Genomic DNA, 57671 nt, shown 5'->3' with positions numbered 1-57671 from the left:
CGCCGGACCACACCCGGCTGCGCCGCCTGGTGTCGAAGGCGTTCACGCCGCGCCGGGTCGCCGAGTTCGAACCGCGGGTGCAGCAGCTCACCGACCGCCTTATCGACTCCTTCGCGGAGCGCGGCGAGGCCGACCTGATCCACGAGTTCGCCTTCCCGCTGCCGATCTACGCGATCTGCGACCTGCTGGGCGTCCCCGCCGAGGACCAGGACGAGCTGCGGGACTGGGCCGGCATGATGATTCGGCACACCGGAGGCAAGCGCGGGGGTGTGGGCCGCGCGGTCAAGCAGATCCGCGGCTACCTGGCCGACCTCATCCACCGCAAGCGCGCGGACCTCGGCGACGACCTGATCTCCGGCCTGATCCGGGCCGGTGACCACGGCGAGCACCTGACCGAGAACGAGGCCGCGGCGATGGCCTTCATCCTGCTGTTCGCCGGCTTCGAGACCACCATCAACCTGGTCGGGAACGGGCTTTACGCGCTGTTCCGCAACCCGGGCCAACGCGCCCTGCTCCAGGAGTCGTTGGGGCGCGGCGAGTCCGGCCTGCTGGAGACCGGCATCGAGGAACTGCTGCGCTACGACGGGCCGGTGGAGCTGGCGACCTGGCGGTTCGCCACCCGGCCGCTGAGCATCGGCGGGGTGGACATCCCGGTGGGCGATCCGGTGCTGGTGGTGCTCGCCGCCGCCGACCGCGACCCGGCGCGCTTCGCCGCGGAGAACACCCTGGACCTGGCCCGCGCGGACAATCCGCACCTCGGTTTCGGACACGGCATCCACTACTGCATCGGCGCGCCGCTGGCCCGGCTGGAGGGGCAGCGCGCGATCGGCACACTGCTGACACGGCTGCCGGACCTCCAGTTGGCGGCCGATCCCGCCGAACTCCGTTGGCGCGGCGGGCTGATCATGCGCGGGCTGCGCGAACTCCCGGTCTCCTTCACGCCCCGCTGACCCGGTTTCGACCGCAGCCGCCCAGCGTCCGCCCGGAACCCCCAACTGGCCCGGCGGGGGCGCGTGGTGCGCCCCCGTCAGGGGCAAAGCGGACATACATGGACGGTTTGTGTGCAGAAAGTGAAGGTCCGTAATTTCGGCGTGATGTCGGTGATATGAGCTTGTGATTGTTCATCAGCTCTGCTTACTCTCCGATTTGCCCGCAGCCGTGGGCCCCGAACGCGGCACGCCGAGTCCTGTCCGCCGCGACCTCGGGACACCGACCAGGAACTCGGACAGGAGTGGGGGACCCAGGTGTGAACGCCGTAGCAGTCTCGACGGCTTGGGGTGAAGCCGCCCGGGAGCGGACGCAGTCGCGTCCCCCCTCCCCGGCGGCCGGGCCAGCCTCCCGGTCCGAACCCGACAGCTCACCTCGCAGGCGTGCGGAGAGGAAGTCCCATGCTGTTCACCGGTACTGGCCGCCACCGACGTAGCACCAAGGCCGAGAAGGTCGTCGCCGCCGCCGGCGTCGCCTCCGTCGGCCTGGCCCTGCCCCTGCTGTCCGCCACCGGAGCGGCGGCCGCGCCCGTCGACACCTGGGACCGCGTCGCCCAGTGCGAGAGCGGCGGCAACTGGTCGATCAACACCGGCAACGGGTACTACGGCGGGCTTCAGTTCTCCTCCTCCACCTGGCGCGCCTACGGCGGCGGGCAGTATGCGTCCCGCGCCGACCAGGCCAGCCGCTCCCAGCAGATCGCGGTCGCCGAGCGGGTGCTCGCCTCCCAGGGCCCCGGCGCCTGGCCGGTCTGCTCGGCCAAGGCCGGCCTGGCCAAGGGCGGCGGCAGCAGCTCCCAGGACACCGCCTCCCGCTCGCAGCAGCGCCAGACCGCGCCCCAGCAGAAGTCGACCAAGTCGCAGCCGAAGGCGCAGCAGCAGGCCCCGAAGACGCAGACGCCGCAGCAGGGCTACAAGTCCCCGAAGCCGGCCACCTCCTCGCAGGCCGCCGGGACGTACACCGTGCAGCAGGGCGACACGCTGTCCGGGATCGCCGGTGCGCGGAACGTCTCCGGCGGCTGGGAGCAGCTGTTCAAGACGAACCGGGACGTGGTCGGCGCCAACCCCGACCTGATCGTCCCCGGCCAGGTGCTCTCGCTCTGACCGCCGGTTCGGGCCCCCGATCCGCCTGACGATCCGTCCGCTCCGGGCGTGCGCCGAGCAGTTCGCGCCGCCCGGGGCGGTCCGTCGGCGGGCAAACAGGTGAACTACCAGTGAGTAGCCGGGCCACACGGTGAGACGGGGCCCGGCCGGGCGTGGCCGCGGGCAGGTCTGCGGCTAGGCTCTGGGCGTAACGACCACACATCCGCTTCCGCTAGGAGATGCCTCGTGCCGTCCATTGATGTCGTCGTAGCCCGTGAGATCCTCGACTCCCGCGGCAACCCCACGGTCGAGGTCGAGGTCGGTCTCGACGACGGCAGCACCGGTCGTGCGGCTGTCCCGTCGGGCGCCTCCACCGGCGCCTTCGAGGCGCTGGAGCTCCGCGACGGCGACAAGAACCGCTACTTCGGCAAGGGCGTCGAGAAGGCCGTCCTCGCCGTCATCGAGCAGATCGGCCCGGAGCTGGTCGGCTACGACGCCACCGAGCAGCGCCTGATCGACCAGGCCATGCTCGACCTGGACGCCACCCCGGACAAGTCCTCGCTCGGAGCCAACGCCATCCTCGGCGTCTCGCTGGCCGTCGCGCACGCCGCCTCCGAGGCCAGCGACCTGCCGCTGTTCCGCTACCTGGGCGGCCCGAACGCCCACGTGCTGCCCGTCCCGATGATGAACATCCTCAACGGCGGCTCGCACGCGGACTCCAACGTCGACATCCAGGAGTTCATGATCGCCCCGATCGGCGCGGAGTCCTTCTCCGAGGCCGTCCGCTGGGGCGTCGAGGTCTACCACACCCTCAAGGGCGTGCTGAAGGAGCGCGGGCTGTCCACCGGCCTGGGCGACGAGGGCGGCTTCGCCCCGAACCTGGACTCCAACCGCGAGGCCCTCGACCTCATCACCGAGGCCATCAAGAAGGCCGGCTACACCCCGGGCAAGGACGTCGCGCTCGCCCTGGACGTCGCCGCGTCCGAGTTCTACAAGGACGGCGCCTACCAGTTCGAGGGCAAGGCCCTGTCGGCCGCCGACCTGATCGCGTACTACGCCGAGCTGGTCGCCGACTACCCGCTGGTCTCCATCGAGGACCCGCTGGACGAGTCCGACTGGGACGGCTGGAAGGCCATCACCGACAAGCTGGGCGACAAGGTTCAGCTGGTCGGCGACGACCTGTTCGTCACCAACCCGGAGCGCCTGCGCAAGGGCATCGAGACCGGCACCGCCAACGCGCTGCTGGTGAAGGTCAACCAGATCGGCTCGCTCACCGAGACCCTGGACGCCGTCGAGCTGGCCCAGCGCAGCGGCTACCGCTGCATGATGTCGCACCGCTCCGGCGAGACCGAGGACGTCACCATCGCCGACCTCGCCGTCGCCACCAACTGCGGCCAGATCAAGACCGGCGCCCCGGCCCGCTCCGAGCGCGTCGCCAAGTACAACCAGCTGCTGCGCATCGAGGAGATCCTCGACGACGCCGCGGAGTACGCCGGCCGCGGCGCGTTCCCGCGGTTCCGCTCTGCGGACAAGTAAGCACAGCAAGGGCTGATTCGCTACTGAGCCTGTTGTGACCGGTGCCCCGGCCTCCACCGCGTAGGGTGGGGCCGGGGCACCGGCATGCGCAGGAGGGGCGACCAGATGGCCAAGTGGAGGATTCCCGGACTGGCGGCGCGCCCGCGCTTCACCAGCCGGGCCACCGTGCTGGTGCTCGTCCTGTGCTCGCTGGTGGCGATACTCGCCTACCCGACCCGGCAGTACATCGCGCAGCGCGCGGAGATCGCCGATCAGCGGGCCAAGGCCGAACACGCCCGCCAGCAGGTCGACGAACTGCGCCGGGCGAAGGCCCGCTGGCAGGACCCGGAGTACCTGAAGGCCCAGGCCCGGGAACGGCTGCACTACGCGCTGCCGGGCGAGACCCCGTTCGTCTCGGTCGCCCCGCCGCCCGCGCCGGGCGACAAGCAGTCCTCCACGGACGCCGCCGGCAAGCCGAAGGCCGCCCGTCCCTGGTACAGCGCGTTCTGGGACTCGGTGGACGCCGCCGACACCGCGCTCGCCGCCCCGCCCGCCGCTCCCTGAACTCCGCCACCCCACCCGCCCCCCACCTGACGAACAGACTGCTGATGAGCAACCAGAACCCTCTCGTCTCCGACAACGACGTCGCCGCCATCGCCGCCCAGCTCGGCCGGGTGCCGCGCGGGCTGCGCGCCGTCGCCCACCGCTGCCCGTGCGGCAACCCGGACGTGGTGGAGACCGCGCCCCGGCTGCCCGACGGCACGCCGTTCCCGACGCTCTACTACCTGACCTGCCCCAAGGCCGCCTCGCTGATCGGCACCCTGGAGGCGGGCGGCGTGATGAAGGAGCAGACCGCCCGGCTCGCCGAGGACCCGGAGCTCGCCGCCGCGTACCGGGCCGCGCACGAGGACTACATCGCCCGCCGGGACGCCATCGAGGTGCTGGAGGGCTTCCCCAGCGCCGGCGGCATGCCCGACCGGGTCAAGTGCCTGCACGTGCTGGTCGGCCACTCGCTGGCGGCCGGCGAGGGCGTCAACCCGCTCGGCGACGAGGCGATCGGCATGCTGGAGGACTGGTGGGCCAAGGGCCCGTGCGTCAGCCCGGCCGAGGTCGAGGCCGCCGGTGCGCGGGTCGCCCGCAACCGCGCCAAGGCCGAGGACCACGCCGCGACGATCGCTGCCAAGGAGGCGCTGACCGCCGAGCGGGCCGAGCGCGCCGCCCGCCTGGCCGAGGAGGGTGACGAGTCGTGACCACCACCCGGGTCGCCGCGATCGACTGCGGCACCAACTCGATCCGCCTGCTGATCGCCGATCTGGACCCGGAGACCGGCGAGATCGTCGACCTGGACCGCCGGATGCTGATCGTCCGGCTCGGCCAGGGCGTCGACAGGACCGGCCGGCTGCACCCCGAGGCGCTGGACCGCACCTTCGCGGCCTGCCGCGAGTACGCGGAGGTCATCGCCGCGTACGGCGTCGGCCCGGAGCGGATCCGGATGGTCGCCACCTCGGCCTCCCGGGACGCCGAGAACGCCGCCGAGTTCACGGCGGGCGTCAAGGAGATCCTCGGCATCACCCCGAGCGTGGTCAGCGGCGACGAGGAGGCCCGGCTGTCCTTCACCGGCGCCACCCGCGAGCTGCTCGGCGGCCCGCACCGCCCGCCGTACCTGGTGTTCGACCTGGGCGGCGGCTCCACCGAGTTCGTGCTCGGCGAGCAGGACGTCCGGGCCGCGTACTCGATGGACATCGGCTGCGTGCGGATGACGGAGCGCCACTTCGTCGGCGGGCAGCCCGTCGAGGAGCAGATCGCCGCCGCGCGGGCCGACATCCGGGCCGCGCTGGACACCGTCGGGAAGAGCGTCCCGCTGACCGAGGGCGCCACCCTGGTCGGCCTGGCCGGCACCGTCACCACGGTCGCCGGGATCGCGCTGGAGCTGCCCGGCTACGACTCCGAGCAGATCCACCACGCGGTGCTGACCGTCGAGCAGGTCCGCGAGACCGCCCAGTGGCTGCTGCACTCCTCGCACGCCGAGCGGGCCACCGTCCCCGTGATGCACCCCGGCCGGGTCGACGTGATCGCGGCCGGCGCACTCGTCCTGCTGGAGATCATGGAGCGCACCGGGGCCGCCGAGCTGCTGGTCTCCGAGCACGACATCCTCGACGGCATCGCCTGGTCGATCGCCTGACCCGGGCGCCCCGGGAGGCCCGGCGCGGGCCTCCCGGCGTGTCCCGGCAAGAAGCTTCGTGAATTTCTTCACATGGCGATCGGGCCTTTCGGCCCAGCGGGGTGTCCGGTCCGTCCGATATGTGGGACCGAAGGCGCCCGGGGCGGGTGGTTCATGGGATCGCAGGCAACCTGCGGTTCACACCGAAGAAATCGAAAGGGCACTCGGGAACCCGTGCGCCGCAAGGATCGTTGCTGCTCAGCGCGGCACCGAGTGCCTCGGCGGTCACCGAAGGCGGTCGGCGGGGGTCGGGGGAAGGCCCGGGGCCGGAAGTGTGGGCGCGCAGTGTAGCAGCCGGTGTCCAGGAGCTTGTGATGGGCCTCACGAATGGTCCGTCAGGCGGGGGTGGATACTTTCGGATATGAGCACCACGGAGCGTCCTCGCATCCTCATTGTCGGCGGTGGTTACGTCGGCCTGTATGCCGCGATGCGCATCCTCAAGAAGATGCGCTACGGCGAAGCGACCGTCACGGTCGTCGACCCGCGGTCGTACATGACGTACCTGCCCTTCCTCCCGGAGGCGGCCGGCGGCAACGTCGCCCCCCGCAACCTCGTCGCGCCCCTGCGCAGCGCCCTGAAGAAGGCGGAGGTGCTCACCGGTCACGTGACCGAGGTGGACCACGCCCGTAAGGTCGCCACCATCCAGCCTGCGGCCGGCGACGCCTACGAACTGCCCTTCGAGTACCTGGTCGTGGCGACCGGCTCGGTCTCCCGCACCTTCCCGATCCCGGGCCTGGCGGAGCACGGCATCGGCATGAAGACGGTGGAAGAGGCGATCAGCCTCCGCAACCACGTCATGGCGCAGCTGGACAAGGCCGAGTCGACCACCGACGAGGACGTCCGCCGCAAGGCGCTGACCTTCGTCGTCATCGGCGGCGGCTTCGCCGGCATCGAGACGGTGGCCGAGGTCGAGGACATGGCGCGCGACGCCGCCAAGATCTACAAGACCGTCAGCCGCGACGACATGCGCTTCGTCGTGGTGGAGGCGGCCAACCGCATCCTCCCCGAGATGGGTCCCGACCTGGGTCTGTGGACCAAGGGCCGGCTGGAGGAGCGCAACATCGAGGTCTACATCGAGACCTCGATGGACTCCTGCGTCGACCAGCACGTGGTGCTGAAGAACGGCATGGAGTTCGACGCCTCCACCATCGTGTGGACCGCCGGCGTGAAGCCGAACCCGATCGTCAACCGCTTCGGTCTGCCGCTCGGCCCGCGCGGCCACGTCGACACCAGGCCGACCCTGCAGGTCCAGGGCTTCGACTACGTGTGGGCGGCCGGCGACAACGCCCAGGTTCCCGACCTGGCCGCCGGTGAGGGCGCCTGGTGCCCGCCGAACGCGCAGCACGCGGTCCGTCAGGCCGCCGTCCTCGCCGACAACGTGGTGGCCGGCATGCGCGGCTTCCCGCAGGCCGAGTACAAGCACAAGAACCTCGGTGCGGTGGCCGGCCTCGGCCTGCACAAGGGTGTGGCGATCCTGTTCGGCAAGGTCAAGCTCAAGGGCCGCCTCGCCTGGTACTTCCACCGCCTGTACCACGGCGCGATGGTCCCCACCATGAACCGCAAGGTCCGGGTCTTCACCGACTGGACGCTGGCGATGTTCCTCAAGCGCGAGACCGTCGGTCTCTCCGAGATGGAGAAGCCGTTCGACGCCTTCCAGGAGGCGACCGCTCCGCCGAAGCCCGCCGCCGCGGCCGAGCCCAAGAAGGAACTCGCCTCCAGCAAGTAAGCGGCCGACCCGTCTTTTCGGGTCGATGAGTCGGAGGCCCTCCGCCTGGCAACGTCGCCGGACCACGTCCTCCGTGGTGCTCAGCCGGCCTTGCTGCCGGGCGGAGTACAGCAATCGGTTGACCAAGGCCCCCACCCCCGCCGGGTGGGGGCCTTCGGGCTTTTCCGGGACCGCCGCCGTCAGGGCCGGTCGGTGGTGGCGGTGCGGTCGTTGAGGCGTTCGTGGCGCTGGCGGGCGGCCTGGGGGGTGCCGAGGCCGAGGCCGAAGGCGATGTCCTGCCAGGTCATGCCGCGGCCGCGGGCCATGGTGAGCAGGCCGGCCTCCAGTTCGTCGAGTTCGGCGCGGACCAGGGGGAGCAGGGTGAGGGCGGCCGTCAGGTCGGCGCGGTCGACCTCGGGTTCGCCGTCCTCGGCGAGGGCGGCGCCGCTGAGCAGGAAGGCGACCAGGCGGACGGCCTCGTGCGGGGCGACCATGGCCGGGTTGGTCTGGCGGCGGCGCTGCTCGTCGGTGGCGGCGTGGCGCTCGGCGATCCGGAACAGCGAGGCGTAGACGCGCTGCGTCCGGGCGGCCTCCGGGTCCGGCAGGGCGAACGGGTCGGCGGGCTGCGGGGAGGTGTCGGTCATGGGGACAGCATGCGGTGATCAACCGGTGGGCGTCAATGGGGCGTGTTGAACGGTTCGTTCAAAAAATGGATTGATCACGGACGGGTCGCCGCCTAGCATGGCGATCATCATCGACACTCAACCTGGGGGTACCGCAATGGAACTGACCACTCGTCAATCCGCCCTGATCGCCGCCGCCACCACCGCGCTGGCCGCCGCGGCCGTCGTCGGCGGCTCCGCCGTGGAGTGGACGGTCGCCCCGGCCGGCGCGGCCGTCGAGGCGCACGGCTACGTGCAGCAGTCCGCCGGCGACGTCGTGGTGCCGGACCACATGGCGCTGGTCACGCCGGACCACATGGCGCTCGCCGTCACCGACCACATGGGGCTCTGACCCCGCCGTGCGGGCAGCAGTCGACGACCCGGCGGCGCAGCTGGTCGCGCAGACCGCCGAGCGGCTGATCCGGCTCTGGGCCGAGCGCGGGGAGCTCCACCACCCCGGCTGGGGTCGGCCGTTCCGCCAACTCGCCGAGCTGCTGCCCGCATCGGACGTCGAATTCGCCGTCCACAACCCGCAGATGGTGCCGCTGCTCTGGTACCCGGCACTGCGCCGGGAGAGCGCGCACGGCACCGTCGTCGAGGTGTTCGACCACCTCCCGGCGGACGCCGGGCCGCCGCTGCCGCGCCGGCAGGAGCTGTCCCGGATCTACAGCTGGGCGCCCGTCACCCGGACCGCCCTCGACTGGATCGCCGGGCGGCTGGCCGGCCGGGGCCTGCTGGAGGTCGGCGCCGGCAGCGGCTACTGGGCCGCCCGGCTGCGGGAGCACGGCGTGGACGTGCTGGCCACCGACGCCGAGGCCCGCACCGAGCTCAACGGCTGGACCGACCGGTTCCGCTGGACCGACGTCCGCCCCGGCCGGGCCGCCGAGGACGCCGCCGCCCACCCGGACCGCGCGCTCGCCCTGATCTGGCCCCCGCACCGCGACCCGATGGCCCTGGAGGCCCTGCGCGCCTACCGCGGCGACCACCTGATCCACCTCGGCGACCGCCCCGGCGGCCTCTGCGCCGACGACGCCTTCTTCGCCGAACTCGCCGCCCACTGGCAGCCGGCCGCCCGCTGCCCGCTCGCCCTGCGCTGGCTCGGCAACCACGACACCCTGACCCACTGGGTCCGCCGCGAGTGCGACCGGCGTACGCCCCGGCTCGCGACGATCGCCTGACCGGGCCCGGGAGGTCATCCAGGTCGCGCTTCTCCGACGACCCCGGCGCCGACTTTCCACAGTACGGTCCGGGTTGTGACGGTCCATCGACAGCATTTGATGTGACGACCTAGATTTCAGGCTGTCAATCCTTAAGTAAATATCGGGGGCTGCAGATGTCCTTGGATCCCACCACCCGGCTCCTCCTCGCCCTCGCCGCCGTCCTGGCCCTCAGCCTCGGCGCCGCCCGGCTCGCCCAGCGGTTCGGCCAACCGGCGGTGATCGGCGAGATCGCGATCGGGATCGCGCTCGGACCGACCCTGCTCGGACGCGTCCTGCCCGACCTGCACCGACAGCTGTTCACCGGCGCACCGCTGACCGTCCTCGGCGGCCTCGCCCAACTCGCCGTCTCCCTCTACGCCTTCGAGATCGGCGCGCAACTCACGGCGGAGGCCGGGACCCGCCGGAGCGCCGGGCACCGCTCGCCGCTGCCGCTGGCCGCGGTGTCGGTGGCGGTGCCGGCCGCGGTCGGCCTCGCGCTCGCACCCTGGCTGGTCCGCTCGGGCGGGGTCGGGCCGCACGGCTCGCCCGGCTCCTTCGCGGTCTTCCTGGCCGCCGCGCTCGGCGTCACCGCCGTGCCCGTGCTGGCCCGGATCCTGCACGACCGCGGCCTGGACGGGACACCCGAGGGCCGGCTCGGCCTGGCCGCCGCGGCCGTCGGCGACGGCGCCTGCTGGACGCTGCTGGCCCTCGCCCTCTGGCTGGCCGGCACCCTGCCGGCCGGCCACCTGGCCCTCGCCCTGGCCGGCGTCGCGGGCGCCGGACTGCTCGCCCGCCGCCGCGCCCGCGCCGGTCGCGACGCGTCCCGGACCGCGGCCCGCGTCGCGACCGGCGCCCGTCCCGGCGCCGCCCTGTTGCTCGGCGCGGTCTGCCTGGCCGCCGCGCTCTCCTCCGCGCTCGGCCTGCACACGCTGTTCGGCGGCCTGGTGCTCGGCCTGCTCTGGCCTTCCGCCCTCGGCCCGCACGGCGAGCTGCCGGCCACCGCCGCCACCGGTCTCGGCACCCTGTCCACCGTGCTGCTGCCCTGTTTCTTCCTCGGGGCCGGCCAGCAGGTCGACCTCGGCGCCGAACTGACCGACCCCGGCTTCCTCGCCCTGGTCGGGGCGGTGCTCGCGGTCTCGACCGCGGCGAAGATCCTGCCCTGCGCCGCGGTCGGGCGACGCGGCGGGATGCCCTGGCGGGACAGCCTGCGCCTCGGCGTCCTGATGAACACCAAGGGCCTGACCGAACTCGTCCTGCTCACCGTCGGCCAGCAGGCCGGCCTGATCAGCCCCCGGCTGTACGCGGCGCTGCTGGTGGTCGCGGTCGCCGCCACCGTGCTGGCCGGGCCCGCGCTCCTGCTGCTGCGCGACCGGCCGCGGGCCACGGCGGCGGAGCCGGTGCTCGCCCCGACGGGCTGAGCATCGGCTCCGGCACCGGTCAGCGGGCGGCCAGCACCGCACGGTAGACGTCGAGGGTGCGCTCGGCGACCCGGTCCCAGGAGAACTCCCGGACCGCCCGCTCCCGCCCGGCCAGGCCGAACTTCTCGGCCGTCCCCGGGGACTCCAGCAGCGCGTTGACGGCTGCGGCGAGACCGCGGGCCAGGGCGGCCGGGTCGGCCGGCTCCCCGGTGGCGTCGTCCCGCTGCTCGTACGGCACCAGCAGTCCGGTGCGGCCGTCCTCGACCACCTCGGGGATGCCGCCGACCGTGGTGGCCACCACGGCGGTCTCGCAGGCCATCGCCTCCAGGTTGACGATGCCCATCGGCTCGTACAGCGAGGGGCAGACGAACACCGCCGCGTGGCTGAGCAGTTGGCGCACGCTCAGCGGGTCGAGCATCCCGTCGATCCGGACCACGCCGCTGCGCCGCCGGATCAGATCGGCCACCAGGGTGTCCACCTCGGCGGCGATCTCGGGGGTGTCGGGCTGCCCGCAGCACAGCACCAGCTGGGCTTCCGGGCGGAGGTAGAAGGCCGCCCGGAGCAGGTGCGGCAGGCCCTTCTGGCGGGTGACCCGGCCGACGAAGAGCACGATCGGCCGGTCCGGGTCGAGGCCGAACCGCTCCAGCACCGCGGGTGAGCGGTCGGGCCGGTAGGCGTCGGTGTCGATCCCGTTGTGGATCACGTGGACGCGTTCGGGCGTGATCTCGGGGTAGACCGCGAGCACGTCCTCACGCATGGCCCGGGAGACCGCGATGACGGCGTCCGCGGACAGGGCGGCGGTGCGTTCCAGCCAGGAGGAGAGCGCGTAGCCGCCGCCGAGCTGCTCGGCCTTCCACGGCCGCAGCGGTTCCAGGCTGTGCGCGGTCATCACGTGCGGGATGCCGTGCAGCACCCCGGCCACCTGGCCGGCGCCGTTGGCGTACCAGGTGTGGCTGTGGACCAGGTCGGAGTCGGCGCACTCGGCCGCGGCTTCGAGGCCGGCGCCCAGGAAACCCAGCGCGGGGTTGGCACCGCGCAGCGTCTCGGGGACGGCGTGGGCGCGGGCGCCCTTCTCGTCGCGGGGTTCGCCGAAGCAGTGGACGTCCACCTCGGCGAGGCGGCGCAGTGCCCGGGTGAGCTCGGTGGCGTGGACGCCGGCGCCGCCGTACACCTCGGGCGGGTACTCCCTGGTCAGGATCGAGATGCGCATGGCGGATCCCTTCTGGTCCGGGCTGGTGGGCTGCTTCCGGGAGTCCGGGCGCCGCAGGTCAGCAGCAGCCGCCGGCGCCGGGGTCGTCGGAGACGACGACGGTCACGGGGGCCGCCTTGACCGTGGCGCCCTGGTCGGCGCCGAGCGGGCCGAAGGCCAGGGCGAGAGCGGTCACGGCGAGCACGGCGGCGAGGCGGGCGATCAGAGTCTTGGACATGGCTGTGCCTTCCTGGGTGGGCCCTCCGTGGGCCTCATCGAGTTGACATGGAGAGTCAATCCGGCTTGACAGACTCTGTCAATGCATCGGCCGCAGGGAAAGCCCGATGCGTCGTACAACGGCAGGTCGGCCTGAAAAAAGTCGAGAACGAAGCCGCTGGAGACTTCTTGGCGGCCTGGGGACGATCCTGTAAAAAGGGTAGTCAAATGGCACCTCGGAGGTGGACAGCGTGGACCAGACGCAGAGCGGGACGGGTGGAATCGGTCAGCGCCTGCGCGAGCTGCGGCTCAGGCGCGGGCTCAACCAGCAGGACCTCGCCTCGGAGGACATCTCGGTCAGCTATGTGTCCCTGATCGAGACCGGCAAGCGAGCTCCGTCCGAGGCCGTGCTGAAGAGCCTCGCCGAGCGGGTGGGCTGTTCGGTGGAGTACTTGCGCACCGGGCACGACGACGCCACCGTCAAGGAGCTCGAACTCAAGGTGGCCTTCGGCGACATGGCGCTGCGCAACGGCTCCAACGGGGAGGCGCTGCAGTCCTTCAGCGAGGCGCTGGCCTCGTCGCCGCTGCTCAGCGACGCGATGGTGCACCGGGCCCGGCTCGGCCAGGCGCTGGCGTTCGAGAAGCTGGGCCGGCTGGAGGCCGCGATCCAGCTGCTCACCACGCTCTTCGAGGACCCGGCCACGGTGGCCGGCTCGGCGCAGTGGGCGCAGCTCGCGGTGGCGCTGTGTCGCTGCTACCGGGAGTCCGGCGACCACATCATGAGCGTCGAGGTGGGCGAGCGGGCGATGCGCAAGCTCGACTCGCTCGGCCTGGACGTCACCGACGACCACATCCAACTCGGCGCCACCCTGATCGACTGCTACCGCGAGCGCGGCGACCTCGGCCAGGCCAACCTGGTCGCGGCCCGGCTGCTGCTGGTCGCCGAGCAGACCGGCTCGCGGGTCGCCCGCGGCTCGGTCTACTGGAACGCCGCGCTGGTCGCCAAGTCGCGCGGGCGGGTGGACGAGGCGCTCGGCCTCACCGAGCGGGCGCTGATGATGATGGCCGAGACCGACAACGTCCGGCACCTGGCCCTGCTCAAGGGCGTGTACGGGCGGCTCATCCTGGAGTCGGACTCGCCCGACCTGGAGCGGGCCCGCACCCTGCTGGACGAGTCCCAGCTCGGGCTGCTGGAGGCCGGCACCGCCGCGGAGCAGGCCTGGAGCGAGACCAGCCTGGCCCAACTGTCCATCCAGCTGCGGCAGTTCGACGACGCGGCGGCGCACGCCAACCGGGCGCTCGGGCTGCTGCGGGCCGAGCCGCGGTTCGACGCCGCCAAGGCACGGGTGCTGCTCGCCGAGGCCCAGTTCCTCGGCGGGGACCCGGAGAGCGGCGGAGCCACGCTGCGCGCGGTCGAGCGGCAGCTCGGCCAGCTCGCGGCCAACCGCGGCTCGGCGGAGGTCTGGCGGCAGGTCGGCGACCTCTGGCAGCGGTTCGGCCGGGCGGAGGAGGCGATGAGCGCCTACCAGCGGGCGCTGACCAGCGTCGGCCTGCGGGCGCTGCCCAGCGTGAACGAGGCGCCCACGCCGCGGCCCGGGCGGACCAGGCGCTGACCGCCTCCCGGCGGGTGCCGACCGGCGTGGCCGGGGCGACCGGCGTGGCCGGTGGAAGCGGGTGGTAGACGCGGACGGTTCGTGGGCGGTCCGGTCCCGGAGGGGTGTCTCCGGGGCCGGACCGCCGGTTCAGGAGCCGGCGACGATCCGCAGCACCCGCTCGCGGAGATCGTCGAGGCGGCGGCCGTCGGCGGCCTCGGCGTTCAGCCGCAGCACCGGCTCGGTGTTGGAGGCGCGCAGGTTGAACCAGGCGCCGTCGGCGAAGGTGGCGGTCAGGCCGTCCAGCCGGTCCAGGACGGCGCCGTCGCCGAGCGAGCGCTCCACCTCGGCCAGGGCGGCGGCCGGGTCGGCGACCTCCAGATTGGTCTCCGCCGCGGTGGCGTACCGGGTGAAGTCGGCCACCAGCTTGGACAACGGCCGGTTCGCGTCGGACAGTTCGGCCAGGATGTGCAGGGCGGCCAGCATGCCGGTGTCGGCGAACCAGAAGTCGCGGAAGTAGTAGTGCCCGGAGTGCTCGCCGCCGAAGACCGCCAGGTGCTCGGCCATCAGCGCCTTGACGAAGGAGTGCCCGACCCGGGAGCGGACCGGCACGCCGCCGCTCTCCTCGATCACCTCGATCGCGGACCGCGAGGTGATCAGGTTGTGCACCACCCGGCCCCCGGGCTCGCCGGCCAGCAGCCGGGCGGCGACCAGCGCGATCACCGAGGAGGCCGGCACCGCCTCGCCGCGTTCGTCGACCGCGAAGCAGCGGTCGGCGTCCCCGTCGAAGGCCAGGCCCAGGTCGGCGCCCTCCGCCCGGACCCGCGCCTTCAGATCCGCGACGTTGGCCGGCTTCATCGGGTCGGCCTCGTGGTTCGGGAAGCTGCCGTCGAGCTCGAAGTACATCGGGACGATGTCGAGCAGCGGGTGGTCCAGCACCAGCGGCACGGTCAGCCCGGCCATGCCGTTGCCCGCGTCCACCACCACCTTCAACGGACGCAGCCCGGACAGGTCGACCAGCGAGCGCAGGTGGGCGGCGTACTCGTCGAGCAGGCTCTCGGCGCGCCGGGTCCCCGGGACCGGGTCGGCGACGACCGGCGCCGGGGCGACCAGGGCGGCCCGGATCCGTTCCAGGCCGCTGCCCTCGCCGATCGGCACGGCCCCGGCCCGGCACAGCTTGATCCCGTTGTACGCGGCCGGGTTGTGGCTGGCGGTGAACATCGCACCGGGGATGCCGAGCCGCCCGGCCACGAAGTACAGGTAGTCGGTGGAGCCGAGGCCGGTGTCCAGGATGTCCACGCCCTGGTCCAGCACGCCGCGGGTGAAGGCCGCGGCCAGGGTGGGCGAGGAGTCGCGCATGTCGTGGGCGACGGCGATCTCGGCGGCCCCGGTCAGTTCGGTGAAGGCGGCGCCGATCCGGTACGCGGCGGCCTCGTCCAGCTCCTGCGGCACCAGGCCGCGGATGTCGTACGCCTTGACCAGGCGGCGGGCGAGTTCAGGCTCCATGATGCTCCTCGGGTGTCAGCCAGATGGTGGCCAGCGGGGGAAGGGTCAGCGGGGCGCTGTGGTCCTGGCCGTGCCACGGGACGGGTTCGGCCTCGGGGCGGCGGGTCGCGGCGGCGGCGCCGCTGCCGCCGTAACGGGCGTCGTCGGTGTCCAGCACGGTCCGCCAGCGGCCCGGCAGCGGCAGCCCGATCCGCCGGTCGCGGCGGACGACCGGCGAGAAGTTGCAGACGGCGACCAGCGGGCTGCCGTCCGCTGCGCGGCGCACGAACGCGATGACGTTCTCGTCGGCGGCGTCGGCGTCGAGCCAGCGGAAGCCGTCGGGGACGGTGTCCTGTTCCCACAGCGCGGGCGTGGCGCGGTAGGTGTGGTTGAGGTCGGCGATCAGGTCGCGGACGCCGCGGTGCTCGGCCGCGGCGGGCCAGCCCTCGTCGAGCACCCACCACTGCGGGCCGCGCTCGTGGTCCCACTCCGTGCCCTGCGCGAACTCCTGTCCCATGAACAGGAGTTGCTTGCCGGGGTGGGCCCACATGTAGCCGAGGTAGGCGCGGTGGTTGGCGCGCTGCTGCCACCAGTCGCCGGGCATCTTGGAGACCAGCGCCTGCTTGCCGTGCACCACTTCGTCGTGCGAGATCGGCAGGATGTAGTTCTCCGAGTACGCGTACACCATCGCGAAGGTCATCTCGTGGTGGTGGTACTTGCGGTGCACCGGCTCTCTGCCCAGGTAGGCCAGCGAGTCGTGCATCCAGCCCATGTTCCACTTCAGGCCGAAGCCGAGTCCGCCGGCGTCGGTGGGCCGGGTGACGCCGTCCCAGGCGGTGGACTCCTCGGCGACCGTCAGCACGCCCGGGCAGCGCCGGTACACCGTCGCGTTCATCTCCTGCAGGAACGAGGCGGCGTCCCAGTTCTCCCGCCCGCCGTCCCGGTTCGGCGTCCACCGGCCGTCCGGACGGGAGTAGTCGAGGTAGAGCATCGAGGCGACGGCGTCGACCCGTAGGCCGTCGACGTGGAACTCCTCGCACCAGTACACCGCGTTGGCGACCAGGAAGTTCCGTACCTCGGGACGGCCGTAGTCGAACTCCAGCGTCCCCCAGTCCGGGTGCTCCGCCCGCTGCGGGTCGGCCGGCTCGTACAGCGGCTCCCCGTCGAAGCGGGCCAGCGCGAAGTCGTCCTTCGGGAAGTGCGCCGGAACCCAGTCCACGATCACCCCCACTCCCGCCCGGTGCAGGGCGTCGACGAGGTACTTGAAGTCGTCGGGGGCGCCGAGCCGGGCCGTCGGGGCGTAGAAGCCGGACACCTGGTAGCCCCAGGAGCCGCCGAACGGGTGCTCCATCACCGGCATGAACTCGACGTGGGTGAAGCCGAGTTCGGTCAGGTAGCCGGGCAGCACCTCGGCGATCTCCCGGTAGCTGGTGAGGTCCGGCCGCCAGGACGCCAGGTGCAGCTCGTACACCGACATCGGCGACCGGTGGTGGACCGCACCCGCCCGCGCCGCCATCCACCCGGCGTCCCCCCACGCGTAGGTCGAGGTGTGGACGACGGAGGCGGTGTCCGGCGGGCACTGGGCGGCGCGGGCCAGCGGGTCGGCCTTCTCCGCGATCGCGCCGCCGCGGGTCAGGATCTGGTACTTGTACCGCTCGCCCTCGCCGAGGCCCGGTACGAACAGCTCCCACACGCCGGACGAGCCCAGCGAGCGCATCGGGTGCGCGGTGCCGTCCCAGTGGTTGAACGAGCCGATCAGCCGCACCCCGACGGCGTTCGGCGCCCACACCGCGAACGAGGTGCCCGCCACCCCGTCCACCGTGCGCACGTGCGAGCCGAGCACCGTCCACAGCTGCTCGTGCCGGCCCTCCGAGATCAGATGCAGATCCAGCTGACCCAGCGTCGGAGCCATCCGGTACCCGTCCTCCTGCACCACCGGCTCACCCCCCGGATACGACACCCGCAGCCGGTACTGGGGCAGTTGGGTGATCGGGAGCAGGGCGGTGAACAGGCCGCCCGGGCCGGGCGCCAGGGCGACGTCGCCGAGCGGGGTCTCCAGCACCACGCTCTCCGCGCAGGGCCGCAGCACCCGGACGGCCACGCCGTCCTCGACCGGGTGCGCGCCGAGGACGGCGTGCGGGTCGTGGTGGGCGCCGGCGAGCAGCCGTTCGGCATCGTCGGGCGGCGGCGGGGCTTCGGGGAGCAGAAGCGGGGCCGTCAGCTGCACGGTCACGGGAGGGCGTCCTCTCGGGTGGTTCAGGCGGGGGGAAGGTCAGCGGCCGGCGGCCAGCCGCTGGATCGCGTTGAGCGGGATGAACCGCTTGTCGGGGCGGTACCGGGTCTCGTACACGGCCTCGTAGACGGCCTTGTCGGTCTCGAAGGCGCGCAGCACCGCCGGGTGGCAGTAGGGGTCGACCTGCCCGCCGGCGGCGTAGCCGGCGATGAAGGCGCGGCGGCCGCGCAGCGACCAGGCCCGGGCGCGGCGGGTGTGGTGCAGCCGGTCGGCGGGGTCGAGGAGTTCGCGGTCCTCGGCGAGGAGGGCGGCGAGGGCGTGTTCGGCGGCGTACTCGAAGGAGCGCAGCATGCCGGCGACGTCGCGCAGGACGGGTTGCGGGCGGCCCTGGTCGTCGGCGGCGCCGCCGGGTTCGCCCTCGAAGTCGATGACCTTCCAGCCGGTCTGGGTGCGCAGGACCTGGCCGAGGTGGAGGTCGCCGTGGATCCGCTGGCCGTCGAGGCCGCGGCCCTGGCAGGCGGCGCGGGCGAAGTCCCGGTAGATCTCGGCGATCCGCTCGGTGTGCGGGACGAGCTCGGGGACCCGGCCGGCGGCGTCGCGCAGCCGCTCGTCGAGCTGGTCGACGATGCCGCAGATCTGCTTCTCGGTCAGGTAGCGGCGGGGGAAGGTCTCGGCGAGCAGGCGGTGGGTGCGGGCGACGGACTCGCCCATGGCGTAGGCGTCGGCGCTGAATCCGCCGAGGCCGGCGGCGCCCTCGTGGCCGCGCAGGCTGTCGGTGGCGTGCCGGACGGCGAGGTCCCAGCCGTCGCCGTCGGCGGGCAGGAACTCCTGGAGCACGCCGAGCACGTAGTCGCCGACGGTGAGGCGGCCGTGCAGGCGGGGGGTGCTGATGCTGCCGGCGGCGGTGAGGGCGGTGAGCACCTCGGCCTCGGGGTGCGGGCCGGGCTGCGGCTGGCGGAACAGCTTGAGCATCAGCCGGTTGCCGAACACCACGGCGCTGTTGGTCTGTTCGGCCTTCAGCGGGCGCGGGACGAGGCCGCCGGGAACGGAGCCGGGGCGGGTCAGAGCGAGCCGGGGGGTGCCGGGGCGGGCGGTCTGGGTGCGCTCCAGCAGCAGGGACATCAGCTCGGGGTCGTCGGTGGCCTCGTAGATCCACCAGCCGTCCCAACGGCCGCCGACCGCCTGGCCGACCACCGCCGCGTTGAGGCGCGGGGCCAGCCGGGGGCGCAGCCCCAGCAGTAACTGGTAGCGGCGGGCGGCCCCGGAGGTGTGGACGGCGGTGAGCAGGGCGTGGACCAGGACGGCTTCGCCGCGGGGCTGTTCCAGCACGGTGTCGGTGAGGGGGGAGAGGTCCTGCAGGCAGCCGCTCTCGTGGGTGAACCAGCGGCGGGTGACGAGCCAGGGCCGCAGCGCGGGCAGCAGCGGGCGGAGCAGCTCGTCACCCCGAAGGGCCTGCCCGGGTTCGGCGGCCAGGCAGGACGCGCAGGCGACGGTGGGCATTTCAGATGTCCTGACGGAGGGTGAGCAGGTGGGCGGGGGCGACGGCCGGGTCGAGCCGGACGTAGTTGTGCCGGCCCCAGAGGTAGAGCTCGCCGGTCAGCTCGTCCCGGACCTTGGTGTCCTCGGGCAGGTCGAGGGTGACGGTGGCTTCCTGGGGGTGGTGGGGGTCGAGGTTGACCACGGTGACGACCCGGTCCTCCAGGTCGTCCGTGGTGCGGGCGGTCTTGGAGAAGGCGAGGATCTGGTCGTTGTCGGTGGGGTGGAAGCGCAGGTCGCGCAGCTGCTGGAGGGCGGGGTGGCTGCGGCGGATCCGGTTGATCGCGGTGAGCAGCGGGGCGAGGGTGTCGGTGCGGGTCCAGTCGCGGGGCCGCAGTTCGTACTTCTCCGAGTCGAGGTACTCCTCCGAGCCCGGGTGGGCGGCCCGGTTCTCGCAGTGCTCGTAGCCGGCGTAGATGCCGTAACTGGGGGAGAGGGTGGCGGCGAGGACGGCGCGCAGGGCGAACGCGGCGGGGCCGCCGGTCTGGAGCTGCTCGGGGAGGATGTCGGGGGTGGTGGGGAAGAAGTTGGGGCGCATCCAGGCGGCGGTGTCGCCGGTGAGCTCGGTCAGGTACTCCGTCAGTTCGGCCTTGTCGTTGCGCCAGGTGAAGTACGTGTAGGACTGGTGGAAGCCGACCTTGCCGAGGGTGTTCATCATCGCGGGCCGGGTGAATGCCTCGGCGAGGAACAGCACGTCGGGGTCGGTGCGGGCGATGTCCGCGAGCACCTTCTCCCAGAAGTTGACCGGCTTGGTGTGCGGGTTGTCGACGCGGAAGATCCGCACCCCGTGGCCCGTCCAGTACCGCAGGATCCGCACCGTCTCGCGGACGATGCCGTCGAAGTCCTGGTCGAAGTTGACCGGGTAGATGTCCTGGTACTTCTTCGGCGGGTTCTCGGCGAAGGCGATGGTGCCGTCCGGGCGGTGGGTGAACCACTCGGGGTGCGTGTGCACCCACGGGTGGTCCGGCGAGCACTGCAGGGCGAAGTCCAGGGCCACTTCGAGGCCGAGCGCGCCGGCCTCCGCGACGAAGTGGTCGAAGTCCTCGATGGTGCCGAGGTCGGGGTGGACGGCGTCGTGGCCGCCCTCCGGGGAGCCGATCGCCCACGGCGAGCCGACGTCGTGCGGGCCCGCGATCAGGCTGTTGTTCGGGCCCTTGCGGTAGGCGCGGCCGATCGGGTGGATCGGCGGCAGGTAGACCACGTCGAAGCCCATCGCGGCGACCGCGGGCAGGCGTTCGGCGGCGGTCCGGAAGGTGCCGGAGACCGGCGGCTGCACGCCGCTCGGGTCCACCACCGCGCCCTCCGAGCGCGGGAAGAACTCGTACCAGGCGCCGAACAGCGCCCGCTTCCGGCTGACCGCCAGCTCGAACTCCTGCGAGCGGCTGACCAGTTCGCGCAGCGGGTAGCGCTCCAGGACGGCGGTGACCCGGGGGCGGCGGGCGAGCAGCAGCCGTTCCAGCGGGGGGCGGGCCGGGGCGCGGAGCGCGGCGGCGGTGCCGAGCAGGACGCTGCGGCCGCGGCCCCGGGGGACGTTCTCGGCGGCCCGCTCCAGCAGCTCGGCGCCCTCGATCAGGGTGACCTCGACGTCGACGCCGGCCGGGATCTTGACCGCGGCGGTGCGCCGCCAGCCGGTCACCGGGTCGCTCCAGGCCTCCACGGTGTAGGTCCAGCGGCCGGGGACGGTGGGGGTGACCTCGGCGGTCCAGCGGTCGGTGCCGGGGGCCTGCTCGCGCATCGGCGTCCACGGTCCGCGGCGGCCGGCCGGCCCGCGCAGCACCACGTTGGCGGCGACCGCCTCCCGGCCCTCGCGGAACACGGTGGCGGAGACCTCGAAGGTCTCGCCCTCGACCGCCTTGGCGGGCCGGCGGCCGCCGTCGACGGCCGGCCGGACGTCGAGTACGGGGATCCGCCCGACCGGTTCCGGCCGATGGCGGACTGCTGAGGCGGCACGGGGGGACAACACGGCGGTACGGGCGGACATGGCGGGACTCCTCTCGGTGGCGGGACGCGCAGGGGGAGGGGATCAGCGCTGGCCGATCCGGTCGATGATGGTGCGGGCGAAGAGGTGGCAGTGGTTGCCGGTGCGGGCGGTCACCAGGTCGTCGTCGACCACCACGTCGCGGTCGACGAAGACGCCGCCCATGTTCCGCAGGTCGCCCAGCAGGTTGTTGTGGACGACGGCCTGCCGGCCGCGGATCACCGAGGGGACCGGGGCGGCCAGCCACATGCCGTGGCAGATGATCCCCTTGACGATCGCCGGGTCGGCGAAGGCACGGCGCAGGAACAGCGCGGCGGGCGGCAGCCGGTCGACGGCCTCGGTGTAGCGCAGCCGGTCGGCGACGATCCCGGACGGGACGATCACCGCCGCGTACTGGCGGAGCCCGAACTCGTCGACGTCCTCGAAGGACTCGCTGACCTCGAACGGCATGCCGTGCTCGTGGCCGCGGAAGACCAGCCGGTCGTTGCCCCACAGCCGGGTGAGGAAGTGGACGCTGCCGCCCTCCTCGGCGAACCGCCGCTGGTAGTAGAGGATTTCGGGCTCGTAGAAGTCACTCTCCATCAGCACGGCGATCTTCCGGCCGGCCAGTCGGCCGCCGTGTTCGGTCGTGGTGCTCACCGGCCCACCACCAGGTCGATCAGGAACGGTCCGCCGCTCGTCAGCGCCTCGGCGATCGCGGCGGCGACCTGGTCGGGCTTGTCGACCCGGACGGCGGGGACGCCGAGCGAACGGGAGAGCGCGGCGAAGTCGATCTCCGGGCGGCTCAGGTCGAACAGCTCGGGGAAGGCGTGCGGCTCGATGCCCTGGGTGCCCCAGTACTGGGCGATGTTGTCGTCGAGCAGCTTGTAGCGGCCGTTGTTGCAGATGACGAAGACGGCGCCGATGTCGTAGCGGGCGGCGGTCCACAGGGCCTGGATCGTGTACATCGAGCCGCCGTCGCCGGTGAAGCCGACCACGGTCTTCTCCGGGTGGGCGAGCTTGGCGCCGAGCGCGCCGGGGATGCCGACGCCGAGCGAACCGCCGCGGGTCTGGAACCACTCCCCGGGGGTGTTCGGCGGCAGGTGGCGGAAGAGGCCGGGCGAGCAGGTCAGCGCCTCGTCGAAGAGGATCGCGTCGGCGGGCAGCTGCGCGGCGAGTTCGCGGCCGAAGTCGGCGGCGGTGAGCGCGCCGGCGGCCTCGCGGACGTCGCGCTCCTCGGCCTCGACGCGGGCGGCGGCCTTCTCGGCGCCCCAGCTGCGCAGCCGGTCGGCGGCCCGCCGCTGCTGCTCGGGGGTCAGCCGGGCGTCGATGGCGGCGGCGATCCGGCCCAGCGACTGGCGGGGGTCGGCGAGGATGCCGAGGTCGACCGGGAAGTTCTTGGCGATGGCGCCGCTGTCGAGGTCGACGTGGACCACCGGCGCGCCGGGCGCGAACACCCCCTCCAGGGCCGGGAAGACCTCCGGCAGCGCGTAGGTGCCGACGATCAGCACCGCGTCGGCGGCCGCGGTGACCCGGCGGCTCGACGTGCCGAACATGTGGCCCAACTGGCCGCGGTAGGCGGGGTGGTCGGCGGGCAGGTTGACCTCGGCCCAGTCCGCGCCCCACACCTCGGCGCCCCACACCTCGGCGAGGCGGGCCAGTTCGGCCTGGGCGCCGGAGAAGTGCACGCCGTCGCCGACGATCACCAGCGGCCGCTCGGCGCCGGCCAGCAGGTCGGCGGCGCGCCCGACGGTCTCCGGGGCGGGGACGGCCGCGGTCTCCAGGTAGGAGGTGGGCACGACCGGCTCGTCGGTCTCGGCGTCCATCACGTCGGCCGGCAGCACCACCATCACCGGGCCGTACGGCGGGGTGGCGGCGACCTTGAAGGCGCGGCGCAGCACCCGCAGGGTGGAGCGGGGGTCGACCACCCGGGTCGCCCACTTGGTGACCGGCTCGGCCATCGCGACCAGGTCGGCGGCCATCTGGGCCTCCATGGCGTCGTACGCCAGCCCGGACTCGCCGACCAGGACGACCAGCGGGGCGTGGCCGCGCTTGGCCTGGTACAGCATGCCGATGCCGTTGCCGAGGCCGACGCCGGAGTGCAGCTGGAGCAGGGCCGGCCGGCGGGTGGCCCGGGCGTAGCCGTCGGCCAGGCCGACCACGGCGGCCTCCTGGAGCGCCAACACGTACTCGATCTCGGGGAAGTCGCGGAGCTCGTCCAGGAATCCCTGCTCGACCGTGCCGGGGTTGCCGAACATGTGGGTGACGCCGTCGGCCTTGAACTGTTCGAGCATCGCCACCCGTGCGGGCCTGCTGGCCATGCCTGTGCCTCCTCGTGTGAGCTGGGGGTTTCCGGTTCGGGGGTGGGTGGGCCGCGGGGAGCAGGGCGGGCGCCCGCCCTGCTCCCCGCGGCCGGCGCGGGGTCAGGCCTTGAAGCCCCACTGGCGCAGCCCGTCCTCCAGCACCTCGACCAGCTTCTGGCCGGTCAGGTAGGAGTCCGGGGTGGAGCGCCCGGTGATGAACGGGTAGTCGACGATCACCGAGGTCTCCTTGCCGAAGTTGCCGTGGAAGGCGCCCTCGGGGAGCGTGGCGTCGCGCAGGATGTACTCCAGCGGGTACGGCGGCGGGCCGATCACGAAGTCGGTGCCCATGAAGCCGGTGCCGTCCTTGTAGTCGTACTCGATGCAGTGCCCGGTGACGTGCTTGTTGCGCAGGATGCTGGTCCGGTCGTCCTGCTCGCGGGCGAAGGCGAGCGCCGCGATGCCGTAGCACTCGGCGGCGATCGGCAGGTCCAGGTCGCGGAAGGCCAGGATCAGGTCGTGGATCCGCCAGTTGTTGGCGAGGTCGACGATGGGGCCGCTGCCGCCGACGATCAGCAGGGCGTCGTAGCGCTCGGCGATCTGCTCCTGCACCTGCTCGCGGCGGGTGTTGTAGCCCTCCCAGGCGCGCAGGAAGTCGTTGCGGCTGCGGTACGGGCGGTCCGGCAGCCAGGAGGCCAGGTCCAGCGGCTCGTCCAGCCGGCTGGAGCGGTCCAGGACCTTGACCTTCTCGGCCATCTCGGTGCTGGTCACCGAGCGGCCCAGCGGCGGGTCGATGTACTCGGGGTCCATGCTCGGCGGCAGCGCCGCGGGGCGTTTGCCGGTCGGGGTCGCGAAGGTGACCTCGTAGCCGGCCCGGTCGAAGGTCTCCAGCGGTCCGACCAGCTCCTCACCCCAGTAGCCGTACTCGGAGAGCACGATGAGGATTCGCTTCTTCGCCATCGGCGATGTTCTCCTTCGATTGCCTTGCGAATTCCCGTCGGAAGTCGGCGGGGATTACTGTCTAACAGCCGTCGCGGAATTCACACCAGAGTCGCCGCCCCACCCGTCGGGACACTGCGAAGTCGGTGAAAGCACTTCGGCATGTCCCCCGGCCCGGCGTCCTGGCGTGCCGAGATGCCTCTGAGTAGCCGAATGAGTGGCCGAGTTGCCGAAGGACGGGAGGGGACTTTGCACAGTGCGGGGGTCGGCGGAGAAGGCCGTTGACGCTCCGGCGGGCCGGATTCTAGCGTCCCTCTCAGCCGCGCTCACTAATTGCGGGAAGGAGAGGCGGAAATGTCCGACGCCAACTCCGGGGAGAACCCGGAAATCAGGGAATTCGCACAGAACTGGTTCGATCTGCTGAGCCGTCACGACCCGGTGGAGGACCTCCTGCCGCTGGTGGTGGACGAGGGCCTGGACATGGCGTTCCCGGAGCGCACGCTCCGCTCGCACGCCGACTTCCGGGACTGGTACACCGTGGTCGGCGAGGCCTTCGCCGACCAGAGCCACACGCTGGAGACGTTCACCGCCACCGAGGCGGACGGCCCGGTCGACATCGAGCTGACCGTGATCTGGGCCGCCAAGCACCTGGCCGAAGGCCACCGGGCCGCGTTCCGGGTCCGGCAGACCTGGCAGCTGACCCGCGACCCGGCCACCGGCGTGCTGCGGATCGCCCGCTACCGGGTCGTCACCCTCACCCCCGCCGAGGACGCCGGCTGATGGCGGCGGACTACGTGGTGGTCGGCGCCGGCTCGGCCGGCGCCGCGGTGGCCGCCCGGCTCAGCGAGGACGGCTCCGCGAACGTCGTCCTGCTGGAGGCCGGCGGCTGGCCCGAGCGCGAGGAGCTGCACCGCACCGACGCCGGCGCGGTGCTGGCGCTGCTCACCGCCGACTGGAGCACGAGCATCGACTGGGGGTACGCCACCGAGCCGGAGCCCGGCGTGAACGAGCGCCGGATCCCGGTCGCCCGCGGCCGGGTGGCCGGCGGCTGCAGCACGGTCAACGCGCTGATGTGGGTGCGCGGCAGCCGCCGCGACTACGACGGCTGGCGCGACCTGGGCAACCCCGGCTGGGGCTACGAGGACGTGCTGCCGTACTTCCGGCGTTCGGAGGACTTCGCCGGCGGCGGGTCCGCCTGGCGCGGCAAGGACGGCCCGGTGCAGGTCGCCGCGTCGGCCGAGCCGACCCCGCTGGCCGAGGCGTTCGTCGCGGCGACCCGGGAGACCGGCTACCGCAGCGGCGGCGACTACAACGCCGAGCACCAGGAGGGCTTCGGGTTCCACTACCAGCACACCCGGACCCCCGAGGGCCGCCGGTCCAGCACCGCGACCGCGTACCTGCTGCCGGCGCTGGGCCGCCCGAACCTCACCGTGCAGACCGGCGCCCAGGCGACCCGAATCCTGGTCGAGGACGGCCGCGCGGTCGGCGTCGAGTACGTCCAGGGCGACCGGACGCACACCCTGCGGGCCGAGCGCGAAGTGATCGTCTGCGCGGGCGCGTTCGAGAGCCCCAAGCTGCTGATGCTCTCCGGCATCGGCCCGGCCGACGAACTGCGCGCGGCGGGCGTCGAGGTGCTCCTCGACCTGCCCGGGGTGGGCCGCAACCTGCAGGACCACCTGTTCGCGCCGGTCTGCTACGAGTCGCTGCGCGAGCTGCCGCCCGAGGCGCCGCTCTCCGAGGCGGGCCTGTTCACCCGGACCGCCGCGGCCGACCCCTCGCGCGGGCCGGACCTGCAATTCACCTTCGGGCCGGTGAAGTTCCTGCCCGCCGACGCCCCCGCCGAGCTGTGGCAGGGCCCCGGCTTCACGTTCGCGCCCATCGCGCTGCTGCCCGCGAGCCGCGGCACGGTGACCCTGCGCGACACCGACCCGCGCTCCACCGCGGTGGTCCGGCCCGGCTACCTGAGCGACCCGGCCGACCTGGACGTCCTGGTCGAGGGCGTCCGGCTGGCCCGCGAACTGGCCCACACCGCGGCCTTCGACGACTTCCGCGGGAAGGAGTACGGCCCCGGCAAGGGGGCCGTCGACACCGCGGAGCTGCGCGCGTACGTCCGCGCCAACGCCACGACGCTCTGGCACCCCGCCGGCACCTGCCGGATGGGCGCCGGACCGGACGCCGTGGTCGACCCGGACCTGCGCGTGCACGGCATCGACGGCCTGCGGGTCGCCGACGCCTCGGTGATGCCGACCGTGGTGGCCGGCAACACCCACGCCCCCAGCGTGATGATCGGCGAGAAGGCCGCCGATCTGATCCTCAACCGTTCCTGATCTCTCGGCAGGAGGCCGACGATGGCAGACCAGCAGGCGAACCTCGACCTGTACCGGCGCTTCCTGGACGCGCTGAACCGCAACGACTCCGACGGCATCGCCGCCGTGATCGACCCCGCGTTCCAGGACCACCACCCGGGCTTCGACATCAGCAGCCTGGAGAGCTACCAGCAGGCCCTCAAGGCCGCGCACGACTCGCTCGACCTGCGCGGCGAACTGCAGGAGGCGTTCACCGCCGGGGACCGCGTGGTCACCCGGGTGAAGCTCACCGGCACCCACCGCGGCGAACTGCTCGGCATCCCGGCCACCGGCCAGGAGGTCGAGTGGACCACCACCGAGATCTGGCGCGCCGAGGACGGCCTGCTCGCCGAGCGCTGGGCGCAGGACGACCTGCTCGGCCTGAAGGCGCAGCTGGCCCGCGGCGTGGAGAACACCGCCGTCGTGCAGAAGGTCAGCGACGCGGTCAACGAGCACCGCTACGACGACCTGGACGAGCTGTTCGGCCCCGGGTTCCGGGACAACAACCCGGCCTGGAACGTGGCCGGCCTGGAGGAGCTCAAGGGCATCATCATCGGCGCCCACGAGGCGCTGGACTTCCACGCCCACCTGGACGCCCTCTACCCGGCCGACCCGGACAAGGTGATCATGCACATCACCTTCACCGGCCGGCACGTCGGCCCGTTCTTCGGGGTCGAGCCGACCGGCAAGGAGGTCAGCTGGACCAGCCTGGAGGTCTACCGGCTGGAGCACGGCAAGGTCGTCGAGCGCTGGGTGCAGGCCGACACCGCCGGCCTGATGCGCCAGATCGGCGTCGAGCTCCCGTAACGCCCGCCCCCACCCACCGAGTTCACCCCAGACCAGGAGGAGACCCATGGACACCAGGGGTGTCGTGGACCGCTACTACGAGCTCGCCAACGCGGGCGACTGGAACCCGTGGTGCGACCTGTTCGCCGTCGACACGGTGATGGACGAGCAGCTCGCCGGGCACGTCGAGGGCCGGGAGACGCTGCGCGACATGATGCGCGGATTCCCCGACATGTACGCCGAGTTCGCCAACAAGCCGGTCCACGTCGTGATCGACGGCGAACAGGCGGCCGTGGTCTCGCACATCGCCGGACGCACCCACGGCGGCGTCGAGATCGAGGCCGAGGTGTGCAACTACTTCCGCGTCGTCGGCGGCGAGATCGTCTACATGGCGAACTTCCACGACAGCGTGCCGTTCGCCCCCGCCTTCGGAAAGTGAGGCCGCGATGACCGCACCCGCCGCTCTGCGCTGGGCGCACGTCGGGCTCAACTGCCGCGACCAGGCGGCCACCGAGGAGTTCTACACCCGCTGGTTCGGCTTCCGCCGGGCCCGGGTGGTGGCCGGCGACGGCTGGCAGGTGGTCTTCCTGCGCCGCGGCGAGGCCTGGCTGGAGCTGTTCGCCAGCGACGCCGAGCCCGCCCCGGCGGCCAAGGACGACGGCCCGGCCAACCCCGGCACGGTCCGCCACCTGGCCTTCCAGGTGGACGACGTGGACGCCTTCCTGGCCGGTGCCGACGGCGAGTTGAGCATCTCGCTCGGCCCGCTCGGCTTCGACGAGTACATCACCGGCTGGCGCACGGTCTGGGTCACCGACCCGGACGGCGTGGTCATCGAGGTGAGCCAGGGCTACACCGACCAGACCCCCGAGGAGCTGGCCCGGTACGACGCCTGACCCCCACCGGCCGGTCCGTCCTCCCCTGCGGCGGGCGGACCGGCCACTGCCCGTACCGCCCGGACGTCCGCGTCCGGGCAGAGAGGGTGAGGAAGATGTTCCACCACCACCGCCACGAGCGCGCCGCCGACGGCACCCGCTCCCGGGCCACCTGGGCGGAGCTGTTCTACGACATCGTGCTCGCCTTCGGCGTCAGCCAGACCACCCACATCATCGGCCACTCGCCGAGCTGGGCGACGTTCGGCCAGGCCCTGCTGATGCTCACCCCGCTGTGGTGGGCCTGGGTGGACGTCGCGCTGGCCGTCACCATGGTCGAGGAGACCCACGTCGAGCGCCTGCTGCTGCTCGCCGCCGGCCTGGCCACCTACGGCATGGGCGTGGCCGCGCCGAGCGCGATGTCCGGGCACGCGGGGGCGGCGCTGTTCGCCGGCTCCTACCTGGTGCTGCGGCTGCTGATGGGCGAGGCCACCCGCCGCGAACGCCCCTTCGCCCGCACCATCCACCCCTACTCGGTCGGCGTGGTGTTCGCGCTGGCGCTGACCGTCGGAGCCTTCGTCAGCGGCCCGGCCCGGGCGGCGATCTGGGCCGCCGCCATCCTGGCCGAGGCGGTGCTGCCCGCAGTGATGAGCCGCCGGCTGCACGCCATGACCTACAGCGCGGCCCATCTGCCGGAGCGCTTCGGCATGTTCATCATCATCGCGCTCGGCGAGAACATCCTCGCGGTCGGCGCCCGCGCCTCGGCCGGGGCGCTCACCGCCGCGCTGGTCGCCGCGCTGGTGCTCAGCTTCGTGATCGGCGGCGCGATGTGGTGGCTGTACTTCCACCTCGCCGCTCCCGCCGTCGAGCACTCGATGCGCACCCACCGCACCCCGGCCACCGTGGTGCGCGACGTGCTCAGCTACGGCCACCTGGTGCTGGTGCTCGGCCTGCTGCTGGTCGCGGTCGGCACCGGCAACACGGTCGCCCACCCCACCGGCGTCTCGCACGACCCGAGCGCGGCCCTGCTCCCGATCGGCGCCGCGATATTCGCGCTGACGTTCGGCTACACCCGCTGGCGGATGTTCGGCGCCGCCTCGGCCACCCGGGTCGGCGCCGGGCTGTGCCTGCTCGGCCTGGCCGCCGGAGCCCCGCACATGCCCGCGATCGCCACGCTCGGCGCGACCGCCGTCCTGCTGGTCGCGGTCAGCGGCCTGGAGCACTGGCTGGTCGCCACCGGGCGCCGCGTACCGCTGCTGTTCCACCGTCCTGTCCCCACCGGTCACGAGTTGACGTAGTGCCGCTGACGACCTTTCACAGTGCCCTGCGGGGGAGCGGTCCAAGCACTGGACTTCGGCCACCTGGCTAGCGTTTTGGACGCGGGCACGCCCAGCCGATGCCGTCACCCGAATCTGCTCACCGTGCACCGGAATCCACCTGCGAAACGAGGTCCCGTGAATCCTCGAAACCCCACCCCTGCCCTGCTCGCGCTGGCACTCGGCTACTTCAGCCTGGGCACCATCTCGCTCGCCGTCGTCGGCCTCAACGCCCCGATCGGCAAGAGCCTGGAGGTCGCCCCGGCCAGCGTCGGCCTGCTGGTCACCGTGTTCGCCCTCACCTTCGCGGTGGGCGCGCCGACGGCGCCGGCGCTGCTGCGCCGGATGGACCGCAAGAAGGTCCTGCTGCTCGGCCTGGCACTGCTCACCGTCGGCGGCGGGCTCAGCGCCGTCGCCCCCGACTACACCACGATGACCCTCACCCGGGTGCTCGGGGCGATCGGCGCGGCGATCTTCGGACCGGCGTCCTCGGCGGCCGGCGCGGCCATCGTCGGACCGGAGCGGCGCCACCGTGCCCTGGCGACGGTGTTCGCCGGCATGACCGCCGCCTCCGTGCTCGGCGTCCCGCTCGCCTCCTTCCTGGGCTCCACGATGAGCTGGCGCCCGGCCCTGCTGGGCGTCAGCGCGCTCTCCCTGCTGTCCCTGGTGCTGGTGGCGGTGCTGGTACCGGACCTGCCGGCCGGCGAACCGCCGACCGCCCAGGCCTACCGGGCCGCGCTGCGCACCCCCGGCGCGCTGCCCACCGTCACCACCACCCTGCTGTTCATGGCCGCCCAGTTCACCGTGTACGGCGTGGCCGGCGCCTACCTGGCGGCCCGCTTCGACGCCAGCGCCGGAGTGGTCTCCGGCACCCTGATGGCCTTCGGCGTCGTCGGCGTGCTCGGCAACGCGCTGGCGCCGCGGATCAGCGAGAAGCTCGGCGGCACCCGCACCATCACGGTGTCGCTGGCCGGCCTGGGCGTGGCCCTGGCCCTGCTGGTCGTCACCCCGAAACTGACGGTCGCCGGCCTGGTGCTGTTCGCCGTCTGGGCCTTCTTCAGCCAGATGTACCAGGCCCCGCAACAGGCCCGGCTGATCGCCGTCCTGCCCGCCCACCCGGCGCTGATCCTGGCGCTGAACGCCTCCGCGCTGTACCTGGGCATGAGCCTGGGCAGCCTGCTCGGCTCCACCTTCCTGCCCTCCGTCGGCGCGACCCTGATGCCCGGGCTCGCCCTGCTGCTGCTCGTCGCGGCAGCCGGCGCGCACGTGCTGTCCGGTCGCGGCACCAAGGCTCCGGCGGCCCCGGCCCCGGCCGAGGCACCGGTCCCCGCACCATCCAACTCATGACCACCAGACACCACCGAAACCCACGAACGGGAGAGTCCTCGATGTCCGAGCACAACAAGCAGCTGGTGACCCAGTACCTCGACACCGTCTGGAACGAGGGCAAGGCCGACGAGGCCGACCGCTTCCTCGCCGAGAACCTCATCCAGCACAACCCCAACCTGCCCGACGGCCGCAAGCCGGTGGTCGACTTCGTCGCCGGCTTCAAGACCCAGGTCCCGGAAGGCCGGTTCACGATCCAGCGGATCGTCTCCGACCACGACCTGGTCTTCGTGCACAGCCACTTCACCGCGCAGGACGGCGACCGCGGCATGGCCGTGGTGGACGTCTTCCGCATCGAGCACGGCCTGATCGCGGAGCACTGGGACGTCAAGGAGAACGTCCCGGAGACCACCGCCAGTGGCCACCCGATCGTCTGATCGGCCATCTGCTGCCCGGAAGCACCGACGGCGCTTCCGGGCAGCGCCCTTCTCCAGACCCCGGAGGCTGCTGTGACCCCGATCGAAGAACAGACCGTCCTCATCACCGGCGCCACCGACGGCCTCGGCCGCGCCATGGCCCGCGAACTCGCCGCCCAGGGCGCCACCCTGGTACTGCACGGCCGCAGCCAGGAACGCGGCGACGCCCTCCTCGCCGAGCTGCGCGCCGAGACCGGCAACGACCGGATCAGCTACCTGCTGGCGGACTTCGCCCGGCTCTCCGACGTCCACAAGCTGGCCGAGCGGGTGTCCGGCCTGGAGCGGCTCGACGCGCTGGTCAACAACGCCGGCATCGGCGTCGAGCTCGACCGCCAGGAGAGCTGGGACGGCCACGAGATGACCTTCCAGGTCGACTACCTGGCCGCGTACGTGCTGGCGGTGCGCCTCGCCCCGCTGCTGGCCCTCTCCGCGCCCGCCCGGATCGTCAACGTCACCTCGGCCGGCCAGGCGCCCATCAACTTCGACGACGTGATGCTGCGCCGCCGCTGGGACGGCGTCCAGGCGTACTGCCAGGCCAAACTGGCCCAGATCATGCTGACCTTCGACCTGGCCGAGGCGCTCGCCGGCACCGGGGTGACGGTCAACGCGCTGCACCCGGCGTCGTACATGCCCACCAAGATGGTGGTCAACCTCTTCACCCCGCAGAGCACCGTCGCCGAGGGCGTGCGGCACACCCTGCGGCTGGTCACCGACCCGGCGCTGGACGGGGTGACCGGACGGTACTTCAACCGCTCCGACGAGGCCCGGGCCAGCAGCCAGGCCTACGAGAGCAGCGCGCGGGCGCGACTGCGCCTGCTGAGCGAAGAGCTGACCGGGGTGCCGTTCGGCGCGGCGCGCTGAGCCGGGCCCGGACACGCCACCGGACGCGGCACTCGGGGGCGGCCCGTCGGGCCGCCCCCGAAGCACCGGCGGCACCGCCGCCGCCGGTCAGCCGGTGGCCGAGGTCTCGCGGGCGGACTCCAGGTCGGCCAGTCGGTCCAGCAGGTCGTAGCCGTGGGCGGCGGCGACCAGCGTGACGTGGTGGTGCCAGCCGCGGTAGGAGCGGCCCTCGAAGTCGCCGAGCCCGTAGTCGCGGTGCAGCCGCTCGACGGTGTCGGCGGAGCGGCCGCGCAGCTCGGCCAGGGCGACCAGTTCGGGCAGCCGGTGCACCGGGAGGTTGGTCACCCAGTAGGTGCGCGGCTGGGAACGCCCGAACGGCCACTCGACCACCAGGTGGCGGGGCGCGGCGGGCACCAGTTCGGCGAAGCGGCCGCGGCGGGCGCTGCGCCCGTCGGTGAGCGGGACCACCAGGAACTGCGAGTGCCGCACCCGCGCGGTCGGCTCCTCCCGCCAGGCCAGCACCGCGCGGTCGCCCTGCGGGACCAGCTCGTCGGCGAGCTCGGCGGCCCGCCGCCGGACGGTGGCGGCCGGCCGGCGCACCGGCTGGGCGCCGTGGGCGCCGTGGGTGACCGGCAGGGCCCGCTGGGCGCCGGTGGCGCAGGCGGGCAGCGCGGTGCCGGCGCCGACCTGGACCAGGTAGCCGAGCCCGCGGTCCTCCAGGCCGAGCAGCAGCGGCTCGACCTCCTTCTCGTTGCTCCAGTCGGCGAGCACGGGGGCGCTGGGCACGTCCCAGCCCAGTATCTCGTCGACCGAGTCGAGCAGGTGCTGCCAGCGCGGCAGGTGCCGGGCCTCCTCGGGGAGGTGGGCCTGGGTGCGCAGTTCCAGGTCGGTGTCCCAGTGCCGGGGCAGTGCCAGCTGCCAGGTGACCGGCTGGGCGCCGTGCGGGTGGATCAGCGAAGTGGCCATCGCCAGTTGGCAGTTCATGGTGCGGCCCTCGGCGGGGACGAACTGGCGGGCGACGCCGGCCGAGCGGGTGCCGTTCTTGGCGAACACCACGTCGTCGACGGCCCAGGCGTGCGGGGCGGCGGCCGAGGCGACCAGCTCGGCGAGCCGGCGGCGGACCTCGCCGACCCCCCAGGTGGACTGGTTGACGAACTGTTGGATGGGCTGCACCATGCGTTGGCCGAGCACCTGCTCGGAGATGTTGGCGGGAGTCTTGCGGCCGTCCGCCTGGCGCAGGCCGCGGAGGTAGACCTCGCCCCAGCGCCGTTGGTCGGAGCGGGCGAAGCAGCTGAAGAGCTCGTGGCAGTATGCGGAGATTCCGTCCTGCCGCAGGCCGGCGTGCGGTGTACGGAAGTTCGAAATCATGGACACATCGATCCTTGGGTGAGGTTCTGGCGCGATGGCGGTCGGGCCGGGCTCCGCCCCCGCCAGGTGGGGCCGGCGGGGGCGGGGCGGGCCCGGCTCCCGCCGGGTGGGGGCGGCGGGAGCGGGGCGACGGGTCAGTCCGTGACGCAGGTCCGGTCGTCGTCGACCAGGAAGGCGTCCGTGGCCAGCAGGGCCTGGGTGACCTCGGGGAGGCTGCAGCCGACGATCACGAAGTCGACCTCAAGGCCCATCTTGGCGCGCTGGAACAGCAGTTCGTTGATGGCCGGGCGGCCGATCTCGGTCACCTTGCAGAGGTGGAACTCCACCCGGCGGGGCTCCACCGACAGCGCCTCGGTCAGGCAGCGGCGGAACTTCTCCAGCTCCTCGCGGTCGATCACGCCCTCGCAGTGGATGTGCGCGGTCTTCCCGTCGAAGTCGCTGGAGACCCGCAGCCGCATGTCGGCCGGCTCGACGTCCACCCGGACCTTCAGCGGACGGTTGCTCAGCGGCAGCCGGACGGTCAGCTGCTTGGGGTCGAAGTCCTCGTACGGCTCGTCGTCGATCCACACCCGGTCGATCTGGACCGAGCCGGCCGGCAGCAGGTCCGGCGACACCCGCAGCAGGCGGTCCGGGAAGGCCCCGGGCTGCGGCCGGAAGTGCAGGGTGAGCGGCGCCGAGGTGATCAGCAGGCCGGTGTAGGCGGCGGCCAGGTAGCACAGCTCCAGCGCGTGGTAGCCGGCCATCGAGTGGCTGCCCTTGAGCCGTTCGGTGCCGAGCAGGTACGGGATGCCGTTGGCCAGCACGTTGAAGTACACGCCGCCGTCGTCGTAGTCGAGGAAGTTGGCGTTGTAGAAGGCCGCCGACTCGCGGGCCAGGCGGCGGTGCTCCGGGTCGCCGGAGACGCCGGCCAGGATCAGGTAGGCGAGGATCGCCTGCTCCTGCTGCCACCAGGCCTTGCGGTCGTGCCAGACCAGGTGGTGGGCGCCGGTGTCCGGGTCGGCCACCCGTTCCACCACGTCGTACCAGCCGCCGCGCTGCTGGTCGCTGCCGACCGGCGGCATCAACTCGGCTATCCGCTCGGCCAGTTCGGAGTAGCGCTCCTTGTCGTGCAGGGCGCGGATCCGGGTCAGGTTCCAGGCGATCTTGAGGTTGTGGCCGACCACCGCGCGGTTCTGCTGCCAGCCCCAGGTGCGGTCGGCGCTCCAGTCGGCGTGGAAGCGCTCCTGGACGAACGGGCTGGCCGGCTCGTCGGGGAAGCGCTCGGCGATGGTGTCCGCGGTCTCCTCCAGCAGCTTGGAGAAGTCCTCCCGGCCGGTGGCGAGATAGGCGTTGATCAGGTACGCCGGGGCGTGGTCGCCGATCGAGTTCCAGTTCTTGCGGGACCGGTTGCGGCCGAGCGAGTCGGCCCGCGGGTCCATGGTGATCGGGTCGAGGTGGGAGAAGAAGCCGCCCTGGTCCTCGTCCCGGAAGAAGCGCTCGAACAGGGCGACCGTGCGGTCGATGTCGTCGAGGATCCGCGGGTCGCCGGTGATCCGGTAGGTCTGGGTCGGCCCGGCCAGCGCGTAGATCTGCTCGTACATCGGGATGGCGTCGAAGTCGTCGCCGAACTCCGAGGCGTAGACCTTGCGTTGGCCGGCCTCGGTGATGTCGATGCCGTGGTACCAGTAGACGACGCCCTCCGAGTCGTCGGCGACCCGCATGTGCTCGCGCAGGTACTCGGTGCCGGACTCGGCGGCGCTTAAGAACCGCTCCTCACCGGTGAGCAGGAAGGCGGTGGCCAGGCCGTAGACCAGCCGGGAGATGGTGTCGGTCTCCTGCCGCACGTCCTCGCCGGTGAAGTCCGGGACGTGCGTGCCGCTCAGGGTGAGCCGGGTGCGGAAGTTGCGCCAGTCGTACCGGCCGTCCTTGTCGGGGCCGTCCGGGAAGTGGCCGCGCAGGTAGAAGTCGGCGATCTCGGCCGCCTGCTGCACCCACCAATTGGGGTGCTCGAAGACGTAGTTGCCGCGGCTGGTCTCCGGGAAGGTGATCTGCCGGGCCTCGATCCGCTCGCCGCCGTCCCAGCGGTAGAACAGGCCGTAGACGAAGACGTACCGGCCCTCGGCCAGCATGTCGCGGGTGGCCTCGCCGGTGTCGCGCGGGCCGTCGCCGAGGTTGCGGACGATTTCGGAGCTCAGGAAGCCGTTCAGGTGGATGGTGAACTCGCGCCCGTCCGAGGTCCGCAGGCCGAACCGGTCGTGCGCGGGGTCGTAGTTGGTGACATAGCCGGCGATGCTGTCGGAGTACATCCGCCGGGTGTCGGGTGCGTTCATCGGTGCGTTCCTCCCTCATCGGGCAGCGCCGCCAGGACGACGACACTGCGGCCCTGGGCATGGAAGGCGTGGCCGGGGACGGGCGCCTCGGCGCCGGGGGCGAGGACGTCCTCGCCGGCGCCCTGCGCGGTGTCCACCAGGCGGGCCCACCGGTGGCCGTCGATCGACGGCAGCTCGAAGTCCAGGCCCAGGTGGAACATGTTGAGGATGACGTGCAGGTCCGGGTCGCCGTCGAAGCCGGCCAGGGTGAGCGCCAGCACCCTGGCCTGCGGGTCGTCCCAGCCCGGCTGCTCCAGCCGGGTGCCGTGCCAGGTGACGTCGGGCAGGCCGCGGGGGTTGGTGCGGCCGGAGAAGAACCGGGCCTCGCGCACCGCGCGGAAGCGCCGGCGCAGCGCGGTCATGTTCCGGAAGAAGTCCCGGACCTCGGTCTCCTTCTCGGCCTGGTTCCAGTCCAGCCAGGCGGTCTCGTTGTGCTGGCAGTACGCGTTGTTGTTGCCGCCCTGGCTGTTGCGGAACTCGTCGCCGGCCAGCAGCATCGGCACGCCCCGGCTGAGCAGCAGCACCGCGAGGTGGTTCTTGATCTGACGCACCCGCAGCCGCTCGACGTCCGCCGAGTCGCTGGGGCCCTCCACGCCGCAGTTCCAGCTGAAGTTCTCGTGGGCGCCGTCCGCGTCGGCCTCGCCGTTGGCCCAGTTGTGCTTCTCGTTGTAGCTGACCAGGTCGTTGAGCGTGAAGCCGTCGTGGCAGGTGATGAAGTTGACGCTGTTGGTGGGCAGTTCGCCGTTCCGGCCGAACAGGTCGGGCGAGCCGCCGAGCCGGGTGGCGACGGTGCCGACCAGGCCGGCGTCGCCGCGCACGAAGCGCCGGATGTCGTCCCGGTACGGGCCGTTCCACTGGGCCCAGCGCTTCCCCGGGAAACGGCCGACCTGGTAGAGGCCGCCGCCGTCCCACGGCTCGGCGATGATCTTTGACTCGGAGAGGATCCCGGACAGCTCGATCCCCCACAGCACCGGCGGCACGTCCATCTCGTAGCCGCCGGCCCCGCGCGAGAGCTCCGAGGCCAGGTCGAAGCGGAAGCCGTCGACGTGGTGCTCGGTCACCCAGTACTCCAGGCACTCGATGACGAACTTGGCCACCGCCGGGTGGTTGGCGTTGATCGCGTTCCCGCAGCCGGTGAAGTCCATGTAGTGCCGGCGGTCCTGCGGCCACAGGTGGTAGTACACCTCGTTGGCCTGGCCGCGGAAGCTGATCACCGGGCCGTTCTCGTTGCCCTCCGAGGTGTGGTTGAAGACCACGTCGAGGATCACCTCGATGCCGGCCCGGTGCAGCGCCTTCACCATGTCGCGGAACTCGGTGATGTGGGTGCACTCGCACGGGTCCGAGCAGTAGCCGGTGTGCGGGGCGAAGAACCCGAACGGGTCGTAGCCCCAGTAGTTGTACAGCGGCGCGCCGTTCGGCCCCATCCGCAGCACCTGCCGCTCGTCGAAGTCGAAGATCGGCAGCAGCTCGACCGCGGTGACGCCGAGCTCCTTCAGGTACGGGATCTTCTCCACCACCCCGTTGAAGGTGCCGGGGTGGACCACGTGCGAGGACGGCGAGGCGGTCAGCCCGCCCACGTGCATCTCGTAGATCACGGTGTCCGCCAGCGGGGTGCGCAGCGGCTCGTCGCCCTCCCAGTTGTAGCCGTCCAGGTCGACCACCATGCTGCGCATCGAGTACGCGCAGTTGTCCTCGGTGCCGATCGCCCGGGTGCGGTCCCACAGCGAGTTGACGTTGGCGCGGGCGTACGGGTCGATCAGCACCTTGCGGGGGTTGAAGAAGGTGCCGGAGTCCTTGGTGCGGCGCGGGCCGTCGACCCGGTACGCGTACACCTGGCCCTTGGTCAGGCCGGAGAGGTGGCAGTGCCAGAAGTGGTAGCTGCGGTGCCGCTCCGGGTCGAGCGGGATCACCCGGGTCGGCGCCAGGTCCTCGTGGTGGGCGAAGAGCAGCAGGTCGACCCGGGTGGCGTGCTCGGAGTAGAGGGAGAAGTTGACGCCGTCGCCGTCGCCGTCGAGCGTGGCGCCGAGCGGCTGGGCGTGACCGGGTCCGATCTCGGCCGCCTCGATCTCGGCCCTGCGAGCCTCGTGGTGTTCGCTCATGTCGTCGTCAGCCCACCGGGGTCCGGTCGCCCTGGAGCCCGGCGAACGCCTCGCTCCACGCCGGGAAGATGCTGCCGGGCTCGTTGAAGATCTCGAAGGTGACGCCGTCCGCGGCCGGCTGGAGCAGCGCCTGGACGCAGGCCTCGGCCAGGTCCGGCCGGGAGACCTGGCCGAAGCCCTGGTCGCCCTGCTCCAGCCGGACCCGCTCGCCCGCCTCCCGGGTGTCGGTGAGCCAGCCCGGCCGGATCACGGTGTACGGCAGGCCGGAGTCGCGGACCGCGTTCTCGCCGGCCAGCCGCCACTCCAGCACCCGGCCGTAGGCGTTCAGCGGGTGGGCCAGGTGGGTCGCGTGGATCTGGCTGACCAGCACCACCCGGGGGCGGTGGCCCCCCTCGGCGACGGCCGCCAGGGCGTTGCGCACACCCTGGTAGACGGTGGTCTCCGGCCGGTCCGGGCCGCTGTCGGCGGTGCCCGGGGCGACGCAGTAGACCAGGGCCGAGGTGCCGGCCAACGGTTCGATCAGGGTCTCCGGCCGGCGGACGTCGCCCTCGAAGTAGAGCGCGCCGGGCGGCAGGCTGCGCCGGGCGTGCTGCACGCTGCGGCCGATCGCGCGGACCGGTTCGCCACGGTCCAGCAGACGCTGGGCGATCAGGCGGCCCAGCCGTCCCGAGCCGCCGATCACCGCCACGGGGTTGTCCATCGCTTGCTCCTCGTCTCTCGGGCTTGCTCGGGGTCTGTCGGGCTGCTCGGGTGTGCTCAGATCCAGCGCAGGATGTCGTCGGAGTTGGTCAGCCGGGTGCCCGAGGGCAGGTTGGCCAGGGCCGGCACCCGCAGCCGCGGGTAGATGCTCACCCCGGTGAGCCGGGTGCCCTGCCAGACGTGCACGCCGTCGCCGACCGCGCAGTAGCCGTCCATCCGGACCGGGTTGTCCCGGGTGGAGTGGATGTCGGCCATCGGACCGATGTAGGAGTCGCTGATCCGGGCGTACGGGCCGACCATCGAGGAGTCGCCGAGCGAGGTTCCGCTCAGCCGGGCGCCCTCGCGCAGCTCCGCGCCGTCGCCGATGTCGGCGTGCTCCAGCCGGACGCCGGAGCCGATGGCGACGTGCCGGCCGATCCGTACGCCCTGGCCGATCACCACGTCGCCGCTGGCGATCTTGTCGGCGAGGGTGGTGCCGGAGACGTCGTCCTTGGTGTGCAGGCTGCTCTCGTGGATCCAGTACCGCGGGCGGTCGCTGCGCGGCGCGGGCATCAGCTGGTTCATCTGGTGGAAGTCGCCGGCCAGCACCTGGCGCAGCGTCACCAGGTAGTCCTCGACGTTGCCGAGGTCGCCGAGCCGGGCGATGTGGTGCGCGGCCACCGCGCGGCCGTGCTCGACCAGCCAGGGCAGCAGGTCGCCGCCCCAGTCCAGGCGCTGCTGGGCCTGCCGCATCAGCTGCGGCTCCCGGGCGGCCAGCCGCAGCCGGCGGCAGTCCACCAGGTACATGCCCGCGTTGGTGGGCACCAGGGCGCAGTTGTCGCTGGTCGCCTCCGGGAAGATCTCGTGCACCCGGGCCAGGCTGGGCTTCTCGACGAAGCCGGAGACCAGGCCGTCGGCGTCGGTGCGCATCGCGCCGTACTTGCCGGCCACTTCGAGCGGGCTGCGGGCCACCGCGGCCACGGTGACCACGGCGTTGGTCGCCTCGTGGGTGGCCTCCAGCTCGGCGAGCGAGAAGTCGAAGACCGAGTCGACCGGGAGCACCAGCGCCCGCTCGGCGAGGTCCCACTGCTCCAGGTTGTGCAGGGTGGCGGCGCCGGACCCGACGTTGTACCGGTCGAAGCTGGAGCGCGAATAGCGCACTTCGACCCCGTACTGCTCGCCGTGGCCCAGCAGCAGTTTGATCTGGCTGCGGTTCTCCAGGCCCTGCGCCACCACGTAGAAGCGGCGGATGCCCTGCTCGCGGCAGGCGTCGATGACCCACTCGATCAGCCGTCGGCCCGCGAACGGGATCAGCGCCTTGCTCCGGATGTAGTCCGCGGACTCGAGGGTGATGGGCTTCGCGCGTTCTCCTCGTCCGCCGGCCAGGATGATCCCGACCGTCCCGCCGTCTCGCTCGGCCATCTCGCTTCCCCTGACTAGGCGACCTTGGTGCGGCAGATACAACACCAGATGTCAAATCGTGTCAAGGGAGGCTGTAAAGTTCATGGGCATGCCCATGTCATGTGCCCCGTGACGAGCGGGGACCGAATCAATATCGGCCGGAATGCTATTCCGCCGGGAATAGGGAATCTGCTGCCGCCGAAGTCGAGACTTCACGACGGCAAATGCGTGCGGCATGATTACCCGGTCGGTAGCGCCCCGCGCGCGAACAGAGCGAGAGCAGCACGGGAACGGAGGAGCGTGATCATCCGGCGTGGCCGCCGCGCGGCATTCTTCGACGTGAGACACAACCTGCTGTCGGCCGGCTCGGCACTCACCGTGCTGGAGGCCGCGGCCCACCATCGCTCGGCCGGCGACCTGCTGGTCTGCGTCGCCGGCGGTCCGTCGCCCGGCGTCCCCGCCGCCCGCCCGGCCGTCGGCCGTCCGACTGTCTCGGGCGCCGGTCTGGCGGCGGATCTGGTGCTGTACACGGACGCGCCGGACGAGGCGGGCTCCGAGGTGGTGGTGGAGGCGATGGCCCGGCTCGGCCTGGACCCGGCCCAGTGCTTCGCGTACGGCGACCACCGCGAGGGCCTCACCATCCTGCGGGTGGTCGGCAATCCGCGGGTGGTCGGCCGCGATCCGCTGATGACGGAACTGGCCCGCGACTGCGGCTGGCCCATCCTGCACACCGCCCGGTACTGACCGGAACTCGCCCCTCCGAAAAGCCCGGGTATCCGATAGTCGCCCACCGCACCTGACGCAGTACCGTATCCGGCCCGCGGTGGGCGACGGCCTGCCGACAGGGCTGCGTATCGTGCCCGGTATTCGTTCCGATCGCGCGCATTCCGGCCATTCGGCGGGGCGGCCGCGACAATGGGAAAGGGCTGGTGTTGACCTTGGCTGAAACGACTCGTCGCGGGTTCCTCGGGGTGGCCGCCGCACTCGGTGGCACTGTCGCGCTCCCCGCGATTGACAGTTTTGCCGCCGACTCTGTCAACAGCACTGTCGATTCGGCCACGGTGTGGACGCCGCCCGCCCGCACCGTCCCGCCCACCGACCCGCGCTACCTCGATCTCACCTCGCGCGGCTACAACGGACGCTTCGTCGGACAGCCCGACTCGGTGCGCGTGGTGTACACCACCGCGCAGGTGATCGCGGTGGTGAACGAGGCGGTGCAGGGCGGGCGGCGGATCGCCGTCCGCAGCGGCGGCCACTGCCTGGACGGACTGGTCGACGACCCCGCGGTGCGGACGCTGATCGACATGTCAGAGATGAACGCGGTCTCCTACGACTCCGCCCGCCGCGCCTTCATGGTCGAGGCCGGCGCGACCCTGGGCCACGTCTACCGCACTCTCTACCTCGACTTCGGCGTCACCGTCCCCGGCGGCACCTGCCCGACCGTCGGCGTCGGCGGCCACGTCACCGGCGGCGGCTACGGCGCGCTCTGCCGCGCCTACGGCTCGATCGTCGACCACCTGTACGCGCTGGAGGTGGTCGTGGTGGACGCCTCCGGCACCGCCCGCGCGGTGGTCGCCACCAGCGACCCGGGCGACGGCAACCGCGAGCTGTGGTGGGCGCACACCGGTGGCGGCGGCGGCAACTTCGGTGTGGTCACCCGCTACTGGTTCCGCACCCCCGGCGCCACCGGCACCGACCCGGCCGGACTGCTGCCCAAGCCCCCGGCCACCCTGCTGAAGGCCACCGCGGTGTGGAAGTGGAGCGACCTGAACGCGGCCGACTTCGCCGCCGTCGTCCGCAACCACGGCGCCTGGCACGCCGCCAACAGCGCCGACGGCTCGCCCTACGCCGGCCTGCACAGCGTGCTGATCCTCGGCAACGCCGCGGTCGGCACCCTGACCCTCAGCGCCCAGATCGACGGCACCGTCGCCAACCCGGCCGGCCTGATGACCGGCTACCTCGACGCGGTCGCGGCCGGCGTCCAGGCGCCCGCCGCCCGCACCCAGTCCACCTCGCCGTGGCTGAAGGCCACCCTCAAGGACCCGTACGACACCGGCGCGTTCAACCGCACCAAGTCCAAGGGCGCCTACCTGCGCAAGGGTTGGGACGCCGGCCAGATATCGACCCTGTACCAGTACCTCTCCGACCCCGGCTACGACGGGCACAGCTCGATCCTGCTCTACTCCTACGGCGGCAAGGCCAACGCCGTCGCCCCCGACGCCACCGCGATGCCGCAGCGCGACTCGATCCTCAAGGCCAACTTCACCACCTACTGGGCCGACCCCTCCCAGGACGCCCGCCACGTGGCCTGGATGCGCGCGCTCTACCGGGACGTGTACGCCGCCACCGGCGGCGTGCCGGTCAGCAACACGGCCAACGACGGCTCCTACATCAACTACCCGGACGTCGACCTCGCCGACCCGCAGTGGAACACCTCCGGCGTGTCCTGGCAGACGCTCTACTACAAGGGCAACTACCCCCGTCTGCAGCAGGTGAAGGCCGCCTGGGACCCGACCAACGTGTTCCACCACGCACTGTCGATCACGGCCACCTGACCCGGACCGACCGACGGCCCGGCCGGGCGACCCCGGCCGGGCCGCAGGCCTGCCCGCACGCGGCACGGTTCCGGAGCCGGTGGGCCCGGCCGGGAGCTCCCGCCGCAGGCTGCCGCGCGGTGGCCCGTAGTCGGGCCATCACCGCAGGTCACGGCATATATGCAGACTGGTGCCCAGAGCCGGACTCGAACCGGCACGGCCTTCCGGCCAAGCAGTTTTAAGCTGCCCGTGTCTGCGTTCCACCATCTGGGCCTGGGAGCGCAATGAGCTCGACCACTGAGCCTAGTCGGCCGGGCGAGGGTTTCGCATATTTCCTGGGACGGAAGTTGTCATGCTTCCATGCGATCTGACGAAGCGTCTGTCATTTCGGCCACCCTTCGGCGCTTCTCGGCCACCGCGGGCTCTCGGGGTGCGAGTCATACCGAAGGAGGAGACCCCGGCGGCGTCCGTACGCCTGCGGGCGGGGCGGCAACCGTTCGGCGGATCGACGAACTCCATGATCACGAAGGAGAGGATGGAGTAGCGGTCGACGTACGTGCGGACCGCCCTCCAGTGACGATCCCAGCACCTCCCGGACAAGGAGTCCCCTTCGTGAGCACCTCGACCGCGTACGCAGCCCACACCGGTCTGGCGGCGGCCCGCGCCACCGGTCTCAACAAGGTCTACGGCGAAGGCGACACCCGCGTCGTCGCGCTCGACAACGTCTCGGTCTCCTTCGGCCAGGGCGAGTTCACCGCGATCATGGGCCCCTCGGGCTCCGGCAAGTCCACCCTGATGCACTGCATGGCGGGCCTGGACACCGTCAGCTCCGGCTCGGCGACCATCGGCGACACCGAACTGGTCGGCCTGAAGGACAAGCAGCTGACCAAGCTCCGCCGCGACAAGATCGGCTTCATCTTCCAGGCGTTCAACCTGCTGCCGACGCTCACCGCGCTGGAGAACATCACGCTGCCGATGGACATCGCCGGCCGCAAGGTCGACAAGCCCTGGCTGGACCGCGTGGTGGAGACCGTCGGCCTCTCCGGTCGGCTCTCGCACCGCCCGGCGCAGCTGTCCGGCGGCCAGCAGCAGCGCGTCGCCTGCGCCCGGGCGCTGGCCTCCAAGCCGGAGATCATCTTCGCCGACGAGCCCACCGGCAACCTGGACTCCCGCTCCGGCGCCGAGATCCTCTCCTTCCTGCGCAACTCGGTGCGCGAACTCGGCCAGACCGTGGTGATGGTGACCCACGACCCGGTCGCCGCCTCCTACGCGGACCGCGTGGTGTTCCTCGCCGACGGCCGGATCGTCGACGAGCTGGCCAACCCCACCGCCGACTCCGTCCTCGACCGGATGCGTCGTTTCGACGCCAAGGGCCGCACCAGCTGATGGCCCGCAACAGCGCCGACCCGACCACACCACCCCAGGACTGACCCATGTATCGCACCGCACTGCGCAACGTGCTGGCCCACAAGGGCCGACTGCTGATGACGGCACTCGCCGTCATGCTGGGCACCGCCTTCGTCGCCGGCACCCTGGTGTTCTCGGACACCATGGGCCAGGCCATGAGCAACAGCTTCTCCAAGAGCTACTCCGACGTCTCGGTGCAGGTCTCCGACCACCGCGTCGGCAACCTCAACCACAACGACGGCGCGCAGACGCCGGACCAGAAGAAGCGCGAGACGCTGAACGACGCCACCCTCAAGGACCTGACCGCCCTGCCGGGCGTCGAGCGGGCCCGCGGCGTGGTCTACGCGTTCACCGGCGTCGCCGACAAGAAGGGCAACCTGGTCGGCGAGGCGTGGAGCGCCCGCGGCGCCAACTTCGTGCCCGACGGCTCCGGCCAGGACCCGCGCTACCCGATCGCACAGGGCCGCGGCCCGAAGACGGCCGGCGAGGTCGCGCTCAACCAGCAGGCCGCCGACAAGACCGGCTACCACGTCGGCGACAAGATCCGGGTGGCCGGCAACGGCGCCGCCGAGGACGTCACCCTGGTCGGCGTCTTCACCACCGACGACCCGCAGGTCACCTCCGGCGGCACGCTGGTCCTGATGGACACCGCCACCGCCCAGCAGCGCATGCTGGAGCCCGGCCGTTACAGCTCGATCGTGCTGACCGCCAAGCCCGGCACCTCGGAGAGCGCCCTGCTGGACGCCGTCCGGGCCAAGCTGCCCGCCGACTCGGTCTCGCTGGAGACCGGTCAGCAGCTCAAGGACGACCAGGCCAAAATGGTCGCCGACTCGGTCAAGGGCACCAAGACCATGCTGCTGGTGTTCGCCGGCATCTCGCTGTTCGTCGGCATCTTCATCATCGTCAACACCTTCACCATGCTGATCGCCCAGCGCCTGAAGGAACTGGCGCTGCTGCGCGCGGTCGGCGCCGGCCGGGCCCAGGTCACCAAGTCGGTGCTGGTCGAGGCGCTGCTGATCGGCGTGCTCTCCTCCGCGGCCGGCCTGCTCGCCGGTGTCGGCATCGGCGCGGGCATGCAGTCCCTGATCCACTCCATGAACGAGGGCATGCCCACCGGCTCGCTGGTGATCGCCCCGGTCACCGTGGTCACCACCGTGATCGTCGGCATCGTGGTCACCGTGCTGTCGGCGCTGTTCCCCGCGATCCGGGCCTCCCGGATTCCCCCGGTGGCGGCGATGAGCGCGGGCGACCTGCCCAGCACCCAGCGCGGCCTGGTGATCCGCAACGCGATCGGCGCGGTGATCGCCGGCGGCGGCATCGCACTGATCCTGGCCGGCGCGTTCGGCAAGGGCGCCGGCGCCCGCGCCATGCTGGAGATCGGCGCCCCGTTCACCCTGATCGGCGTGTTCGTCCTGCTGCCGCTGCTGTCCCGCCCGGTGGTCGCCCTGGTCGGCCCGCTGCTCGGCAAGGTGTTCGGCACCCCCGGCAAGCTGGCCCGGCTGAACGCCGTCCGCAACCCGCGCCGCACCGCCAGCACCGCGGCCGCGCTGACCATCGGTCTGACCCTGGTCACCGCGCTGACCGTGATCGGCAGCTCCGTCACCACCACCGTCACCAAGATGGTCAGCGGCTCGATGAACGCCGACTACGTGGTCTCGATGGCCAACGGCCACGAGCTCTCCCGTGACCTGCCCGGCCTGATCGCCAAGGCGAACGGCGTGACCGCCGTCAGCCCGGTCGCGAACGTGATGTGGACGGTCGACGGCGAGGACCGGGCCGTCACGGGCCTGGACGCCGCCGCCTTCGACCAGCTGGTGAAGATCGACCTGAACTCCGGCTCCACCGGCGCGCTGAAGCAGGGCCAGATCCTGGTCAACGACGAGTACGCCGCGAAGCACAACGTGGCCCAGGGCTCCACCGTCAAGATCGAGGTGGCCGAGGGGAAGACGGCGGACGTCACCGTCGGCGGCGTCTTCCAGCGCAACGACAGCCTGTCGCCGATCATCGCCGCCAACGCGCTGATCGACCAGTACGAGCCCGACGCCTACGTCAACGAGATCATGGTCAAGGGCGCCAACGGCCCGTCCGCCGAGCTCAAGCAGTCCATCAAGGACGCGACCGGCCGCAACCCGGTGATCGAGGTGCTGACCGAGAAGGACATGGTCGACCAGTTCAGCCGCATCATCACCACCGCGCTGAACATCATGTACGGCCTGCTGGGCATGGCGGTGATCGTCGCCGTCCTCGGTGTCATCAACACGCTGGCGATGTCGGTGTTCGAGCGCAAGCGCGAGATCGGCATGCTGCGGGCGATCGGCCTGGACCGGCGCGGCATCAAGCGGATGGTCCGCCTGGAGTCCGTGGTGATCTCGGTCTTCGGCGCCCTGGTCGGTGTCGGGCTCGGCGTCTTCCTGGCCTGGGCCGCGACCCGGGTGCTCTCCTCCGACCTGAAGGGCCTGACCACCGTGATCCCCTACGGCAGTGTGCTGCTGTTCCTCGCCCTGGCCGCCCTGGTCGGCATCGTCGCCGCCCTCTGGCCGGCCCGCCGGGCCTCCCGGATGGACATCCTGAGCAGCATCAAGACCGACTGACGCCCGGTCGACGACAGCGCCGCCCGTCCCCTTCCAACCGGGGTCGGGCGGCGCTGTCGTGGCGCGGTCAGCGGGTCTCGATCACGACCTTCTCGATCACCACGTCCTGCACCGGGCGGTCGTTGCGCGGGTTGGTGTCGGTGGTGGCGATCGCGTCCACCACCTTCTGGCTCGCCTCGTCGGCGACCTCGCCGAAGATGGTGTGCTTGCCGGTCAGCCAGGTGGTCGCGCCGACCGTGACGAAGAACTGCGAACCGTTGGTGCCCGGGCCCGCGTTGGCCATCGCCAGCAGGTACGGCTTGGTGAACGCCAGGTCCGGGTGGAACTCGTCGGCGAACTTGTAGCCCGGGCCGCCGGTGCCATTGCCCAGCGGGTCGCCGCCCTGGATCATGAAGCCTTCGATGACCCGGTGGAAGACCGTTCCGTCGTACAGCGGCGCGTTGCTGGGCTGCCCGGTGTTCGGGTCGATCCACTGGCGCTCGCCGGTCGCCAGCTCCACGAAGTTCTTGACCGTCTTCGGGGCGTGGTTCGGCAGCAGCCGGACCACGATGTCGCCCTTGTTGGTCTTCAGGGTGGCGTACAGCTCCTCGGCCATCCGGAGGGCCGCCTTTCTGATCGGGTGTCAGTTGCGTCTCCCACCCTGCCGTCTCGGGGGCCCCGCGCGCAGGCGACACGGGATCCTCCTCACGGCTGACGCGGAATACTTTGCCAAACCATTACTGTTGTGGTCTGAGTGGGTGGTGCTGTACCGCCCCGGAGGGAATGTGATGAGAAGCAGAAACCCGGTCTTCTCGCGGGAGGGGTCCTTCACCCGCGACAACCAGTACGCGGGGTTCGGCACGCAGCCGGCCGGGCAGCAGGCCCAGGCGTACGGCACCCCGTACGCCAACAACCCGTACGGCAACAACGCCTACGGCCAGCCCGCCGGCGGCGGGCCGCTGACCGACGAGCAGCTCGTCGAGATGTACGCCGCCCCTGCCGCGGGCCCGGCCCAGACCGGCCGGATGACGCTGGACGACGTGGTCGCCCGCACCGCGATGACGCTGCTCACGCTGGTCGCCGCCGGCGCGGTGGCCTGGTTCGTGGTGCCGGTCGAGAACTACGCGCTGGCCGGCGTCGCCGCGATCGCCGCGATGGTCATCGGCCTCGTGATCAGCTTCAAGCGGAGCGTCAACCCGGCGCTGATCCTGACGTACGCGGGCCTGGAAGGCTTCTTCCTCGGCGCGATCAGCAAGGCCCTCAACACCCTGCTGCCGGGCATCGCCATCCAGGCCGTGCTGGGCACCACCGCGGTCTTCGCGGCCACGCTGATCGCCTACAAGAGCGGCAGGATCCGGGTCACCCCGCGGTACACCCGGATCGGCATCTCGATCGCGATCGGCTTCGTGATCCTGATGTTCGTCAACGTCATCGCCACCATGTTCGGCGCGGACTTCGGCCTGCGCTCCGGCCCGCTCGGCATCGTGGTCGGCCTGGTCGGCATCGCCCTCGGCGCGTTCTTCCTCACCCTGGACTTCAACGAGGTCGAGGAGGGCATCCGGCACGGCGCCCCCGAGCGCGAGTCCTGGCGGGCGGCCTTCGGCCTGACGCTGTCGCTGGTGTGGATCTACCTGGAGATGCTGCGCCTGATCGCCATCCTGCGCGGCGACGACTAGCAGTTGCGGCGGTACGAGCGGCGGGCCCCGGAGGAGCTTCCTCCGGGGCCCGCCGCGTTCCGTTCCGCCCCGGCTTGGCTACCCTCGGGGCCATGTCCGAGGAGCATCCCGTCACCCCCGCCCAGTTGACCGCCGCCGTGGACCGGCTGGCCGACCGCTTCCGGGCGCTGCCGCAGAGCCGCCTGCTGGCCGCCGTCCCCGGCCACCCCTCGCGGGCCGCCGCGGTGCTCGCGCTGGCCGGCCGGCTCGCCGACGCCGGCCGCGCGCTGGAGGGCCTGCCGCCGCTGCCCGTCCCCGACTGCGGGGCGTTCGCGGTCGGCGACCAACTCGCCGTCACCGGCCACGACCTGGCCGCCGCGGCCGCCGACCACCCCGAGGTGCTGGCCGACGCGCTCGCCGACCTCGCGGAGACCGACCGGACCACCGCCTGACGCGCCGCCTGACACACCGCCGGGGAACGCCCTGCGGGACCGGCCGGGAGGATGCTCGCGAGAACGCCGAAGGGGCGCCGATCCGCGCGGGCAACCCCTTGTCGCGCGGTCGACGCCCCTTCGGGCGTGGCTCAGATCGAGGCGACCACCCGGTCGGCCAGCACGTAGACGGTGTCGCCGTCGGTGGAGAAGGTCAGCGAGTACGACCCGGAGAACCGGGAGCCGCCCAGCAGCCGGACGTCCTCGCCGGCCCGGACGGCGTCGATCAGCCGGTACGCCGCCTCCCGGTCGCCGGGGGCCACGCACAGCGTGGTGCCGTCCGCGAACGCGTACACGTCCAGCGTGCCGAGCGGGCCCGGGCGGACGTCGGTGAGGGCGATCCGCTCCTCGGCGAGCGCGGCGAGCCGGTCGTCGGTCCACTCGCGGGACGGGGTCGGGCTGGGCACGAAGTCGGGGTGCGAGGGGTGGCGGCGCGGGTCGGGCGCGGCGGCGGGCTCGGCCTCGGCGTCCAGCAGCCCGGCCTCCAGGCCGGTGGCGAGCAGGTCGGCCTCCCGGCGGGCCTTCACGTCCCCGTTGTCGCCGGGCGCCGGGAAGCCGCCGCCCTGGCTCGGGTGCCGGATTCCGCCGTCGGTCGAACTGCCGTCCGCGGGGCCGTCCTTGACCAGGTCCTCCAGAGCGTTCCGCAGCGCCTCGCCGAACTCCGGGTCCATCACCCCGTGGTTGTCGGCGGCCTCCTGCGGGCCGGTCGGACGCGGGAAGAAGATCGGCCATTCCTCGCCGGTGGTGGTGAACGGGGTGTCGAACAACGGCGCGTCCTCGGCGGCGCGCGCCTCCTGCTCGGCCCAGAACGCCCGGGCCTCGGTGATCTCCCGTTCCCGGTCGGTGGCGAGCGCCTCGGCGACGGCACGGCGTATCAGCGCCTCGTCGAGCTGCGGGGCGGGCTGCGCGGTGCGCTGCACGGCGTCCAACTTCCGCCCCAGGGCGCGGAGGTGGAGCAGGACGGCGGCGGTCAGGGCGATCAGGGCCAGCAGCAGGGAGGTGTGGACGACGCTCACGGAACGTACTCCCAACGAGGAGCGGAACGGGGTTACGGCTCCACACTGCCGTATTGGCGGCCGTTACTGCAGAGGCTGATGTCCGATTTGCTGGTGACTTTCCTACTTGTCCTTAAATTGTTGGGTAATACCGTTCCACGCAGCGGAGTTGATCCATTCCGGTGCGTCGCCATTTCGGTCCCGGACGGCAGAAAAACGGGCCGGATCGCACCTCGGGTGTGATCCGGCCCTCAATTACGGACGGTGACTCCGGACGGGTGAGACGTCCGTCACGGCGTCACCGCCGCGATCAGCTCAGGCGCTCGATGACCATCGCCATGCCCTGGCCGCCGCCCACGCACATGGTCTCCAGGCCGAACTGCTTGTCGTGCCACTGCAGCGAGTTGATCAGCGTGGTGGTGATCCGGGCGCCGGTCATGCCGAAGGGGTGGCCCACCGCGATCGCGCCGCCGTTGACGTTCAGCCGGTCCAGGTCGATGCCGAGGTCCCGGTAGGAGGGGATGACCTGCGCCGCGAACGCCTCGTTGATCTCCACCAGGTCGATGTCGCCGATCGACAGGCCGGCCCGCTTCAGCGCCTGCTTGGACGCCTCCACCGGGCCGTAGCCCATGATCTCCGGCGACAGCGCCGAGACGCCGGTGGAGACCACCCGGGCCAGCGGGGTGATGCCGAGCTCGCGGGCCTTGGTGTCCGACATGATCACCAGCGCGGCGGCGCCGTCGTTCAGCGGGCAGCAGTTACCGGCGGTCACGGTGCCGTCGGGGCGGAACACCGGCTTCAGGCCGGACACGCCCTCCACCGTGACGCCCGCGCGCGGGCCGTCGTCCGCGCTCACCACGGTGCCGTCCGGCAGCGTCACCGGGGTGATCTCGCGCTGCCAGAAGCCCGCCTTGATCGCGGCCTCGGCGAGGTTCTGCGAGCGGACGCCGAACTCGTCCTGCTCGGCCCGGCTGATGCCCTTCAGCGCGGCCAGGTTCTCCGCGGTCTGGCCCATCGCGATGTACGCGTCCGGCAGCAGGCCGTCCTCGCGCGGGTCGTGCCACTCGCCGCCGCCGACCTCGGCGCGGTGCGCGGTGCGGGCCTGGGCGTCGGCGAACAGCGGGTTCATGGTGCCCGGCATGCCGTCCGAGGTGCCGTGGATCGACCGCGAGACGGTCTCCACGCCGGCCGAGATGAAGACGTCGCCCTCGCCGGCCTTGATCGCGTGCAGTGCCATCCGGGTGGTCTGCAGCGAGGACGAGCAGTAGCGGGTGATGGTGGCGCCCGGCAGGTAGTCCATGCCCATCTGGACGGCCACGATCCGGGCCAGGTTGTGGCCCTGCTCGCCGCCCGGCAGGCCGCAGCCCAGCATCAGGTCCTCGATCTGGCGCGGGTCCAGCTGCGGAACCCCGGCCAGTGCGGCGCCGATGATCTGCGCGGTCAGGTCGTCCGGGCGGATGTCCTTCAGCGAGCCCTTGAAGGCCCGGCCGATCGGCGAACGGGCGGCGCTGACGATGACGGCTTCGGGCATGGCGGGCTCCTCGCTGAGTGACCTCGGGACGCGATCCGGTGGATCTCCCGGGAAAGTTACCGCTTGGTAGCTCCGGCGTCATCCGCCTCCGGCTGTGAGTTGGCCGACGCGATCTCCCGCGGCCGCGCACCGTCCGCGAGGGCGTCCGGCTCCGGGTCCTCGCCGCCGGGCAGCGCCAGCCGGAACCGCTGCTTGAGCGTCGCCCACCGCCAGGTGCCGTTCGACGGGCCCGCCGCCGTCACCTCGGTGCCCGAGCGCCCCGCCGCTGCCGCGGCCGCCACCGCCACCGGCAGCACCGCCTGCGGCTCCACCGGGCCGCCCGCCGCCGCCGGGGTGTCCTGCGGCCACAGCTCCAGCGCCGCGCACACCGACGGCAGCATCGCCATCGACGCCGTCGCGTAGCCCTGCGCGGACGGGTGGTAGCGGTCCGCCGAGAACAGCTCCGGCCGGGTCGCGAACTCCGGGCCCAGCAGCGACCCCACCGAGACCGTCCGGCCGCCCGCCTCCACCACGGCGATGGTCTGCGCCGCCGCGAGCTGCCGGCTCAGCCGGCGCGCCACCCAGCGCAGCGGCGGGTGCACCGGCTTGATCGTGCCCAGGTCCGGGCAGGTGCCGACCACCACCTCGCAGCCCGCCGCGACCAGCCGGCCCACCGCCTCGCCCAGCTCCCGCACACTGCGGGCGGCCGGGGCGTGCCGCGTCACGTCGTTGGCGCCGATCATCAGCACCGCGATGTCCGGGAGGTGCGGCAGCGCCCGCTCCACCTGGCCGGTGAGATCGCCCGAGCGGGCGCCCGACTTCGCCACGTTCAGCAGCCGCACCCGGCGCTCGGCGACCGACGCCAGGCCCGACGCGAGCAGCGCGCCCGGCGTCTCCTGCGCCCGCTGCACGCCCAGGCCCGCGGCCGTCGAGTCGCCCAGGAACGCCATCACCAACGGGGGGCGGGCGTCCGCGGGATCGGCGAACGCCTCGCCGTGCAGGCCGTCGGCGCGCGGCGGATCGCCGTCCAGATTGCCGATCGCCCGGATCGCCATCCGGCTCTCGGTCAGCAGCACCCCGGCCAGCCCGACCCCGAGCAGCCCCAAGCCGCCACCGCCGTACGCTGCGGCGGTGGCGATCCGTCGCGCCACCCGCGCCCTCGACGCCTGCGAGCCGGCCATCCGGCCACCCCCTCTCCCTTTCCCCCTGCTCGTACCCGCTCCCCCCGATCCCCTACCGTCCGCCCCTGCCAACCACCCGGCCGGAGCCCCGCACGGCCGGGTGCTTCGGGCCTGCCGGGTGGGGCGGTCGGACGCGGTGGGGGAAGCCGGGCAGGCCCTAGGCTGGGGGTTTCGGCAATCAGGGCTGCCATTTACCGGGAGGACCCCCGTGCGGTACCACAATTCGATCATCGAGCTGGTCGGCGACACCCCGTTGGTGAAGCTCAACAAGGTCACCGAAGGCATCAGCGCCACCGTGCTGGCGAAGGTCGAGTACTTCAATCCGGGCGGTTCGGTGAAGGACCGGATCGCTATGCGGATGATCGAGGCGGCGGAGGCCTCGGGTGCGCTCAAGCCGGGCGGCACCATCGTCGAGCCCACCAGCGGCAACACCGGTGTGGGCCTGGCGATCGTGGCTCAGCAGAAGGGCTACAAGTGCATCTTCGTCTGCCCGGACAAGGTGTCCACGGACAAGATCAACACGCTGCGGGCGTACGGCGCGGAGGTCGTGGTCTGCCCGACCGCGGTCGCTCCGGAGCACCCGGACTCGTACTACAACGTCTCCGACCGGCTGGTCCGTGAGACCCCGAACGCCTGGAAGCCGGACCAGTACTCGAACCCGGAGAACCCGGCGTCGCACTACCACTCCACCGGTCCGGAGCTGTGGAAGCAGACCGAGGGCCGGATCACCCACTTCGTGGCGGGCGTGGGCACCGGCGGCACCATCTCGGGCACCGGCCGGTACCTGAAGGAGGCGTCCGGCGGCACGGTGCAGGTCGTCGGCGCGGACCCGGAGGGCTCGGTGTACTCGGGCGGCACCGGCCGTCCGTACCTGGTGGAGGGCGTCGGCGAGGACTTCTGGCCGACCGCCTACGACCGCGAGGTCGCGGACCGGATCGTCGCGGTCTCCGACAAGGACTCGTTCCGGATGACCCGCCGCCTGGCGAAGGAGGAGGGCCTGCTGGTCGGCGGTTCCTGCGGCATGGCCGTGGTGGCCGCGCTGGAGGTGGCCCGCGAGCTGGGTCCGGACGACGTCGTGGTCGTGCTGCTGCCGGACGGCGGCCGCGGCTACCTGTCGAAGATCTTCAACGACGACTGGATGGCCGACTACGGCTTCCTGCCGACCGCCACCGACGAGGCGCACATCGGCGAGGTGCTGGCCCGCAAGGACGCGCTGGAGCACGAGGGCATCCCGCAGTTCGTGCACATGCACCCGGGCGAGACGGTCGCCGAGGCGGTGCGGGTGCTGCGCGACTTCGGCGTCTCGCAGATGCCCGTGGTGTCGCCGGGCGCCGGCCACCCGGACATCATGGCCGGCGAGGTGATCGGCTCGATCGTCGAGCGGGAGCTGCTGGAGGGCCTGTTCAGCAAGCGGATCGAGCTCACCGACACGCTGGACAGGGCGATGTCCAAGCCGCTGCCGGTGGTCGGCTCCGGTGAGTCGGTGACCAACCTGATGTCCGTGCTGGAGAAGGCGGACGCGGTGGTGGTGCTGGTGGAGGGCAAGCCGCAGGGCATCGTCACCCGCCAGGACCTGCTGGCCTTCCTGACCGCCCGGGCCGGCCACTGACGCACCGTCATCGCCCCTCGGTCGACGGAACGTGGACGTCACAAGCGCGCAGCATCGGGTTAACACGGCTCGGGCATTGTGGTGGTCACGGCAAGAGAAGCCGAGCACGGTGACGGCGGGGTCGGGAGCGGCTCTCCGACCCCCGCGGTCACACCACGCGCCGTGAGGCGCGGCTTCCGCGCAGTCCCGGGTGGGGGAGTGCGCGCGAGGCGGCAGGGCCGGTCCGGTTGCTCCGGGCCGGCCCTCGCCGCTTGCCGGAGCAGGGCCGCCGTTTCCGATGGACCGGGCGACCCCCTACGCTCGCTGTCATGACCAGCACTGACCTGCCCGAGCAGGACGCCCCGCGCTACGTTCGCCTCACCATCGAGCTGATCGCCGAAATCACCGACGAGCGGGCCCTGAAGGCCGCTGCCCTGACCCAGGTCGCCGACGACGAGTACCTGGACGACGAGGAGCGCGCCCAGGCCGTCGAGGCCATCGAGGTGGACCCGACCGGTTCGCTCGCCCACTTCGTCGACCCGGTGGCGCTGCTCGGCGAGGTTCCCGGCGTGGAGCTCGCCTCCGCGACCTGGGAGTCCGCCACCACCGACTACGACCCGGACGACGAGGGCTGGGACGAGTACGAGGTGCAGTAGGCGCCCACGCGCGAAAGGCCCGGTCCGGGGTTCCCGGACCGGGCCTTTTGTCCGTTCTTTGGACTCCTTGAGTACTCTCGTATGATCTGCACATTTTTGAGCGATCTTGAGTGATCCGGGTACCGAGGAGCATGGACGTGGGCGCAGGGGAGAAGCAGGACCGGCCGCTCGGCGGCACTTGGAGCCGCCGCGGCGTGCTCGGCGGGCTGCTCGGCGCCCCCGTGCTGCTGCTCGCCGCCTGCCAGAGCGGCGGCGGCTCCAAGCCCGCCGGGGGCGGTGCGGGCGGTGCGGGCGGGGAGAGCCCGTCGGTCAGCCCGAAGGCGTCCGTCGCGAAGATCGCCATCACCCCGGCCGACGGCGCGACCGCCGCGCCGTTCACCGCGCCGGTCACCGTCACCGTGCAGGACGGCACGCTGACCTCCGTCACCGTCACCGACGGCGCGGGCAAGCAGATAGCGGGGCAGCTCGCCGCCGACGGTGCGAGCTGGACTTCCAGCGACCCGCTCGCCAGCGGCAGCACGTACAGCGTCGCCGCGGCCGCCCAGGACAAGGACAAGCGCCCGGCGGACGCCAACGCGAGCTTCTCCACCGCCTCCCCGGCCAACACCTTCGTCGGCTACTTCACCCCCGAGGACGGCTCCACGGTCGGCGTCGGCATGCCGGTGTCGATCAACTTCAACAAGGCGATCACCGACCGCAGGGCCGTGCAGCAGGCGATCACCGTGGTCGCGGACCCGCCGGTGGAGATCGTCGGCCACTGGTACGACTCGACCCGGCTGGAGTTCCGCCCGCAGCAGTACTGGGCGAAGGGCACCACCGTCACGCTGAAGCTGCGGCTGAAGGACGTGGCCGGCGCCAAGGGCGTCTACGGCACGCAGTCGAAGAACGTCACCTTCACCGTCGGCCGCAGCCAGGTCTCGGTCGCCGACCTGAAGGCCGACACGCTCACCGTCACCACCGACGGCAGGGTCACCGCCACCTACCCGGTGATCGGCGGGTCGCCCGAGCACCGCACCTGGGCCGGCAAGATGGTGATCTCCGAGCGGTACAAGGAGACCCGGATGAACTCCAACACCGTCGGTCTCGGCAGCGAGTACGACATCCCGGACGTGCCGCACGCCCAGCGGCTCACCACCTCCGGCACCTTCATCCACGGCAACTACTGGTCGGCGGCATCACAGTTCGGCAACTCCAACACCAGCCACGGCTGCATCGCGCTGCAGGACGTGCAGGGCGGCAACAACCCGAACACCAACGGCGCCCGGTTCTTCGCGAGCTCGATGGTCGGCGACGTCGTCGAGGTGGTCAACTCCGGTGACAGGACAGTGAATCCGTCGAACGGCCTGAACGGCTGGAACATGTCCTGGGCGGACTGGAAGGCCGGCAGCGCACTCTGACGCACCGTGCGGACGGGCGTCAGGGGTGGGGGCGTTTGTGAGAGTGTCCTAAACGAATGGTAAAAAATACTCGCGTGCGGGGGGATGCGTCGATGTGCTGAGGTGGCCTCCGCGGCAGGGCCGATCGGGCCCGAGTTCCGCGTTCAGGCACAGGAGTTCAGCCATCAACATCGCCCTTCGCCGGTCCGTCCGCGCCGGCATAGCCGTCACCACCGGAGCCGTTGTGCTCGCCGCCGGCCTCACCGCCTGTGGTACCGCCAAGCAGCTGAGCGCCGGCGAGAAGCTCTCCGGCGCATTCGAGAAGCTCGGCGACGCCAAGTCGCTGAGCTTCCAGCTGTCCGCCGACGCCACGGCGGAGCAGATCGTCGCCTTCGGCAAGGCCGTCGGCGACCCGATCGAGCAGAAGGACGCCGAGCTGCTCTCGGACCTGACGCTGTCCGTGTCGATGAGCGCCGACAAGCCGCTCAAGGACACCGAGGCGTTCAAGGCGTACCGCGCCGACCAGTTGAACGACACGTACGACCTCAAGGGCGTGGCGATCGGCTACTCGCTGAGCGGCAAGAAGTCCGGCAAGACCCTCGCGGACATCCGGCTGGTCGGCGACAAGATGTACGTCCAGGCGGACGTCAAGGGCATCGCCGCGCTGAGCGGCGAGGACACCAAGGAGATGGACCAGTTCGTCTCCGCGCTGCCCGCCGAGGCCGGCCCGATCAAGGACGTCTTCGCCGGCAAGTGGATCTCGCTGGACCTGAAGAAGCTCAACGAGCTCGGAAAGAAGCAGCAGGGCTCCGGCCAGGCCGGCGCCAACCCGCTGAACCCGATGTTCGGCGGCGGCGTGCCGGACCTCGACCCGGCCGAGCTGCAGCGCTTCGGCAAGACGGTCAAGTCCGTGCTGTCGAAGAACGTCACCGTGGAGGAGAAGGGCAAGTCCGGTGACGCCGACGTCATCCAGGTCTCCGCGCCCGCCCGCCCGCTGGTCGAGGGCCTGCTGAAGGCCGTCGAGAAGCTGGCCGCCGGCACCACCGGCTTCCCGCCGGTCCCGTCCGAGGACATGCCCAAGGTGCCGGACCGCAAGTTCTCCGCCGACGTGCTGATCAAGAACGGCAAGGCGCAGGCCGTCACCTTCGACCTGATGCAGTTCGCCGACAAGCCCGACGCGTCGGCGCACTTCCCGCTGCGGCTCGGCTTCGCCGCCGACGCCCCGGCGGTCGCCGCGCCCACCGGCGCCACCGAAATCGACCTGGCCCAGCTGGAGAAGACCTTCTCCGAGCTGGCCTCCGCCGACGGCATGGGCGGCTCGGACAGCTCGGACGGCCCGGGCACCCCGGCCACCCCGCTGACCGAGGAGCAGTACACCAAGCTGGCCGCCGCGGGCATCGACCGGGCGCAGGCCAAGAGCATGAACGAGGCCGGTCTCTCCTTCGACGAGATCATCGAGCTCAAGGACATCATCAAGGGCTGACCGCCCGACGGCGGGCGTCCGCACCACGGCCCGTCGCAGCTCCGGCTGCGGCGGGCCGTCGCACGTCCCCGACCCGGCAGACGCGATGTCCGGAACCCGCCGGAACGCGGAGGGCGGCGGGCGCAGGCTGAGGTGCATGA

50 protein-coding genes, 1 tRNA gene and 1 riboswitch (2 of these 52 only partly in view) are annotated in these 57671 nt (G+C 72.0%); of the genes, 31 read left to right on the top strand and 20 right to left on the bottom strand.

The genetic code is table 11. The features are described from left to right. The 7 genes from AMK19_RS12990 to AMK19_RS12960 all read left to right on the top strand — a co-directional run. A protein-coding gene (locus AMK19_RS12990) for a cytochrome P450 family protein (RefSeq protein ID WP_073811228.1) crosses the window boundary here: on the top strand, window positions 1-950 show its 3' portion. Its footprint begins 295 nt before the window's first position; the window shows 950 of its 1245 coding nt (coding positions 296-1245); its start codon lies off the left edge, out of view; it ends in the stop codon at window positions 948-950. A gap of 251 nt (window positions 951-1201) precedes the next feature. Beyond that, window positions 1202-1385: riboswitch (cyclic di-AMP (ydaO/yuaA leader) on the top strand. A gap of 3 nt (window positions 1386-1388) precedes the next feature. Beyond that, window positions 1389-2087, top strand: coding sequence for a LysM peptidoglycan-binding domain-containing protein (locus AMK19_RS12985; protein ID WP_073811226.1), 699 nt, complete (start codon window positions 1389-1391; stop codon window positions 2085-2087). Between the two features lie 225 nt (window positions 2088-2312). Then, the gene (gene eno, locus AMK19_RS12980) at window positions 2313-3602 is read left to right on the top strand and encodes a phosphopyruvate hydratase (protein ID WP_073811225.1); all 1290 of its coding nucleotides are present in this window, start codon (window positions 2313-2315) and stop codon (window positions 3600-3602) included. A 105-nt stretch (window positions 3603-3707) separates the two neighbouring features. Continuing rightward, complete coding sequence (locus tag AMK19_RS12975) at window positions 3708-4145, top strand: FtsB family cell division protein (RefSeq protein WP_241844387.1); 438 nt, start codon at window positions 3708-3710, stop codon at window positions 4143-4145. A gap of 44 nt (window positions 4146-4189) precedes the next feature. Beyond that, window positions 4190-4831: a DUF501 domain-containing protein gene (locus AMK19_RS12970; protein WP_073811221.1), complete on the top strand. Its 642-nt coding sequence runs from the start codon at window positions 4190-4192 to the stop codon at window positions 4829-4831. Then, window positions 4828-5763: a Ppx/GppA phosphatase family protein gene (locus tag AMK19_RS12965; RefSeq protein ID WP_073811220.1), complete on the top strand. Its 936-nt coding sequence runs from the start codon at window positions 4828-4830 to the stop codon at window positions 5761-5763. Before AMK19_RS12970 ends, AMK19_RS12965 begins: the two co-directional genes overlap by 4 nt. Before the next feature lie 400 nt (window positions 5764-6163). Next, window positions 6164-7528: an NAD(P)/FAD-dependent oxidoreductase gene (locus AMK19_RS12960; protein WP_073811218.1), complete on the top strand. Its 1365-nt coding sequence runs from the start codon at window positions 6164-6166 to the stop codon at window positions 7526-7528. 179 nt (window positions 7529-7707) lie between these two features. On the opposite strand, the gene AMK19_RS12955 is transcribed toward AMK19_RS12960, so the two are convergent. Then, on the bottom strand, window positions 7708-8151 hold the full coding sequence (locus AMK19_RS12955; protein WP_073811216.1) for a DNA-binding protein: 444 nt from the start codon (window positions 8149-8151) through the stop codon (window positions 7708-7710). Between the two features lie 136 nt (window positions 8152-8287). Here AMK19_RS12955 and AMK19_RS35955 point away from each other — a divergent pair, with 136 nt between their 5' ends. The 3 genes from AMK19_RS35955 (at window position 8288) to AMK19_RS12940 (ending at window position 10786) form a co-directional block, all read left to right on the top strand. Then, complete coding sequence (locus AMK19_RS35955; RefSeq protein ID WP_073811215.1) at window positions 8288-8521, top strand: hypothetical protein; 234 nt, start codon at window positions 8288-8290, stop codon at window positions 8519-8521. A gap of 7 nt (window positions 8522-8528) precedes the next feature. After that, a complete protein-coding gene (locus tag AMK19_RS12945; protein ID WP_073811214.1) occupies window positions 8529-9347 on the top strand; it encodes a hypothetical protein in 819 nt (272 codons plus the stop codon). 155 nt (window positions 9348-9502) lie between these two features. Then, entirely contained in the window at window positions 9503-10786 is a 1284-nt protein-coding gene (locus AMK19_RS12940; protein WP_073811212.1) for a cation:proton antiporter, read from the top strand. Between the two features lie 19 nt (window positions 10787-10805). Here the strand turns inward: AMK19_RS12940 and glgA are convergent, their stop codons facing one another. After that, the gene (gene glgA, locus AMK19_RS12935; RefSeq protein WP_073811211.1) at window positions 10806-11996 is read right to left on the bottom strand and encodes a glycogen synthase; all 1191 of its coding nucleotides are present in this window, start codon (window positions 11994-11996) and stop codon (window positions 10806-10808) included. 58 nt (window positions 11997-12054) lie between these two features. After that, window positions 12055-12213 carry a hypothetical protein gene (locus AMK19_RS35950; RefSeq protein ID WP_158071900.1) on the bottom strand — a complete coding sequence of 53 codons (159 nt, stop codon included), beginning with the start codon at window positions 12211-12213 and terminating at the stop codon, window positions 12055-12057. A gap of 229 nt (window positions 12214-12442) precedes the next feature. Between AMK19_RS35950 and AMK19_RS12930 the strand changes: the two genes are divergently transcribed. Continuing rightward, on the top strand, window positions 12443-13804 hold the full coding sequence (locus AMK19_RS12930; RefSeq protein WP_241844386.1) for a helix-turn-helix domain-containing protein: 1362 nt from the start codon (window positions 12443-12445) through the stop codon (window positions 13802-13804). 129 nt (window positions 13805-13933) lie between these two features. On the opposite strand, the gene AMK19_RS12925 is transcribed toward AMK19_RS12930, so the two are convergent. From AMK19_RS12925 to AMK19_RS12895, 7 genes are all read right to left on the bottom strand, one after another. Continuing rightward, the gene (locus tag AMK19_RS12925; protein ID WP_073811207.1) at window positions 13934-15289 is read right to left on the bottom strand and encodes a phosphomannomutase/phosphoglucomutase; all 1356 of its coding nucleotides are present in this window, start codon (window positions 15287-15289) and stop codon (window positions 13934-13936) included. Continuing rightward, window positions 15279-17501, bottom strand: a complete 2223-nt coding sequence (gene glgB, locus AMK19_RS12920; protein WP_198953311.1) for a 1,4-alpha-glucan branching protein GlgB — start codon at window positions 17499-17501, stop codon at window positions 15279-15281. The genes AMK19_RS12925 and glgB overlap by 11 nt, the downstream gene beginning before the upstream one ends. A gap of 39 nt (window positions 17502-17540) precedes the next feature. Continuing rightward, on the bottom strand, window positions 17541-19001 hold the full coding sequence (locus tag AMK19_RS12915; RefSeq protein WP_083646728.1) for a maltokinase N-terminal cap-like domain-containing protein: 1461 nt from the start codon (window positions 18999-19001) through the stop codon (window positions 17541-17543). Between the two features lies 1 nt (window position 19002). Beyond that, on the bottom strand, window positions 19003-21018 hold the full coding sequence (locus AMK19_RS12910; protein WP_083646726.1) for an alpha-1,4-glucan--maltose-1-phosphate maltosyltransferase: 2016 nt from the start codon (window positions 21016-21018) through the stop codon (window positions 19003-19005). Window positions 21019-21060: 42 nt separating this feature from the next. Then, on the bottom strand, window positions 21061-21597 hold the full coding sequence (locus AMK19_RS12905) for a DJ-1/PfpI family protein (protein ID WP_073811692.1): 537 nt from the start codon (window positions 21595-21597) through the stop codon (window positions 21061-21063). A gap of 53 nt (window positions 21598-21650) precedes the next feature. Continuing rightward, window positions 21651-23315, bottom strand: a complete 1665-nt coding sequence (locus tag AMK19_RS12900) for a thiamine pyrophosphate-binding protein (RefSeq protein ID WP_073811205.1) — start codon at window positions 23313-23315, stop codon at window positions 21651-21653. Between the two features lie 102 nt (window positions 23316-23417). After that, window positions 23418-24254, bottom strand: a complete 837-nt coding sequence (locus tag AMK19_RS12895) for a type 1 glutamine amidotransferase domain-containing protein (RefSeq protein WP_073811203.1) — start codon at window positions 24252-24254, stop codon at window positions 23418-23420. A gap of 333 nt (window positions 24255-24587) precedes the next feature. Here AMK19_RS12895 and AMK19_RS12890 point away from each other — a divergent pair, with 333 nt between their 5' ends. The 9 genes from AMK19_RS12890 to AMK19_RS12850 all read left to right on the top strand — a co-directional run bounded on the left by AMK19_RS12890 (window position 24588) and on the right by AMK19_RS12850 (window position 32212). Further along, on the top strand, window positions 24588-25013 hold the full coding sequence (locus tag AMK19_RS12890) for a hypothetical protein (protein ID WP_073811201.1): 426 nt from the start codon (window positions 24588-24590) through the stop codon (window positions 25011-25013). Next, entirely contained in the window at window positions 25013-26560 is a 1548-nt protein-coding gene (locus tag AMK19_RS12885; protein ID WP_073811198.1) for a GMC family oxidoreductase, read from the top strand. The genes AMK19_RS12890 and AMK19_RS12885 overlap by 1 nt, the downstream gene beginning before the upstream one ends. Window positions 26561-26581: 21 nt before the next feature. Continuing rightward, complete coding sequence (locus AMK19_RS12880) at window positions 26582-27385, top strand: ester cyclase (RefSeq protein WP_073811196.1); 804 nt, start codon at window positions 26582-26584, stop codon at window positions 27383-27385. 46 nt (window positions 27386-27431) lie between these two features. Further along, on the top strand, window positions 27432-27803 hold the full coding sequence (locus AMK19_RS12875) for a nuclear transport factor 2 family protein (RefSeq protein WP_073811194.1): 372 nt from the start codon (window positions 27432-27434) through the stop codon (window positions 27801-27803). Window positions 27804-27810: 7 nt separating this feature from the next. Beyond that, a complete protein-coding gene (locus AMK19_RS12870; protein WP_073811192.1) occupies window positions 27811-28257 on the top strand; it encodes a VOC family protein in 447 nt (148 codons plus the stop codon). Window positions 28258-28352: 95 nt separating this feature from the next. Next, window positions 28353-29531 carry a low temperature requirement protein A gene (locus AMK19_RS12865; protein ID WP_073811190.1) on the top strand — a complete coding sequence of 393 codons (1179 nt, stop codon included), beginning with the start codon at window positions 28353-28355 and terminating at the stop codon, window positions 29529-29531. A gap of 156 nt (window positions 29532-29687) precedes the next feature. Continuing rightward, window positions 29688-30896 (top strand): MFS transporter, encoded by a 1209-nt coding sequence (locus AMK19_RS12860; RefSeq protein ID WP_073811188.1) that lies wholly within the window; start codon window positions 29688-29690, stop codon window positions 30894-30896. Window positions 30897-30937: 41 nt separating this feature from the next. Beyond that, entirely contained in the window at window positions 30938-31312 is a 375-nt protein-coding gene (locus AMK19_RS12855; RefSeq protein ID WP_073811186.1) for a nuclear transport factor 2 family protein, read from the top strand. A gap of 72 nt (window positions 31313-31384) precedes the next feature. Further along, the gene (locus AMK19_RS12850; protein WP_073811185.1) at window positions 31385-32212 is read left to right on the top strand and encodes an SDR family NAD(P)-dependent oxidoreductase; all 828 of its coding nucleotides are present in this window, start codon (window positions 31385-31387) and stop codon (window positions 32210-32212) included. Window positions 32213-32299: 87 nt separating this feature from the next. On the opposite strand, the gene AMK19_RS12845 is transcribed toward AMK19_RS12850, so the two are convergent. From AMK19_RS12845 to AMK19_RS12825, 5 genes are all read right to left on the bottom strand, one after another. Further along, entirely contained in the window at window positions 32300-33559 is a 1260-nt protein-coding gene (locus AMK19_RS12845; protein WP_073811183.1) for an IS701 family transposase, read from the bottom strand. A gap of 134 nt (window positions 33560-33693) precedes the next feature. Further along, window positions 33694-35868, bottom strand: a complete 2175-nt coding sequence (locus AMK19_RS12840; RefSeq protein WP_073811181.1) for an AGE family epimerase/isomerase — start codon at window positions 35866-35868, stop codon at window positions 33694-33696. Continuing rightward, on the bottom strand, window positions 35865-38006 hold the full coding sequence (glgX, locus tag AMK19_RS12835; protein WP_073811179.1) for a glycogen debranching protein GlgX: 2142 nt from the start codon (window positions 38004-38006) through the stop codon (window positions 35865-35867). Before glgX ends, AMK19_RS12840 begins: the two co-directional genes overlap by 4 nt. 7 nt (window positions 38007-38013) lie before the next feature. Then, window positions 38014-38706: an SDR family oxidoreductase gene (locus tag AMK19_RS12830; protein WP_073811177.1), complete on the bottom strand. Its 693-nt coding sequence runs from the start codon at window positions 38704-38706 to the stop codon at window positions 38014-38016. Window positions 38707-38762: 56 nt separating this feature from the next. Further along, entirely contained in the window at window positions 38763-40106 is a 1344-nt protein-coding gene (locus AMK19_RS12825; protein WP_073811175.1) for a sugar phosphate nucleotidyltransferase, read from the bottom strand. A 279-nt stretch (window positions 40107-40385) separates the two neighbouring features. On the opposite strand from AMK19_RS12825, the gene AMK19_RS12820 reads away from it, so the two are divergent. Next, window positions 40386-40829, top strand: a complete 444-nt coding sequence (locus AMK19_RS12820; RefSeq protein ID WP_073811173.1) for a hypothetical protein — start codon at window positions 40386-40388, stop codon at window positions 40827-40829. 194 nt (window positions 40830-41023) lie between these two features. Then, window positions 41024-42640, top strand: a complete 1617-nt coding sequence (locus tag AMK19_RS12815) for an FAD-binding oxidoreductase (protein ID WP_083646796.1) — start codon at window positions 41024-41026, stop codon at window positions 42638-42640. A gap of 167 nt (window positions 42641-42807) precedes the next feature. On the opposite strand, the gene AMK19_RS12810 is transcribed toward AMK19_RS12815, so the two are convergent. After that, window positions 42808-42892, bottom strand: a tRNA-Leu gene (locus AMK19_RS12810). Between the two features lie 339 nt (window positions 42893-43231). Here AMK19_RS12810 and AMK19_RS12805 point away from each other — a divergent pair. Together AMK19_RS12805 and AMK19_RS12800 are read left to right on the top strand one after the other, a co-directional pair. After that, entirely contained in the window at window positions 43232-44005 is a 774-nt protein-coding gene (locus AMK19_RS12805) for an ABC transporter ATP-binding protein (protein WP_073811171.1), read from the top strand. Window positions 44006-44052: 47 nt separating this feature from the next. Next, window positions 44053-46617, top strand: coding sequence for an ABC transporter permease (locus AMK19_RS12800; protein ID WP_073811169.1), 2565 nt, complete (start codon window positions 44053-44055; stop codon window positions 46615-46617). Window positions 46618-46684: 67 nt separating this feature from the next. Here the strand turns inward: AMK19_RS12800 and AMK19_RS12795 are convergent, their stop codons facing one another. Next, the gene (locus tag AMK19_RS12795) at window positions 46685-47212 is read right to left on the bottom strand and encodes a peptidylprolyl isomerase (protein WP_073811167.1); all 528 of its coding nucleotides are present in this window, start codon (window positions 47210-47212) and stop codon (window positions 46685-46687) included. Window positions 47213-47384: 172 nt separating this feature from the next. On the opposite strand from AMK19_RS12795, the gene AMK19_RS12790 reads away from it, so the two are divergent. Continuing rightward, window positions 47385-48272, top strand: coding sequence for a Bax inhibitor-1/YccA family protein (locus AMK19_RS12790; RefSeq protein WP_073811165.1), 888 nt, complete (start codon window positions 47385-47387; stop codon window positions 48270-48272). A 92-nt stretch (window positions 48273-48364) separates the two neighbouring features. Next, window positions 48365-48703 (top strand): hypothetical protein, encoded by a 339-nt coding sequence (locus tag AMK19_RS12785; RefSeq protein ID WP_073811163.1) that lies wholly within the window; start codon window positions 48365-48367, stop codon window positions 48701-48703. Window positions 48704-48834: 131 nt separating this feature from the next. Here the strand turns inward: AMK19_RS12785 and AMK19_RS12780 are convergent, their stop codons facing one another. The 3 genes from AMK19_RS12780 to AMK19_RS12770 all read right to left on the bottom strand — a co-directional run bounded on the left by AMK19_RS12780 (window position 48835) and on the right by AMK19_RS12770 (window position 52428). Beyond that, window positions 48835-49758, bottom strand: coding sequence for a hypothetical protein (locus AMK19_RS12780; protein ID WP_073811162.1), 924 nt, complete (start codon window positions 49756-49758; stop codon window positions 48835-48837). Between the two features lie 289 nt (window positions 49759-50047). Further along, window positions 50048-51268, bottom strand: a complete 1221-nt coding sequence (locus AMK19_RS12775; protein ID WP_073811160.1) for an acetyl-CoA C-acetyltransferase — start codon at window positions 51266-51268, stop codon at window positions 50048-50050. Between the two features lie 56 nt (window positions 51269-51324). Continuing rightward, on the bottom strand, window positions 51325-52428 hold the full coding sequence (locus AMK19_RS12770; RefSeq protein WP_073811159.1) for an SGNH/GDSL hydrolase family protein: 1104 nt from the start codon (window positions 52426-52428) through the stop codon (window positions 51325-51327). A gap of 208 nt (window positions 52429-52636) precedes the next feature. Here AMK19_RS12770 and AMK19_RS12765 point away from each other — a divergent pair, with 208 nt between their 5' ends. The 5 genes from AMK19_RS12765 to AMK19_RS12745 all read left to right on the top strand — a co-directional run. After that, window positions 52637-54037: a cystathionine beta-synthase gene (locus tag AMK19_RS12765; RefSeq protein WP_073811157.1), complete on the top strand. Its 1401-nt coding sequence runs from the start codon at window positions 52637-52639 to the stop codon at window positions 54035-54037. 308 nt (window positions 54038-54345) lie between these two features. Then, entirely contained in the window at window positions 54346-54672 is a 327-nt protein-coding gene (locus AMK19_RS12760) for a hypothetical protein (RefSeq protein ID WP_073811156.1), read from the top strand. 131 nt (window positions 54673-54803) lie between these two features. Beyond that, window positions 54804-56069: a L,D-transpeptidase gene (locus AMK19_RS12755; RefSeq protein WP_073811154.1), complete on the top strand. Its 1266-nt coding sequence runs from the start codon at window positions 54804-54806 to the stop codon at window positions 56067-56069. Window positions 56070-56292: 223 nt separating this feature from the next. Beyond that, entirely contained in the window at window positions 56293-57531 is a 1239-nt protein-coding gene (locus tag AMK19_RS12750; protein WP_073811153.1) for a hypothetical protein, read from the top strand. Window positions 57532-57667: 136 nt separating this feature from the next. Beyond that, window positions 57668-57671, top strand: partial view of a DUF1203 domain-containing protein gene (locus tag AMK19_RS12745; protein ID WP_073811151.1) — the start only. Its footprint extends 488 nt past the window's final position; only the first 4 of its 492 coding nucleotides appear in the window; the start codon lies at window positions 57668-57670; its stop codon lies beyond the right edge, outside the window.

Origin of the sequence: Kitasatospora sp. CB01950 (genome assembly GCF_001905465.1) — a bacterium.
In the GTDB taxonomy this organism is placed as follows: Bacteria; Actinomycetota; Actinomycetes; order Streptomycetales; family Streptomycetaceae; genus Kitasatospora.
Note: the sequence above shows the minus strand (reverse complement) of the source record. Positions and strands in the feature narration are given on the sequence as shown.

Coding starts and splice junctions, on each gene's coding strand:
- AMK19_RS12855 (WP_073811186.1), top strand. CDS start 30,938: ATGTCCGAGCACAACAAGCAGCTGGTGACCCAGTACCTCGACACCGTC.
- AMK19_RS12790 (WP_073811165.1), top strand. CDS start 47,385: ATGAGAAGCAGAAACCCGGTCTTCTCGCGGGAGGGGTCCTTCACCCGC.
- AMK19_RS12840 (WP_073811181.1), bottom strand. CDS start 35,868: ATGAACGCACCCGACACCCGGCGGATGTACTCCGACAGCATCGCCGGC.
- AMK19_RS12890 (WP_073811201.1), top strand. CDS start 24,588: ATGTCCGACGCCAACTCCGGGGAGAACCCGGAAATCAGGGAATTCGCA.
- AMK19_RS12970 (WP_073811221.1), top strand. CDS start 4,190: ATGAGCAACCAGAACCCTCTCGTCTCCGACAACGACGTCGCCGCCATC.
- AMK19_RS12845 (WP_073811183.1), bottom strand. CDS start 33,559: ATGATTTCGAACTTCCGTACACCGCACGCCGGCCTGCGGCAGGACGGA.
- AMK19_RS35955 (WP_073811215.1), top strand. CDS start 8,288: ATGGAACTGACCACTCGTCAATCCGCCCTGATCGCCGCCGCCACCACC.
- AMK19_RS12875 (WP_073811194.1), top strand. CDS start 27,432: ATGGACACCAGGGGTGTCGTGGACCGCTACTACGAGCTCGCCAACGCG.
- AMK19_RS12925 (WP_073811207.1), bottom strand. CDS start 15,289: ATGGAGCCTGAACTCGCCCGCCGCCTGGTCAAGGCGTACGACATCCGC.
- AMK19_RS12880 (WP_073811196.1), top strand. CDS start 26,582: ATGGCAGACCAGCAGGCGAACCTCGACCTGTACCGGCGCTTCCTGGAC.
- AMK19_RS12900 (WP_073811205.1), bottom strand. CDS start 23,315: ATGGCCAGCAGGCCCGCACGGGTGGCGATGCTCGAACAGTTCAAGGCC.
- AMK19_RS12870 (WP_073811192.1), top strand. CDS start 27,811: ATGACCGCACCCGCCGCTCTGCGCTGGGCGCACGTCGGGCTCAACTGC.
- AMK19_RS12960 (WP_073811218.1), top strand. CDS start 6,164: ATGAGCACCACGGAGCGTCCTCGCATCCTCATTGTCGGCGGTGGTTAC.
- AMK19_RS35950 (WP_158071900.1), bottom strand. CDS start 12,213: ATGTCCAAGACTCTGATCGCCCGCCTCGCCGCCGTGCTCGCCGTGACC.
- AMK19_RS12915 (WP_083646728.1), bottom strand. CDS start 19,001: ATGCCCACCGTCGCCTGCGCGTCCTGCCTGGCCGCCGAACCCGGGCAG.
- AMK19_RS12830 (WP_073811177.1), bottom strand. CDS start 38,706: ATGGACAACCCCGTGGCGGTGATCGGCGGCTCGGGACGGCTGGGCCGC.
- AMK19_RS12775 (WP_073811160.1), bottom strand. CDS start 51,268: ATGCCCGAAGCCGTCATCGTCAGCGCCGCCCGTTCGCCGATCGGCCGG.
- AMK19_RS12940 (WP_073811212.1), top strand. CDS start 9,503: ATGTCCTTGGATCCCACCACCCGGCTCCTCCTCGCCCTCGCCGCCGTC.
- AMK19_RS12795 (WP_073811167.1), bottom strand. CDS start 47,212: ATGGCCGAGGAGCTGTACGCCACCCTGAAGACCAACAAGGGCGACATC.
- AMK19_RS12785 (WP_073811163.1), top strand. CDS start 48,365: ATGTCCGAGGAGCATCCCGTCACCCCCGCCCAGTTGACCGCCGCCGTG.
- AMK19_RS12770 (WP_073811159.1), bottom strand. CDS start 52,428: ATGGCCGGCTCGCAGGCGTCGAGGGCGCGGGTGGCGCGACGGATCGCC.
- AMK19_RS12955 (WP_073811216.1), bottom strand. CDS start 8,151: ATGACCGACACCTCCCCGCAGCCCGCCGACCCGTTCGCCCTGCCGGAC.
- glgX (WP_073811179.1), bottom strand. CDS start 38,006: ATGAGCGAACACCACGAGGCTCGCAGGGCCGAGATCGAGGCGGCCGAG.
- AMK19_RS12825 (WP_073811175.1), bottom strand. CDS start 40,106: ATGGCCGAGCGAGACGGCGGGACGGTCGGGATCATCCTGGCCGGCGGA.
- AMK19_RS12885 (WP_073811198.1), top strand. CDS start 25,013: ATGGCGGCGGACTACGTGGTGGTCGGCGCCGGCTCGGCCGGCGCCGCG.
- AMK19_RS12905 (WP_073811692.1), bottom strand. CDS start 21,597: ATGGAGAGTGACTTCTACGAGCCCGAAATCCTCTACTACCAGCGGCGG.
- AMK19_RS12985 (WP_073811226.1), top strand. CDS start 1,389: ATGCTGTTCACCGGTACTGGCCGCCACCGACGTAGCACCAAGGCCGAG.
- AMK19_RS12895 (WP_073811203.1), bottom strand. CDS start 24,254: ATGGCGAAGAAGCGAATCCTCATCGTGCTCTCCGAGTACGGCTACTGG.
- AMK19_RS12910 (WP_083646726.1), bottom strand. CDS start 21,018: ATGTCCGCCCGTACCGCCGTGTTGTCCCCCCGTGCCGCCTCAGCAGTC.
- AMK19_RS12800 (WP_073811169.1), top strand. CDS start 44,053: ATGTATCGCACCGCACTGCGCAACGTGCTGGCCCACAAGGGCCGACTG.
- AMK19_RS12755 (WP_073811154.1), top strand. CDS start 54,804: ATGGACGTGGGCGCAGGGGAGAAGCAGGACCGGCCGCTCGGCGGCACT.
- glgA (WP_073811211.1), bottom strand. CDS start 11,996: ATGCGCATCTCGATCCTGACCAGGGAGTACCCGCCCGAGGTGTACGGC.
- AMK19_RS12975 (WP_241844387.1), top strand. CDS start 3,708: ATGGCCAAGTGGAGGATTCCCGGACTGGCGGCGCGCCCGCGCTTCACC.
- AMK19_RS12865 (WP_073811190.1), top strand. CDS start 28,353: ATGTTCCACCACCACCGCCACGAGCGCGCCGCCGACGGCACCCGCTCC.
- AMK19_RS12760 (WP_073811156.1), top strand. CDS start 54,346: ATGACCAGCACTGACCTGCCCGAGCAGGACGCCCCGCGCTACGTTCGC.